Raw genomic sequence first — 57,671 nt, forward strand, 5'->3', positions numbered from 1 at the left:
GTCGAGCGGACCGACGTCAGCCATATCCGGCTGACGGTCCACCTGCTGACTGCATTGTTCATCCTGGCGGGCATCGTGTGGACCGCGCTCGACCTGATGGCGCTGCATCGCAACCGGCTGGCGGCCCCTGCCCGGCTGACACTGCTGGGCGCAGGCGCGGTGCTGACGCTGTTCGTCCAGCTGATGTTCGGCGCGCTGACCGCCGGGCTGGATGCGGGCTATGCCTTTTCCAGCTGGCCGCTGATGGGCGACGCGTGGTTCCCGGCAGGCACGCCGATGATGTCGCCCGCCATCGCCAATGTCTTCGACAATCCGGTGGTGGTGCAGTTCATCCATCGCTGGTTCGCCTTGGCGGCGGCGGGGATGCTCGTCTGGATGGCGGCGCGGGCGATCCGGGGCGGCGCATTGCGGGCTGGCTGGCTGGTCATCGTGCTGGTCGCGGTCCAGATCGGCCTGGGCATCGCCACGCTTTTGTCGGGTGTGCAGATCGATATCGCGGTCGCGCATCAGGCCAATGCCGCGCTCCTCCTAATCGCCGCGACCGCCGCCGCACACCGACTGGGACGCGCCGGCTAAAACCATAAGGTATTATAATACCCGTCAGCAAAGCCCCACTTTGCTTGACATTTCGGGGGTGCTCCAGCATTGGACCCTCGTTCGCGCCGTCCGGATTTACGGGCGGCGTGTTGCATTTCAAACCGAAAGGTCTCACGCCCATGAAGGCGCTCATGAAGACCACCAAGGCGGCCAAGCCGCACGAGGTGGAGAAGAAGTGGCATATCGTCGACGCCGATGGTCTGGTTGTCGGCCGTGCCGCCACCATCATCGCGAACATCCTGCGCGGCAAGCACAAGACGTCGTTCACCCCGCACGTCGATTGCGGTGACAATGTCATCGTCATCAACGCGGACAAGGTGCGCTTCACCGGCAACAAGCTGGGTCAGAAGGTGTACTACAAGCACACCGGTTATGCCGGTGGTATCAAGGGCATCACCGCCGCCAAGGTCCTGGAAGGCCGCTTCCCCGAGCGCGTCCTGGAAAAGGCCGTCGAGCGCATGATCCCGCGTGGCCCGCTGGGCCGTCAGCAGATGCGCAACCTGCGTATCTTCGCCGGCACCGAGCATCCGCACGCCGCTCAGAACCCCGAAGTCCTCGACATCGCGTCGATGAACCGCAAGAACAAGGTGGGCGCATAATGTCCGATAACCGCCAGTCGCTCGCCGATCTCGGCGCCACCCTGAACCAGCAGGCCGCTGCCGCTCCGGCGCAGACCGCCGCTGCCGGTGAAGCGCCCGCCGCTCCCGCCGAGCGCGTCAGCACCACCCCGCTGCGTCAGCAGGAACTGGACAAGTTCGGCCGCGCCTATGCGACCGGCCGTCGTAAGGACGCCGTCGCTCGCGTCTGGCTGAAGCCGGGTTCGGGCAAGATCACGATCAACGGTCGTGACCAGGAAGTGTATTTCGCACGTCCGACGCTGCGTCTCGTCATCAACCAGGTGTTCGGCATCACCGAGCGCGAAGGTCAGTATGACGTGATCTGCACCGTCAAGGGCGGCGGTCTGTCGGGCCAGGCCGGTGCGGTCAAGCACGGCATCAGCCAGGCGCTGACCAAGTTCGAGCCGGTTCTGCGCGCTCCGGTCAAGGCCGCTGGCTTCCTGACCCGCGACAGCCGTACCGTCGAGCGTAAGAAGTATGGCCGCGCCAAGGCGCGTCGCAGCTTCCAGTTCTCGAAGCGCTAATCGCGGGCATCCTCGGATTGCGCAAGCAATCCGAGGACTCGCTGCGAAGCACGAAGGAGCGGTCCGGCAACGGGCCGCTCTTTTCGTTTGGGGCATGCCACGCCCTACCACCGGATGAACGCACCCATGTCGAACCCCTTGTGGATTCCCGCCACCATCGCCGCCTCGGTCTTCCAGGTCGGGCGCAACGCCTTGCAGCGTGGGGTCATGTCGTCCTCCGGCCCGTGGGGCGCGACGCTGGTCCGGTTCCTGTTCGGCCTGCCCTTCTCGATCCTGTTCGTCACGGTCGGCCATTTCGTCATGCCGGGGGCCGATCTTCACTGGAGCGGCGCTTTCTGGTTGTCGGCCATCGTCGGCGCCACGTCGCAGGTCCTGGCGACCGCTGCCCTGCTCGACGCGATGCAGCGCTCGGGCTTCGCGGTCGGCACCGCGCTCCAGCAGAGTTCGCTGCCGCTGGCGGCCCTGCTTGGCCTGATCGTCTATCAGGACCGGATCAGCACCATCGCCTGGGTCGGTGTCGTCATCACGACCATCGGGCTGGTCGCCCTGTCCTGGCCGCCGCCCGAGCAGCGCCGGGCGTCACTGATCGGGGCGGCGATGGGACTGGCATCGGGTCTGTTCTTCGGCTTCTCGCTCAACGCCTTTCGCCATGCCGCGCTGGCGCTGGACCCCGCGCACCCGGTCTTTGCCGCGCTGGTCTGCGTCGCCGTCGTTCAGGCGATGCAGACCGTCGCGATGAGCCTGATCCTCGCTTGGCGCGATCCGGCGACCTTGGCCGAGGTGGCGCGACGCTGGCGGCCGTCGCTGGGCGCGGGGCTGTGCGGGGCCTGCGCCTCGGCGGGCTGGTTCGTGGCGCTCGCTTTGTCCCCCGCCGCGCCGGTCCGGGCGTTGGGCATCATCGAAGCGCCGATCGCCGCCATGGCCGGGCATCGCCTGTTTCGCGAGCGACTGGGCGCGCGGCAAATCCTGTCGGGTGTGGCGATCATCGGCGGCGTGCTGCTGACCACCTTGTTCTGACCGAGCCGCACCGGCTGGCATGAGTGTCACCCTGCATTCATGGTCCGGCCACATGCCTTGCTACACTCTACGACATCAGCGGGAGGACGGGCGATGCACGGAGTGATCGGAGCGGCACTGCTGGCCTTGGGCGTGACAAGCGGCGCCGCTGCATCCAAGCCAATACCGTCCGTCGATCTGTCCCAACCCTTCGGCCTGGCTCCCGGGTGGCAGTTGCAGGTGACACAAGGCGCGGATGTCGAGGACCCGCTGGGCGATCAGGTGCCGGGGCCGCTTCACCTGTGCCTTACCCGTGATGGGGGCAAGACCTGCCGCCCGGCACTCGACGACATGGTCGCGTCGGCTGGCGACAAGGGTATGTTTTTCCAGCCGCACTTCCTGCTGGCCACGCGGATCATCCATCCCCGCCCCGACCGCCCGCTCCTCTGGGTCGAGGCGGCGAGCATGTACGGCGTCAACGGCGATCAGCGTGTCGGTCGCGTCGTCCTGAGCTACGACCGGACCCGCGACGGCTTTGTTCGCGTCTTTCAACTGATGACCGGCCATAACAACAATCAGGAGGTCCGCTACATCGCCAAGGGCCCGTTGCAAGGCGCGATCGTGTCCGCCGAACCGACCGGGAACGCGCCCTTCGGCTTCTGGATGACCGTCTACCGCCTGGGGTCGGCGGGCCGCTATGCGCCGGTGCTGCGCTATCGCAGCGGCACGCGCTATGGCGACGGCAATTCGCTGGCGGTCATCGATTCCGAAATGCCCGAGATTCAGCGCCGTCTGAACCTGTGGCGGCCGGGCCAGCCGCTTCCCCTGCCCGATCGCGCCTGCGCCCGGCCGCATCTGGTCCGCCAGATATTGTGGTGCTGATCAGAGCCTGACGATATCCGTGGCGATCCGCTCGGCCTCTTCGGGATCGTGCGTCACCATCAGGATCGGGATGCCGGTCCGGTCGCGCACCGCGGCCAGCGCGTCGAGTATTTCCCCCCGCCGTGCCCGGTCGAGCGAGGACAAGGGCTCGTCCAGCAGCAACACGCGCGGATCGCTGAGCAAGGCCCGGCCGATGGCAACCCGCCTTGCCTCGCCGCCGGACAGGCTGCGCGGCCAGCGATCGAGCAGATGGCCGATTCCCAGCATCGCGATCACGCCGTCCCAGTCGCCCCCGCCCCGCGTCATGCCATAGCGCAGATTGGCCGCGACCCGTCGGTGCGGGAACAGGCGCGGTTCCTGAAAGACATAGCCGATACGGCGATGCTCGGGGCGGACGTTGATCCGTGTCGCGGTATCGAACAGGATTTCGCCCGCGACCCGCACATGGCCCGTGTCCGGCCGGACGAGCCCCGCGACCATTTGCAGGATGGTGGTCTTGCCGACTCCCGACGGCCCGAACAACACGGTCGCGCCCGGTCCGGTGGCGAAGCAGGCCGAAATTCGCACCTCGCCACGTCGCACCGTGACGTCGACATCAAAGGACATGCAACCCTCGCCCCATCCGCCGCGCCAGCCATTCGGAGGCGACCAGTGCGACCAGCGACAGCCCGACCGACACGCTGGCCAGCCGCCATACCATCTCTTCGCCGCCCGGCCGCTGAAGCGCGGAATAAATGGCGAGCGGCAGGGTCGCCGTCTCGCCGGGCACGTTGGAGACGAAGGTGATCGTCGCCCCGAACTCCCCGATCGAGCGCGCAAAGCCTAGCACCAGCCCCGCCAGGACACCGGGTGCACAGAGCGGCAGGGTGATGGTGGCGAAGACCCGTGCCCGCCCCGCCCCCAATGTCCGGGCGGCCTGCTCCAGCCGGGGGTCGACCGCCTCAATCGACAGGCGGATGGCGCGCACGACCAGCGGCAACGCCATGACCCCCGCCGCGATGGCCGCCCCCGTCCAGCGGAACAGCACGCTGACCCCGAACCACTCCGCCAGCCAGCGTCCGACCGGCCCCTCCGGTCCGAAGGCGAGCAGCAGCACCCAGCCGGTGACGACCGGCGGGACGACCAGAGGAAGGTGCACGATCCCGTCGAGCAGCACCCGCCCCGGAAACCGCCCCCGCGCCAAGGCCCAGGCCAGGACGAACGCGATCGGCAGCGTTACGAGCATCGCCGTGCCGCCGACCAGCAGCGACAGGCGAACGATCCCCCATTCCTCGGCCGACAGCATCAGGCAATCATCGCGCTTGGAAACCGAACCGGCGGAAGATCGCCTTGCCTTCGCCCGACAACAGGAAGCGGCGAAAGCCCTCGCCCTCCGGATTGGTCGAGGCTTTCAGCCGGGCCAGCGGATAGGTGATCGGCGGATGGCTCGCCACCGGGAACAGTCCGACGACATGGACACGCGGCGACGCCTTGGCATCGGTGGCATAGACGATGCCATAGGGGGCCGCTCCGCGCTCGACGAGGGCCAGCGCCGCGCGGACATTCTCGGCGCGCACGACATGGGGTGCGACCATCGTCCAGGCGCCGAGTTTCTCGAGCGCGGCCCTGCCATATTTGCCGGCGGGCACGCTGTCGGTATCCGCCATGGCGAGCGGCCCGGCGGAGAGCGTCTTACCCAGCGTGCGCGTGGTCACCTGTCCGCCTTTGCCGGTGGGGGCGATCACGACCAGGCGATTGCCCAGAAAGGCGCTGCGGGTCCGATCGGCGAGCAGGCCCTGCTTTTGCAGGACGTCCATCCATTCCTCATCGGCGGATGCGAACAGATCGGCCTTGCCGCCCGCCTGCACCTGCCGCGCGAGCGCCGAAGAGGCGGCAAAGGAGATGACAGGGCGCGGATGCCCCTTCTTCGCCCAGGCATCGGCCGCGGCGGTCATCGATTCCTGAAGGCTGGCGGCGGCCAGGACCAGCGGTGCTCGGTCCTGCGCGAGAACCGGTGCCGACACGCACAATGCGCCGATCAGCGCGGCTAGTCGCAATCCCATCATCGGCGTTCCCCTTTTCGCCTTGATGGCGTCAATGGGCTGTAACGCACAAGGAACGATTTTATTCCTTTGATCTTCCCCGGCACGGGGAGGTGGCAGCCCGAAGGGCTGACGGAGGGGGGCTTCCCGAAAGGACGTCCCTTGTGGCGAGCCCCCTCCACCATGCTTCGCATGGTCCCCCTCCCCTTGCAGGGGAGGAATGAAGGTTTACGCCTCGTCGCCCATGCGGAGCGCGGCGATGAAGGCTTCCTGCGGGATGCTGACCGAGCCATACTCGCGCATCTTCGCTTTGCCCTTTTTCTGCTTTTCCAGCAGTTTGCGCTTACGTGTTGCGTCACCGCCGTAACATTTCGCGGTCACGTCCTTGCGCATCGCGCTGATCGTCTCGCGCGCGATCACCTTGCCGCCGATCGCCGCTTGGATCGGGATCTTGAACAGGTGGCGCGGGATCAGTTCCTTCAGCCGCTCGCACATACCGCGCCCGCGCGTCTCGGCGGTGCCGCGATGGACGATCATCGACAGCGCGTCGACCGGCTCTTCATTGACCAGGATCGACATCTTCACGAGGTCGCCCTCGCGATAGCCGATCTGGTGATAGTCGAAGCTGGCATAGCCCTTGGACAGCGACTTCAGCCGGTCGTAAAAATCGAACACGACTTCGTTGAGCGGCAATTCATAGGTCGCCTGCGCCCTGCCGCCGACATAGGTCAGGTTCTTCTGAATACCGCGCCGGTCCTGGCACAGTTTGAGGATCGAGCCGAGATATTCGTCGGGAACGTAGATGGTCGCCTCGATCCACGGCTCGCTGATCGATGCGATCTTGTTGGGATCGGGCATGTCGGCCGGGTTGTGCAGGTCGATCTGGCCGCCGTCATGGCTCAGCTCGATCTGATAGACCACCGACGGCGCGGTGGTGATCAGGTCGAGGTCGTACTCGCGGGTCAGTCGCTCCTGGATGATCTCCAGATGCAGCAGGCCCAGGAAGCCGCAGCGGAAACCGAAGCCCAGCGCGGCCGAGGTTTCCATCTCGAAGCTGAACGAGGCGTCGTTCAGCCGCAGCTTGCTGATCGACTCGCGCAGCTTCTCGAAATCGTTGGCGTCGACCGGGAACAGGCCGCAGAACACGACCGGCTGGACTTCCTTGAAGCCTGGCAGCGCCTGTTCGGTCGGCTTCTTGGCGTCGGTCAGCGTGTCGCCGACGCGCGCCTGCGCCACGTCCTTGATCTGCGCGGTGATGAAGCCGATTTCGCCCACGCCCAGCTCGGTCAGCTGCTCGATCTTGGGCCGGAAACAGCCGACCCGGTCGATCAGATGGGTGGTGCCCGCCTGCATGAACTTGATCTGCTGCCCCTTTTTCAGGGTGCCTTCCATCACGCGAACCAGGATGACGACGCCGAGATAGGGGTCATACCAGCTGTCGACCAGCATCGCCTTCAGCGGCGCGGTCGCATCGCCCTTGGGCGCGGGGATATTCTTGACGATCGCTTCCAGGATGTCGCCGATGCCGATGCCCGACTTGGCGCTGGCGAGTACCGCACCCGAGGCGTCGATGCCGATCACGTCCTCGATCTCGGCGCGGACCTTTTCGGGTTCGGCGGCGGGAAGGTCGATCTTGTTGATCACGGGCACGATCTCATGGTCATGCTCGATCGACTGGTAGACATTGGCCAGCGTCTGCGCCTCGACCCCCTGCGCGGCGTCGACGACGAGCAGCGCGCCTTCGCAGGCGGCGAGCGACCGGCTGACTTCATAGGCGAAGTCGACATGGCCCGGCGTGTCCATCAGGTTTAGCGTATAGGTCTCGCCATCCTGCGCCTTATACGCCAGGCGCACGGTCTGCGCCTTGATGGTGATGCCGCGTTCCTTCTCGATCTCCATATTATCGAGAACCTGCTCGCTCATCTCGCGGTCGGTCAGGCCGCCGGTGAACTGGATCAGGCGATCGGCCAGTGTCGACTTACCATGGTCGATATGCGCGATGATGGAGAAGTTGCGAATCTTGTCGAGCGGCGTGGTCATAATCCCGCAGCGCCTAGCCTGTCCTGCGCCAGAGTGCTAGACGCCTGCCGCAGGATGCACGGTCGGGGGGCTGCAATCCCTGGGATCGTGCGCGTTGTTGGGGAGCATAGCGTGATCAAATCGTCCGTCGCCACCGTTATCGCCAGCCTGGGCCTTATCGCCGCCGGCCCGCTCAGTGCACAAAAGCTGGCCAAGCCGACCAGTGGACAGCGTCTTCAGGAGGCCACGGCCAATGACGTGCCGCATTGCACGCGCAAACTGGGCACGCTTTCCATCGTCGACGGCGACACGTCCAGCGTGACGGGCGCCTGGAACCTCGCACCTCCGTCCAAGCTGCTCAAGGTTTTGGTCCAGCGTTCGGGCTGCTTCAATCTGGTCGACCGCGGCGCGGGCCTGAACGCAGCGGAGCGCGAACGCGCGCTGGGCGGCAATCTGGGGCTGCAACGCGGGTCGAATGTCGGCCAGGGACAAGTGAAGGCGGCGGACTATGTGCTGGTCGCCGAGGTCCAGGGCGCCAATTCGGACGCCAGCGGCGGTGGAGCGGTGGCGGGGATCGGCGGCCTGCTCGGCGGGCGCGTCGGCGGTCTGCTCGGCGGCATCAAGTCCAAGAAGATGGAGGCCAACACCGTCCTCTCGCTCACCAACGTCCGCACGACCGAGACGATCGCGACCGAGGAAGGCTATGCCGCCAAGAACAACCTGGCGCTGGGCGGCGGCGGCTTCTTCGCGGTCGCAGGGGCCGTGGGCGGTGGTTATGACAATACCGATATCGGTCGCATCGTGACCTTGTCGTTCATCCAGGCCTATTCCAAGCTGGTCAGCGGCCTGGGCCTGCTGACGCCCGGTGCGGCCGGAACGGCGGAAGCGGCCCCCGCCAAGACGTTCACCGCTCAGGCCGATATCGCCCTGCGCAGCAGCGCATCCGCGGCGGGCAAGGTCATCCGCACCATTCCCGCCGGATCGACCGTCTATCCGACGGGCACCAAGAACGGCCTGTGGTGGGAAGTCGCCGACGAGAACGACAATGTCGGCTGGGTGCTGAATACCAAGCTGGCACCGAGCGGCCTTTCGCCGGACCGCCCCTCTCTGCACTATACGCATTGATTCCATGATCCGGGCGGTGGGCCCTCCCGAACGGGATCGTCCACCGCCTCAGTCCCTGCCGATCCGCACGTCGCGATAGCGCGGATTGAGCAGGTGGAAGACGAGAAGCGCAACCAGATACGCCGCGCCACAGGCGATAAAGAAGGGCTGGTAGCTCCCCACCCGGTCGAGCAAAGCGCCCAGCGCCTTGGACGCGATGAAGCCGCCCACCGCACCCGAGAAGCCGCCCAGCCCGATCAGCGTACCCTGGGCATAACGCGGAAACTGGTCGCCCGGCAGCGCGAAGAGATTGGTCGAAAAGCCCTGATGCGCGGCACAGGCCAGGCCGATCATCGCCACCGCGATCCAGATGCTGCTCGCTTGCACTGCAAACATCACCGGCAGCGCGAACAGCGCACAGACGAACATCGCCCGCTTGCGCGCACGCCCGGTTTCGACGCCGTGCTTGAGCAGTCGCGAGCTGTACCAGCCGCCGACGATCGCCCCGACATCGGCCATGATGTAAATGGCAACCAGTGGCGGGCCGAAACTCTTCAGGTCATAGCCATAGCGACTGTGAAAAAAGTCGGGCAGCCAGAACAGGAAGGTCCACCACACCGGATCGATCAGGAACCGCCCGGTCATATAGGACCAAGCCTCGCGGTGACGCATCACCGTCAGGAAACCGGCGCGGCCCGCCGTCTCCACGGGTTCCGCCTCGATCCAGGCGCGTTCCTCGGGCGTGATACGCGGATGGGCGTGCGGCGGGTGATAAAGCCGCCACCAGGCGGTCAGCCAGACGAGGTTGAACAACCCGGTAATAATGAACGCCCAGCGCCAGTCGAGCACCAAGTCGGCGATCAGGAAGCCGATGAGCAGCGGCGTGACGACCGCGCCGACATTGGCCCCGGCATTGAAGATGCCGATCGCCAGCGCGCGTTCCTTCTTGGGAAACCATTGCGACGCGGCGGCCAGTGCGGAGGGAAAGGTCCCCGCCTCACCAAAGGCCAGCGGAATGCGGGCCAGCGCGAAGCCGGTGGTCGACGTCACCAGCGTCTGCGCGAAATGCCCGACCGTCCACGCCCCCATCGCCAGCAGATAGCCCGCGCGCGGCCCGATCCGGTCGATCAGCCAGCCAAAGAGCAGGAAACCCAGGCCGTAGGCGACCTGGAAATACCCGGTGATGTCGCCGTAACCGCTATTGGTCCAGCCATAGAGCGCCGACAGCTGGGGCTTCAACACGCCCAGCACCAGCCGGTCGATATAACTCAGGACGACGGCGGCAAAGAGCAGACCGCAAATGACCCAGCGCACCCGGCCACGCGGCGGCGGGACGGCCTGGGCGGCGGTGTCGGGCGCGGTGGCGGCGGCCTGGGTCAGGTCGCTCATCTCACCAGCTCCACAGCGTGCCGTCCTCCAGCCGGTTCACGGGCAGATAGGCGCGCTTATAGGGATGGGTCGCGGCCCGTTCCTCGTCCAGTTCGACACCTAGGCCGGGCGCGTCGCCGGGGTGCATCATGCCGTCCTCGAAGCGGTAATGATGGGGGAAAACCGCGTCGGTCTCCTCGGTGTGCGGCATATGCTCCTGGATGCCGAAATTCGGCACCGACAGGCCGAAATGCAGCGCCGCCGCCATGGTGACGGGCGACAGGTCGGTCGCGCCGTGACAGCCGGTGCGCACCTGATACAGGTCCGCCAGCCCCGCAATCCGGCGCAGATGGGTGATGCCACCCGCATGGACGACGGTCGCGCGGATATAGTCGATCAGCTGGTTCTCGATCAGGTGCTTGGTGTCCCAGATCGAGTTGAACACCTCGCCCACCGCCAGCGGCGTCGTCGTATGCTCGCGGATCAGGCGGAAGGCGTCCTGGTTTTCCGCCGGGGTCGCATCCTCGATCCAGAAGGGGCGATAGGGCTCCAGATCCTTACCGAGCCGCGCCGCCTCGATCGGGGTCAGGCGGTGGTGCACGTCATGGAGCAGATGCACGTCCCAGCCCAACGCCTCGCGTGCCGCCGCGAACAGCTCCGGCACGACGCGCAGATACTTCTCGGTCGACCAGACGCTTTCGCTGGGCAGGTCGGCATCGGCGGGTTCGTAACGCTGCCCCGCCTTGGCAACGCCATAGGTGGAGGCAAGGCCCGGCACGCCGCATTGCAGGCGGATCGCACGATAGCCTTCGTCGCGGTGGGCGATGGCCGTGGCGATCGTATCTTCGATCGTCGTGCCGTTGGCGTGGCAATAGACCAGACATGCCTCACGCGAGGCCCCGCCGAGCAGTTGGTAGACCGGCAGCCCGGCGATCTTGCCCTTGATATCCCATAGCGCCATGTCGACCGCCGCGATCGCGGTCATCGTCACCGGCCCGCGGCGCCAATAGGCGCCCTTGTACAGGAACTGCCAGATATCCTCGATCCGGTGCGCGTCGCGGCCGATCAGGCAGGGAATGACATGATCCTGCAGATAGCTCGCCACCGCCAGTTCACGGCCGTTGAGCGTCGCGTCGCCCAGACCGGTGGTGCCATCATCGCATTTGATCTTCAGCGTGACGAAATTGCGCCCCGGCGACGTGACGATCAGGCGGGCGGCAACGATCTTGGGCATGGGCGTGTCCTTCAGGCGGCGGCGGGCATGACGGCGGACAGGGCGCGGGGTCCGATGCGGCGCGAGTAGTGCGGCCTGTGGGTCATGACGGCCCCTCCTGTCAGGCAGCCGTTTCAACCCGACTTGCCAATTGGTCTGATAGCGGTAACGTGAGGCCCAAGCACCGGCTTGTCAATCGGCGGTGCAACAGGAGAGAATGGCATGACCAGGTTCCGCACGCTGATCGGAGCGCTGTCTGTCTCATTGGTCATAGCAGTGAGCCCGGCAGCAGCCGAGGACGGCTATGCCCTGTGGTTGAGGGCGCAGGGACCGGCAATCACCCAGGCGACCGTGACGCGGCTGGGCGACTCGGCGACATTGAACCTGGCCGAGGCCGAACTGCGCCGCGCGGTGCCGGGCGGTACGCTGCCGATCCTGCTGACGACCGCCGCCGCCCCTGCCCTGCGCCCGCTGAAGCTGCCGTTCGAGGGGTTGGGCGATGAGGGCTATCTGGTCCGCAACGCGACGCTCAACGGTCAGCGCATGATATTGGTGGCGGGCAATAGCGATCGGGGCGCGCTCTACGGGGCCTTCGCGCTGATCCGTCACCTCGCCACGGGCGGCAAGGACGATGCGTTGAACCTGCGATCCGCGCCCAAGGTGAAGCTGCGTGTCCTGAACCACTGGGACAATCTCGATGGTTCGATCGAGCGCGGCTATGCGGGCCAGTCGCTCTGGGACTGGTGGACGCTCCCCGACTTCAAGGACCCGCGCTACACCGATTATGCCCGTGCCAATGCCTCGATCGGGATCAACGGCACCGTCCTCAACAACGTCAATGCCAAGGCCGACAGCCTGACCGCGCCCTATATCGCCAAGGCGGCGGCGCTGGCGGACGTCTTCCGGCCGTGGGGCATCAAGGTCTATCTCTCGGTCAAATTCTCCGCCCCGATCGAGCTGGGCGGCCTGAAGACCGCCGACCCGCGCGATCCGGCGGTGGCGGCATGGTGGAAAGCCAAGGCGGACGAAATCTATCGCAGCATCCCCAATTTCGGCGGCTTCCTGGTCAAGGCGAACAGCGAGGGACAGCCGGGCCCGCGCGACTATGGTGCCAGCCATGCCGACGGCGCGAACATGCTCGCCGCCGCAGTAAAGCCCCATGGCGGCATCGTGATGTGGCGCGCCTTCGTATATGCCGAAACCGACCCTGAGGACCGCGCCAAACAGGCCTATACCGAGTTCAAGCCGCTCGACGGCCAGTTCGCCGACAATGTGCTGGTGCAGGTGAAAAACGGCGCGATCGACTTCCAGCCGCGCGAGCCGTTCCATCCGCTCTTCGGTGCCATGCCGCGCACGCCGTTGATGATCGAGTTCCAGATTACCAAGGAATATCTGGGCTTTGCGACCCATCTCGCCTATCTGGGCCCGCTCTTTGCCGAGACGCTGGACGCGAAGACCGGGTGGAAGCCGGGCGAAACCGTCGCCGATGTGGTGGATGGCACGGCCGAACACCATGCGCTCACTGGCATGGCGGGCGTCGCCAATATCGGGCGCGACCGCGACTGGAGCGGATCGACCTTCAACCAGGCCAACTGGTACGCCTTCGGCCGCCTGGCCTGGGACCCCGATCTGTCGGCGCAGAGCATCGCGCGTGACTGGACCGAGCAGACGTTCGGCACCGACCGCCAGGTCGTCGATACCGTCACCGCGATGATGATGGGCTCGCGCGAGGCGGTGGTGGACTACACGGGCGCGCTGGGCCTGGCGCACCTGATGGCGACGGGCCATCATTATGGGCCCGGGCCCTGGGTGTCGGAGCTGGCGCGGCCGGAATGGAACCCGGTCTATTATCACCGCGCGGATGCGAAGGGCATCGGCTTCGACCGGACGGCGACGGGCAGCGACGCGGTCGGCCAATATGCCGGTCCGGTCGCCAAGGCCTTTGCCAAGCCGGGAACGACGCCCGAGTCGATGCTGCTCTGGTTCCACCATCTGCCCTGGGACTATCGCATGAAGGACGGCCGCACCCTGTGGGAGGATCTGGTCGCTCATTATGATCGCGGGGTCGCCTATGTCGCCGGAATGCAGCGGCAATGGGATGGCTTGCGGGACAAGATCGACGCGGAACGCTGGCAGAAGACGGCCACCTATCTCGCCATTCAGGAGCGCGAGGCGCGCTGGTGGCGCGATGCCAGCCTGGCCTATTGGATGTCGGTCAACCACCGCCCCCTGCCCGATGGCGTGCGACCGCCGGAGCATGATCTCGCCTGGTACAAGGCCCGGCAATTTCCCTTCGCGCCGGGGCAGGCCCATTGATCGCCCTGCCCCAGGCCTGAACTGGCGATAGCGTTCAAGAACGCTGCCTGCCCCCTGCGTCACCACGCGATGGGATGCGCGAAGCAACCGTCTTTGGTCGGGCCAACGCCAATACGACCCCGCACCCGGAATATTCGTATAAAATACCGTTGGATCAGTGAATTATGACGGAATTTTGGACGCCGGTACGCCATACCAGCATGAATAACGGTTCATCGGTTCCGGCCTGACCAGTTTGTATTTGACTCACTAACCAATAAGCGTATCGATAGCGCTATCAAAGATAACCGCAGAAGACGGTTGGGAGGGGAAGCAGAATGGTTTCCACGATAGCTTGGCCGGACCTGTCCGGTGTCCAGTGTCCCATGATCCGGGTGCTCCGCACACACCGGCATGGCAGACCGTGCGTGGTCGTGTGTCGGCCCGAAATCCCCGCCTGACCCCATAATCAAACGAATTTCCCGCATGTCGCAACGAACGACAGCGGACCCATGGAGAGGATCTGAGATGAAGTCCGTGCCCCCAATCCGCCTGCGCCGTATCGCCCTGCTCTGCGCGACAGCGGTCGGCGCGATGAGCGCCTCCACCGCCATGGCGCAAGCGGTCGCCCCACCGCAGGAACAGGCGCCCGCGGATGGCCAGGACAATGGCCCCGCTGCCCAGCCCGCACCCCAGATCGACAGCCAGGGCACGTCGAGCGCGGATATCGTCGTCACCGGCTATCGCTCGAGCCTGGCCAAGTCGACCAACGCCAAGCGCGCGTCGACCGGCTTCACCGACTCGATCTTCGCCGAGGACATCGGCAAGTTTCCCGACACCAATATCGCGGAATCCTTCAACCGCATTCCGGGCGTCACCATCACCCGCGACGTCACCGGCGAAGGCACCAACGTCGCCATTCGCGGCTTGGGCTCGAACTTCACCAACGTCACGCTGAACGGCGCGCCGATCGCGGTTGCTTCGTCAGGCGCCACCGACGCGCAAGGGACCGACCGCTCAGTCGACCTCAGCTTCTTTCCGACCGACCTCTTCACCAAGCTGACCGTCAACAAGAGCTATACCGCCGACCTGCTGGAAGGCGGTGCGGCGGGCAATATCGACCTGCGCTCGGCCCGTCCGTTCGACCGCAGCGGGCCGTTCCTGGCCTATAACGTCCAGGGCACCAAGCAGACGCCTGAGGACCGGATCGGCGCGCGCGGATCGCTGATCGGCAGCTGGCGCAACGACACCTTCGGTATCCTCGCCGGTGTCTCGGCGCAGCGCATCTTCACCGATACGCGCGGGTTCGAGACGATCGGCTACACCAACCCCGCGCTGACCGCCGCGCAGTGCGGCGCGAACAACGTCTGCAACAGCATCGGCGGCGGCAACTGGACCATCCCCTCGACCGTGCCGACCGGCGCGGGCGCGGGCCTGGTTCCGGGCACCACGATCGACAGCGCGTTCCTGCTCGCCAACAATCCCGGCGCGACCATCCAGCAGATTGACAACGGCCTACTCCCGCGCCTGGGCCGCCAAGCCAGCATTCGCGGGCCGCGCGACCGCATCAACGCGATCGTCAGCGCCGAATATCGCCCGACCGACACGCTGCATTTCTATGTCGACGGCCTCTACGGCTTCAAGAAGAACGAGTTGATCCGCGAGGACATGGCCTGGATCGTCCGCAACGGCGCGATCATCCCGACCAACCTGACCTTCGACAAGTCCGATTGCAGCGCGGGCTGCACCGTGACCGGCGGCACCTTCGCCAATGTCCAGTTCTTCGACGAATTCCGCCCCTATACCGAGACGACGCACCTCTGGAGCGTCAATCCGGGCGGTGAGTGGGAGATCAACGATAAGCTGAAGCTGAACTTCCAGGGCAATTACGCGCGCTCGACCTTCCACCGTGAAAGCCCGACCGTCGGCATGACCACGCCGCTGGGCGTCGGCAACACCGTGACCTATTCCAACACGGGCGGCATCCCGACGATCACCAGCGCGCTGGACCTGAACGATCCGAAGAATTTCGGCTGGTATGCGGGCAGCCGCGTGAACCTGCAGGACGAACGCCGCCTCAACATTAACAAGGGGCTGCGCGGCGACCTGACCTGGGGCGATACCGCGCTCAACCTGAAGGTCGGCGGCGCCTATGACGATACGTCGCGTCAGATCCGAGGCTTCGACAACAGCCAATATTGGCAGAACGCGGTCTGCGGCAACAATCCCAACGTTTCGGTCCCCTCGCCCAACTCGCAGCCGCCCTGTGCCGGGCTGAACGCGCCGGGTGCCGCACCGGCGGGCTATCCGACCTATCCGGGTTACGGCACCGGCTTCACCTCCGGGCTGAGCGGCCCGGTCAGCTATGGCGGCTCGCTGGTGCCCAACAGCGCCGCGCCCAGCTATCTGATGCCAGGCCCGGCGGGTTTCGTGACGGTGAACTGGCCTGCCTTCCAGAAGGCGACCAACTATCAATTCTATCACGACAATGCGCCCGAGAATGGCGGCGCGAACACTGGCGCGAGCGCGGGCTTCATCCGCGAGGTCGTGAAATCGGCCTTCGCGACCGTCAACGGATCGCAGGAACTGGGCGGCAACACGCTGCGCTTCAATGTCGGCCTGCGCTACGTCAACACGATCCAGACGATTTCGGGCCGCGTCTCGCTGCCCGATCCGCGCAACACGACGGCCAGCGGCGGGACCCTGCCGGACGGCAGCCGCTATCCCAGCCTGATCAACATCGCGACCACGCGCAACGTCTATTCGGAATGGCTGCCCGCCGCGACCTTCGCCTATGACATCGGCGAACATGCGGTGGTGCGTGTCGCGGGTTCGCGGACCATGACCCGGCCCGATCCGTCGGCGCAGCTGCCGGGCATCAACTTCGGCGCGCCCTCGGCCGACCAGGCCTCGATCGGCAATCCGGCGCTGGCGCCTTACCTGTCGACCAATCTCGACCTGGGCTTTGAATATTACACCGGCCGCGAGGGCGTGGTGAGCTTCAACGCGTTCCGCAAGTCGATAGAGGGCTTCACCACCACCGCGATCAGCACGGTGCCCTTCTCCAATCTGGCGCAATATGGCATCACCTATGACACGCTGAACCCGACGCAGCAGATCGCGATCAACGCGCGCGGCGGACCCAGCCAGGCGCAGGTGCAGGTCACCTCGCAGGTCAACGTGCCCAACAAGCTGACCATCAACGGCCTGGAATTCCAGTGGGTGCAGCCGCTCGACTTCCTGACCCGTCCACTCGGCATCACCGGCTTCGGCTTCAATGCCAATGCCACCATCGTCGATCAGACCAGCAACGGTCCGGCCGTGGCGTTCGGCGTCGCGCCCTTCACCTACAACATCACCGCCTATTACGAAAAGAATGGCGTGATGCTGCGTCTGGCCACGACTTCGCGCCAGGGTTCGCAGAACAGCGGCGCGGCGCAGAACGGCATTCCGGCCGCCGCCCTGTTCGGCACCGACTATACCACCTACGACTTCTCGTCGGCGTTCGACCTCGACAAGATTTTCGGGATGAAGGGCGCGCCGCAGCTGACCATCAACGTCGCCAACCTGACCAACGCGACGCTGCGGTCCTACTTCCAGTTCGAGAACGCGACCTTCACCCAGTACAAGCCGGGCCGCCAGTTCCTGATCGGTCTGCGCGGGACCTTCTAAGCCTCTTTTCTCTTCCCTCCCCCCTACGGGCTCCGACGCACAGTCGGGGCCCATTTTTTTATCGCGGGGTGACATTCCAGGTCTCGCCGCCGATCAGCCGTCGCTCTTGTCTCGACATCGCCCGCCGCCCCGACGAAACCGGTCGCACCCGCCAGCGGCAAATAACGCCAATGATAAAGAAATGTTATATTGTCTCTGCTTCGGGGTTATAGCAGCGGCATTTGCGCATCTTCTTCATGGTGGACATCGATCTTGCATCACGCCGAATTTCCCGTTTCCCGATCCCTCGTCCGGGCCATCATCGTGTTGACGGCTGTGATGGCACCCCCGGCCCTTGCCGCCGACGTCGCGCCGCGCTCTCTCGCCAGCGAAATCCTTCCCCCTGCCATGCCGTGGAAGGGGGCAAGCGAGCGGCTGATCGTCGCGGCGAGCGATCCCTGGATCACGCCGGCAGAGGCAGCAGGTTTTCGCACGACGCCCAACTATGCCGAGGTCCGCGCCTGGCTGGAGCGCCTTGCCGCCGCCTCGCCGCTCATCACCGTGAAGAGCTTCGGCCGCACGACCGAAGGGCGCGAGATGATCTATGTCCGCGCTAGCAAGGGGGGCGCGACCAAACCCGTCGTACTGATCCAGGGCGGCATCCATTCGGGCGAGATCGACGGTAAGGATGCCGGGCTGATGCTGCTGCGTGACATCGCGCTGCGCGGCAAGGACAATTTGCTCGACAAGGTCGATCTGGTCTTCGTGCCGGTCTACAATATCGACGGCCACGAACAGCGTAGCGCCTATAATTATCTGCATATCCGTGGCCCGGCCGAAAAGGGCCGCGACGCGAACGCCCGCGATATCGACCTCAACCGCGACTATGCCAAGCTCGATGCGCCGGAATCGCGGGCGATGATCGGGCTGATCCGGTCGCTTGACCCGATCCTCTATGTCGACTGCCATGTCAGCGAAGGCTTCGACATGCAGTATGACGTGACCTTCACCTATGCCGGTTGGGGCAAGTACGCCCGGCATCGTGCGACCGCCGGTTGGCTGGAAAGCCGCTTCGGCCCGGCGGTGTCACAGGCGCTGACCAAGGCCGGGCATGTCCCGACCATCTATCCCAGCCCGATCGACACGCGCCAGCCGGACAAAGGCATCCGCTACAGCCCGGAAGGACCGCGCTACTCGACCGGTTATGGCGATTTCATCGGGATGCCGACCGTGCTGGTCGAGAACCATATGCTGAAGCCTTATCGGCGGCGCGTGCTCGGCACCTATGTCCTGATGGAGGCGGCGCTGACGATCGCGGGCACCGACGCCGCCCGCATCGCCGCCGCCAAGGCCGAGGATCGCGCCAGCCGTCCGGCCGAACTGCTGACCCGCTGGAAGCCCGCGCCCACGCCCATCGGCTGGATCGAAGACTTCAAGGGAGTGGCGTTCGACACCTATATGTCGCCAGCCTCGGGTCGTCGGGAACAGCGCTGGCTGGCCAAGCCGATCACCTTCCGCATGCCGATCATCGGCCAAATCCCGACCGAGACGGTTCGCCTGCCCAAGGCGTGGTGGGTCCCGCGCGAACAGACCGAAGTCATCGAGCGGCTGCGTCTGCACGGCATTGCGTTCGAGACGATCGCCGCCCCCAAAACGCTGACCGTCGATCAGGTCCGGTTGATCGATCCTAAGGTGACGCAGCCCAAGGAGGGCCGCTATCCGATCAGCGCAGGCTTCGCGCATGACCGCGCTGAGCAGGTGATGCCGGTCGGCAGCGTGCGCGTGCCCGCCGATCAGCCGCTAGGGCTGCTGGCCGCAGCGCTGCTCGAGCCGGAAAGCCAGGACTCTTTCCTGGCCTGGGGCTTCTTCCCCGAGATGCTTGCCCCCGTCCCCGATACGGATGCCTTCGTCATTGCCAAGCTGGGGGAATATGTGCTGGCGACCCAGCCTGAGGTAAAGGTCGCGTTCGAGGCGAAACTGCATGACGATCCCGCCTTCGCGGCCGATCCCGACGCACGGCTCACCTGGCTCTACGCGCAAGCCGGACCGGGACATCCCTTTGTGCTCCATTATCCGATCACACGGGAAGTGGACTGACACACAGCCTCCGGCGCGCCCGCCAAAGCGTGGCGCGCCAAGGCGGGCGTGGCTGGAAGGCTGCGCGTAGACGACATGGCCACATGGCATGCCAGTCGAGGGGCGGGCCGTCGGCCGATGCCGAGCAGATCAGGGCTAAAGGGGGGAAGCCCGGCCAAGCTCATCGGACTGACACCGGAATGGGCCAATGACCCATGGCGGTCCTGGACCTCCTTTCGGAGGTGTTTGCGACGGCATGAAAATGGTCGGGGAGAGAGGATTCGAACCTCCGGCCCCTGCCTCCCGAAGGCAGTGCTCTACCAGGCTGAGCTACTCCCCGACTAGGAGTATGGATCGTTTTCTAAGGCCGTTCGGGAAGGCCGATCCATGCTGGAGGCGCGCCAATAGCCAGCGGTTCAGAAGCGTGCAAGCGGTTTTTTAACTGTCGCCAAAATTATTACAGAGCGCGCCCCGTCCGCCCGGCGAGATCGACGACATATTGCCAGGCCACCCGGCCCGATCGGCTGCCCCGCCGTGTGGCCCAATTGACCGCTTCGTCCCCATCGAACGGCAGGTCGTAGCGATCGGCATAGCCGCGCACGATCGCCAGATAACCATCCTGGTCCAGCGTGTGGAACCCCAGGCTCAGCCCGAAGCGGTCCGCCAGCGCCAGCTGGTCGTCGACCACGTCGCGCGGGTTGATGGCGCTATCCTGCTCGCTCAGGTCGCGGGGCAGAAGATGACGGCGATTGGCGGTGACGAGGAGCCGGACATGCGCGGGCCGCGCCTCTGCTCCGCCGTCGAGCAGCGACCGCAGCTTGCGCGCCTCGCCCGCCCCCTCGAACCCTAGGTCGTCGATGAACACCGCAAAGGCGCGGTCGACGGGTTCCAGCATCGCGAAGAGATCGGGCAGACTATCGAGGCTGTCGACCGAGACCAGCGCCAGGCGACCGGGCCGCTCGGCCTGCACGGCGGCAACGCCCGCCTTGACCAGCGCCGACTTGCCCGTACCCCGCGCGCCCCAGAGCAGCACGTCCTGCGCCGCGTGACCATCGGCCAGCCGGACCAGATTGGTCAGCAACGCCTCCCGCTGCCGCTCCAGCCCCTGGAGCAGCGTCAGGGGGACGGGCGCGAAGCTGCGCGCCGCGTGCAGCGCTCCGCCCCGCCACAGATAGGCCGGATGCGCCAGCGGATCGGCCGAGGGCAATGGCGGCGGCGCGATCCGCTCCAAGGCGGCGGCGATACGTTCGAGCAGCGGTGTGGCGAGATCGGTCATGATGCCGCTGGTAGGGCACGCTTATGACCCTGCCAAGCGAGCAGCGATCAGAGCCGGGCGCGGTGGGCGAGGATCACTGGGTCGCCCGGGGCAAGTGCCAGCGCCTTGTCGAACAGCTGCCGCGCGCCGTCTTCATCTCCAGCCGCCGCGAGCGCCAAGCCATAGGCGTCCGCCACGCCCGCATTCATCGGTGCCAGCCGATACGCCGCCGCGCCGTAGCGCCGCGCCACCACGCCATCGCCCGACTGGGCATAGGCGACCGCCAGGTGCTGAAGCAGCGCCACGTCGCGCAGGCCGATCTGCGTGCGAAGCCCCTCCAGCGTCTCGATCGCCTCGTCCCAGCGCCCGGCCACCATCTGCCACTGCGCCAGCAGGCGGCGGGCCGCCACGCTCTGCGGATTCTGCGACAGATACAGGCCCAGGCTGACAGCGGCATCCTGCGACCGTCCGGTCCGCTGATAGGCGTCGATCAGGCGCAGCATCGTGGGCTCGTCGAAGGTCAGATCGGCGGCACGGGCATAGGGGCCGACCGCCTCGGCCATGCGCCCGGCGGTGGCGAGCGTATCGCCATAGGCCGTCTGTGCCGCCGGAGCACCGGGGCTAGCCCGGACCAGCGCCAGCGCCTTATGGATCGCGCCCGCCCGATCGCCGCGACTGGCGAGCCCACGGATCAGGCCCAGCGCATAGGTCGGGTCGGTCGGCGCGTTTCCGGCCGCGATGGCAAGCTCGGCCGCGGGGCGGTCCGCCAGGAAGATCGCAGCATCGCCCCGCCGCCCGTGCGCCGCCCGGTCGAGCAGCGCGGCGTATCGGTCGGGCATGGCCAGAGCCGCCAAACGCAGGGCATAGCCATCGGCATCCGCCCGCGACAGGATCGGACGCAGCGTCGCCAGCGCGGCGGGACGGTCCCCCGCCGCAATCTGCGCCGCCGCCAGCAACTCGCGGGCGGCAACGTTCATCGGCTGCATCGTTACCAGCCGGGTCCAGACCCGCACCGCGTGCTGCGGCCGTCCCTGCGCATAAGCGAGCGCACCGTCGAGCAATGCGACCGAAGGCCGTGCCCGCAACGCCCCGCCGGTCAACTCCAGGGCCTGCTGCGCCAGCGCGAAGCGCCCTGCCCGCGCCGCGATCACCGCTTGCAGGTATAATGCCTCCGGACTGCCCGGCTCGGACACGAGCGCGGTCCGCGTCGTCGCCAGAGCATCCGTCGCACGCCCCAGATCGCCGAGCGTAGCGGCATATTGGATCAGCGCTGGATGGTCATAGGGATCGCGCTTCAACGCTGCCTGAAACCAGGGCAGTCCCGCTGCCAGGCCGTAGCGGGCACGCACCACCTCTCCCTGCAGGGTCAGCGCATCGGGATCGGCCGGCGCGAGTGCCGCCGCCCGGGCCGCTGCGTGAGAGGCACCGTCCATGTCCCCTGCCCCGAACCGGCTGCGACCCAGCTCGGTCCAGCTGCGGGCGTCGTCGGGGTAACGGGCGACCAGTTGTTCGAGGGTCCGGCGCAAGGCTGCTCCGCCGCCGCCCTGCGCCGCCTTTAGTCGGGCCGCCGCACGGATCATCGCGGCATCGCGCTCGGCGGGCATTCGGTCGACCGCGTCCTGCGCCCCCGCGAGATTGCCGAGCAGCAGCCGGGCCTCCACCCGCTCCGCCAGTGTCGCCGCCAGCGGAACACCATCAGCCAGCGCCCGATCGAGCGCCGCCTCTGCCGCGACGCCCTGGCGCAGCAACAGGCTGGTGCGGGCCAGCATCATCTGCGCCGCCGCCGAACGCGGCGCGGCGGTCGCCGCCTGTCGCGCTTGGTCATGCGCGGCGTGGTAGTTCCCCGCCTCCAGCGCGGTCGTCGCGCGGCGCAGCGCGAGCGCCGGATCGACCGGCGCCTTTTGGCCGTGCAAAAGGGCCAGCAGCCCGGCCACGGCCAGACCGATCGCCAGCAGCACCGCGATGATCCTGATCCGCCGCCGGATCGACCGCCGCCGCCAGATACGCCGTTTGCGCCGCATCATCGGATAAGGATGCGACTTGCGCCGATCCCGCCCCTGATAGGACGAAGCCTTCTCCGACACCTCCGCCATCGTCACCGCGCGCCCGATGGCCACAGGATGACACGCAGCGTCTGCAACAGGATCAGGGCGTCCAGAAAGGGCGAATAGTTCTTGGCGTAATAGAGGTCATATTCCAGCTTCTCCCGCGCATCGTCGATCGACGCGCCATAGGGATAGTTAAGCTGGGCCCAGCCGGTGATGCCGGGTTTGACCATATGCCGCTCGGCATAAAAGGGAATTTGCCGTTCGAGCTGCTCGACAAATTGCGGCCGCTCGGGGCGCGGCCCGACAAAGCTCATCTCCCCCGCCAGGACCGACCAGATTTGCGGAAGTTCGTCGATGCGGACCTTGCGGATGAAGCGGCCGATGCGGGTGATGCGGGGATCGTCCTTTTCCGCCCAGACCGCCTGGCCTGCCACCTCGGCGTCCTGGCGCATCGACCGCAGTTTCAATATCTCGAACGGCTCGTTGAACAGGCCGACGCGGCGTTGCCGGTAGAAGGCGGGACCGCGCGATTCCAGCCGGATCGCGATCGCGGTCAACAGAATGATCGGAAGCGCGACGACCAGCAGGATCACGCTGACCGCGACGTCGAAGGCACGCTTGTACATGGCCGACCACATTCGCCCCGAAGAAAAACCCTCGGAAAAGATCAGCCAGCTATGGCTGACAGAGGCGAGATCGATACGTCCCGTCTCCCGCTCCAGAAAGCTCGATAGCTCGGACACTTGCACGCCGGTCGTGCGAACCCGCAACAGGTCCTGATAAGGCAAGGCGTTACGGCGTTCCTGGATGGCCAGCACGACCTCGCTGGCTTCGCGGTCAATCACAAAGCCGCGCAGGCTGGCGATGTCGGCGCGCTGGACCGCCTCCGGCACGGCCGTCTCGTCGGCATTCATCGCGATCGCGCCAGCGACCAGGAAGTTGGAGCCGGGCCGCGATGCCAGCTTGACGATCTGCGCCGCCCGCTCGCCCGCCCCCATCAGGATGACCCGCCGCTTGAATCGGTCGCCACCCAGCAACCCGCCCAGCAACCCTCGCACCACGACCAGCAGCACGACCGCCAGGATCATCGAGAAAAACAGGCTCGACCGCCAGTAGGACAGGTTCGGCAGGAAAAAGTAGATGAGCGACAGGAAGATGACGCCAAGCGAGATCGCCACCATCAACCGCGCCGCCGCGAAGCGCAGTGACAGGAACGAAGCCGCCGAATAGGCGCCGACCGCCAGCAACGCGATCTGAAGCGGGATGGCGAAGCTCAGCACCTGGGGCAGTCGTTCCAGGAACGTTCCCGCCGGAAAGCCGATCTGCCGGGCCCGCAATAGCCAGCCCAGCTCCGCCGCCAGCATCAGAAGCAGGAAATCGACCAGCCCGAGCAACAACGCCGCATGGGGGACATAATGTTTGAACAGGCGGATCATCTACTCAACGCATAACCCCCAAACGGCCTTCGCCACGACCTTTTCCGTAATCCCTCCTAATTTTTGCAAACAATGACAAACGAAGCGTGAAGAAATTCGTTTTTGCGCGTTATAGGCACCGCGCCAGCTGGGTCGGACCGGCATGGTGCGGGATAACGAAGGGGCATTCATGCATAATCAAATCGTGCCAGTCATCCTGTCCGGTGGCTCCGGCACGCGTCTCTGGCCGATGTCGAAGCCGGAGATGCCGAAGCAGTTGTTGGCGCTCACCGCCGATGAGACCATGTTGCAGCTGACGGCGCAGCGGACCAATTCCAACGATTTCGCCGCCCCGATCGTGGTGGCCGGACAGCGCCATGCCGATCTGGTCGAGGATCAGTTGGTCGATGCGGGTACGCCGCCCCAGGCCCTGATCCTGGAGCCGGTGGCGCGCAACACCGCTCCCGCCATCGCGCTCGCCGCGCTGGTCGCCAAGCCGGAGGACGTGCTGCTGGTCATGCCGTCCGACCATGTGATCGCCGATCTCGACGCGTTTCACGCCGCCATTCGCGCCGCGCTGCCGATGGTGTCACAGGGCTGGCTCGCGACCTTCGGCATTGCGCCCGACAAGCCCGAAACGGGCTATGGCTGGATTCAGGTCGGTCGTGAGATCGCATCGGGTGTCCATCAGGTCGCCCGCTTCGTCGAAAAGCCCCGGCTTGAGCGCGCAGAGGCCATGCTGGCGCGGGGTGACTATGCATGGAACGGCGGCATATTTCTGTTCCGCGCCGACCGCTATCTGGAAGAGCTGGGCCAGCATGCGCCGGAGATGCTGGTCGCCGCCGAAAAGGCGGTGCGCGCCGCCAAGCATGACGGCAAGCGTATCCTGCCGGACGAAACCGAATTCTCCGCCTGCCCCTCCGATTCGATCGACTATGCGGTGATGGAGCGCGCCGACCGCGTGGCGGTGGTGCCGGTCGCCATGGGTTGGAACGATGTCGGCAGCTGGGACGCGCTGCACGCGATCAGCGATCTCGATGGTCTGGGCAATGCCCATCGCGGCGAAGTGCTGGCGATCGATACCAAGAACTGCCTGATTCGCACCGACCGGGTGCGCATCGCGGCCGTCGATGTCGAAGACCTGATCGTGGTGGCGAGCGGCGACGATATCCTGATTCTGCCGCGCGGCCGGAGCCAGGACGTGAAGAAGCTGATCGAGGCGATGAAGCGTCAATGAGCCGATAATGCCGGACCGCGTCCGTCGTGGTCCGGCTACCCGGCGGCGCGATCCGCCGCGTCGAGCACCTCCGCCATCGTCGTGGCGGTCACGCCGTGCCGGGCCAGCCGATCGAACACGCGGTCCCACCAACGGTCGAACATCTCGCGATCGCGCGCGGTGCGCACATAGGGCGTATGTCCTGGCTCCAGCGTCGGCGAGTGGAAGGAAAAGGTCAGCAGGCGAACGCCGTCCGCCACCGCCCGGTCGATCCCGGCCAACGCATCGCCGATACCTACGCCCTCGGGCGTCAGCGGAATGCGGTTGAGCAAGCCCAATCGCGCCATCGCACCACGCCCATGCGGCCAGCGCCCGGCCTTGGGATAGAAGCTCTCACCCCGTCCTCGAAGGAGACCGGCATAGACACTGGTCAGCGGCAGTTCGATCATGCCGTCGCGACGAAAGCCATGCGAGTCGATCCCGCTGAAATCCATGCCGCCGGTATCACCATAGTCGTGGAGCGCCCGCATCGAACTGTCGAGCCGATATCCCCGCTCGGCGAGCAGTGCAAGCGATGAGGGACCAAGCCCGTAACGCCCCGAGCGGAAGATGCGCGGCCTCGTTCCAAAGGACGTAGCGATGGCCTCGGTCAGCGTATCGAGCTTGGCGGCTTCCAAGGCCAAAGGCAGATTGCCCGCATGGCTGGTAAAGGGATCGACGACCTCGTGATGCGGTGGCGTGACCCAAGCATGAAGCTGTGCACCGATTTCCGAGCGCCCGTCCGCGACGCATTCCGCCAGGATCGCCACCGAGGCGGGATCGACCGCCACCGGATAATCGACCATGCAATTCAGGCCGACCCCGGCCGCCGCGAACCGGCGATGGGCCGGAGCGAAGGCCCGCATCGCGCTGGTCGAACGGTGCCGCCGGTCGAGCGGTGCCGACCAGTCGAACTCCTCCTCGACATCCACGAACACCAGAAAGTGAGGGCCGAAGTCGTCCGGCCATGCGATCCGCTCGGCCGGAGTGGTGGCGTCGGGACGCCATGGGCGGACCGGCTTCAGCACGTTCAGCCGGACGAGGCCCGCCCTGCCCGCCGATCATCGCCCAGGGGCAGTGCCAGCACGACCCGGTGCAGGCCGATGCTCAGCCCGCCGCCCATTTCGGCGCCTAGCTTGTCGATCAGTCGCAGCGAGAAGCCGGTGCCGAGCAACGGTGCACCTTCGCGTTGTTCCTCGTCCCCCGCCTCGCTGAGCAGCGCCGCCTCGGTTTCGACCGTCAGGGCGAGCGGACGGTCGACCCGCAGCGCGGCCATGCCCTGATCCTCCGCCAGGCTGGCGGACAGGCGCTCACCGACGACGCAGTTCGATAGCAGGACCGAAAAGAGCCGGGTCAGCAACCGTTCGGCCGCCCGGTCGTCGGCCAGGGCGGCGATCGGGGTCGCGGGCGGATCGAAGCGGATCTCCGCCCGGCGCAATTCGGCCAGCGGCGCGAGTTCGGCCAGCACCCGCTGGATCAGGGGCGCCAGCGGAACGATGCTCGGCCGCAGCTCCAGCACATGGCCCTCAATCCGGGCGGCGGTATCCAGATCCTCGACCGAAGCGAGCAGATCCGCCGCCATCGACCGGATGGCGCTGGCGCGGTCGCGATAGACCGGTGCCACGGGGCCCAGCAGCTCGCTTTCGATCAGCTCGGCAAAACCCGCCACGGCATTGGCGGGGGTGCGAAGTTCATGGACCAGCTGGCGCAGCGAGTCAGACGGCGAGGTGTCGCCCACCGTCGCTTCGGTCACATTCGCCATTTCGTCCCGGCGCGGCCGCCGACCGCTGCCGCGATAACCCATATACTGGCCCGACACGGGATCGAACCAGGGCATGGCCGATACCCGCCACGATCCTGCCGCTGCCGAGGCTCCACCAATCTCCAGCCGCGCGTCGCGGAAGGGCGAGCGGCGACGAAAGGCGCCCATCGCCACGCCGTCGAACTGCGCGAGCCCCTGCATCGCGGTCTCCGCAATGCTGACGCCGACCAGCGGTCCGCGCGTCACGCCGTCGACGCCCAGGATCATCCCGGCCGGATCGGTGTCGAAATCGAAATGCGCAGGGCCTGCATCACTTTGCGTTGCCCCGGTCACTTCCTCGCGCCGCTGGTTGAAGGCATCGATCCGCGCGACCAGATCGGCGATCTCGTAACGCGGCGGCGCGGTGGGCGCGGGGGCGTGGCGCAGCGCCTCGGCCATGAACGGCAAGCCCCGCGCCACCTGGCTCAACGCAACGAAAGGTGTCGCAGCCTGCATCGGGAGCGGATCGAGCAGAATGGAGAGCGGTGGCGGTTCGGCCTCCGGGCTTTCCGCCGACGCGATCTCTACGGGCGCAGGCCTGGCTTCGGCGACGGGCTCCGGGGCAACGGGTTCGACCTGCTCCATGGAGGCTTCCGGCTCCGGGTCATGCGACAGCACGAAATCGACCCGGCCAAAACTGTCCAGCCCGCGTACGACCGCATCCGACAGGTCGCGCCGATGACGCAGGACCGACCGCGTGCGCGGACTCAACCGAGGCAGCAGGGCCAGCCATTCGGCATCGCTCAGCCGCGCCATCCGCAACAGGGATGCTGCGACCTCATGCTCATCCTCGGTAAAGAACGAGACCAGTTCGACCGGCGGATGCGCCATCGCGAGCATACGGGCGCTGGCCGCGCGAACCTCGACGGGTACGGAGGCGCGCAGCGTGTCCAAGCGGGCCAGCATCGGTGCGTCGGCGGGGACGCGGCCACGGCTCATCAGGTCGACAAGCTGCCGCCAGGCAGTCTGCGCGCCGAATGGCGTCGCAGTGTCGGCCGATAAAATCGTCGCCAGACTGTCGTCGAACCGCACGGAGCTCCCTTCATCCTTGGCCTTTCGGCCGCCAGCATCCTTGTTTAGCGTCCTTATCCTTCCAACTGGTAACCTGCAAATATCCTTCTGCGCGCCTTTGCATTGTCGGAGAATTGCGATAGTGCGTAATTTTCTTATAGCTGGCCGTCATAGGGCTTAGGGATTCGACAGTTTATGTGGAGTATTGTGTAATGGCGCTCGATCGCATCGATCGGCAGATCCTGGCGCTGTTGCAGGCCGATGGCCGAATGACCAATGTTGAGCTGGCCGAGCGGGTCGGCCTGACCGCGCCGCCTTGCCTGCGCCGGGTTCGCGCGCTGGAGGAAGCGGGCGCGATCCGGGGCTATCACGCCGATCTGGATGCCGCGCGCCTGGGCTTTCCGATCACCGTCTTTGCGATGGTGTCGCTGCGCAGCCAGGCCGAGCATGACCTCGCCGCGTTCGAGGCGCATGTCGCAGGGATTCCCGAAGTCCGCGAATGCCATATGCTCAATGGCGAGATCGACTTCATCCTGAAGATCGTCGCCTCGGATCTGAAGAGCTTCCAGGAAATCCTGACCGGACATCTGACCCCCGCGCCCAACGTCGCCAGCGTCAAGACGTCGTTGACGATTCGGACCGCCAAGCAAGTGTCGGGGATACCGATCGAAGCGGACTGATCGGGTTTACCGCCGACAAGAAAGGGCCGGTTCTCCATAGGGGAGGACCGGCCCTTTTTTTGTGTGCGATTGCCCCGGCTGTCGCCGTCGCTCGGGCCAAACCCCACTCACGAAGAGAAGCCCCCGCGCCCTGGGGCGCAGGGGCCTTTCGCATTACGCCTGGGTGCTGAGCCAGGTCTTCCAGAACGCGGCGAGATCGGCGCGCGGGGTGCCCTTCACGGCGTCGAAGGCGGCGGTCGCGCCCGCCTTGTCGCCCTGCGCGGCCAGCGCGATACCCAGGCGGGTGTTCACCTCATTGGCGTCGACACCACCCTTTTGCAGCGCGGCGCGGTAGAGCTCGACCGCCTTGGCATAATTGCCCTGGCCATAATAGGCCTCGGCGGTCAACGCGGCGAGCTTGCCGTCACCCGCCGACTTCGCGCGCGCCTCGGTCGGGGCCAGTGAGCCTTCCTGCTTGCTCTTGGCGTCCGCTGCGGTCAGCATCGCCTTGGCGGTGGCATTGCCCGTCGGGATCTTGCCGGTCGCCATGCCTTCCTTCAGCACGGCTGCGGCTTCGGCGGGCAGGCCCTTGTCGGTCGCGTACTGGGCATATTCCATATAGTCGTTCTGGTCGGCCAGCGACTTGGAAGCGCGCATCAGGCGGAACAGGTCAAGCTTCTGGTTCTTGTCCAGCGTCGCCAGCGAACCCGGCTGCAGGCCATAGATCACCAGCGTGTTGCGCCAGTTCTGCGCGGTCGGATAGGCGGCGACCCACTTACGCAGCCAGCCGAGCGTCTCCGGCACCATCTTCGCCTTGTTGGCGCGACCGATGGCGTACTTGTAATAATCCTCCGGCGCCTTCTGGCCCGAAGCGTTCATCTGGTCGATGACCGATGCCAGTTCGGCATTGCCGCCTGCGACATCGCCCGATTCGAACTTGGCCTTGACCATCAGCATCGGCAGGTTCGGGTCGTTATAGCCGAGCTGCTTGGCCTGCTGGAAATATTGCAGGGCGATCGGATACTGCTTGCCGTTATAGGCCAGCGCGCCGCGACGATAGACGTAGCGCGGCTTGTCCGCCGCCGGGGTCGAGGGGCTGGCGATCAGCGCGTCGAGCGGCTTGGCGAGCACGGCCTCGTCGATCGGGGCGTTCGGATTGGCCTGCTGGGCCGCATACAGCTTGCCGGACTCCAGCTCATAACGCAGCGCGGCCGCGATATATTTGTCGTCCTCGGTCTTGGCGGCCGCTTCGACCGCAGCGACCAGCGGCTCAGCGGCGGCATAGTTCTTCTGCTGCATCACCGGCTGCGCGGCCTGGGCGGCCTTCAGCGCCTCGGGGCTCAGCTTCAGGCCACCGGCTTCCTCGCCCTTCTTCTTCTGCGCCACGGCCGGAACGGTCAGGACGACCCCACTCACACTCGTCGCCAGCACGGCCGCAAGCGCGAGCTTCGGAATGATCTTCATGCGAAATTTCTCCAAGAATAGAGCCTGTCGGGTCCACAACCGTCGATGGCGGGGCTTGTAGGGACAGCGGACGCCCCGTTCAAGCAATGCGATGATGCGTCGCCACCTATCCACCCACCGCTGAACGCGGATTGAACGCGAACGCTCCGGGCGCTAGCGGGCGCGGTCATGATTGCCGTCATTTCCCCCGCCAAGACGCTCGATTACCAGAGCCCCCTGCCCGCCCTCGCGCCGACCGCGCCGCATTTCGCCCGGGAAGCCGATGAACTGGCCCAGGCCGCCTCCGGGCTGGGCGAGGAGAAGCTGGGCTCGCTGATGCGCATTTCGCCGGCGCTCGCAAAATTGAATGCCGAGCGGTTTCGCGACTTCGCCGATGCGCCCGAGCGGCCCGCCCTGTTCGCCTTTGCGGGCGACGTCTATACCGGGCTGGAGGCCAAGACGCTGGACGAGCCCGCCATATTGTTCGCGCAGGACCATCTGCGGATGCTGTCGGGGCTGTACGGCCTGCTCCGTCCGCTGGACGCGATGCGCCCCTACCGGCTGGAGATGGGCACGCGCTGGGCGCCACATAAAGGCGGATCGGGCGGTGGCAAGTTGACCGACTGGTGGGGCGACCGTATCGCCAAGCGGCTCGCCCAGGAGGTCGAGGCTGAGGGGTCGGGCACCATCCTGAACCTTGCCAGCCAGGAATATTGGCATGCGGTCGACGGGCAATTGCCTGCCTCGATCCGCATCATCGCCGTCGACTTCCGCGAGGGCGACCGCTTTGTCAGCTTCCATGCCAAGAAAGCACGCGGCGCGATGGCGCGCTGGATGGTCGAGCACCGGGTCACCGAGACGGACGCGATGCGCGGTTTCGATAGCGACGGTTATGCGTTCGACGCCGAGGCAAGCACGCCGGACATATGGAGATTCGTGCGATGAGCGAGTGGAAACAGGCCGTCGTCATCGGCGCGTCGGGCGGGATCGGCGGGGCCATCGCCGATGCGCTGGAGGACGAGGGCGTGGCGGTCACCCGTTTCGCCCGCTCCATGACCGGCGACGCACATCTCGACCTGGAGAATGAGGCAAGCATCGTCGCCGCCGCTGCCCGGATCGCCAAAGGCCCCGCCCCCGATCTGGTGATCGTCGCGACCGGACTGCTCCATGACGGGGAGCGCGGCCCGGAAAAGGCGATCGACCAGCTCGATCCCGCTTGGCTGGCGCGCAATTTCGCGGTGAACGCGATCGGCCCGGCGCTGGTCGCCAAGCATCTGCTCCCGATCATGCCGCGTACCGGCAAGACGCTGTTTGCCGCGCTGTCGGCGCGGGTCGGTTCGATCTCGGACAACCGGATGGGCGGCTGGTACGGCTATCGCGCGTCCAAGGCGGCGCTGAACCAGTTCATCCGCACGCTGGCGGTCGAGCATAAGCGGCGCAACGATCGGTCGATCATCGTCGCCCTGCATCCCGGCACGGTCGACACCGCGCTCTCCAAGCCGTTTCAAGGCAATGTCCGCCCCGGCGGCCTGTTCGCGCCCGACCGCGCCGCGGTACAGCTGCTGGACGTCATCGACGGGCTGAAGGCGCCTGACAGCGGCAAGCTGTTCGACTGGGAGGGCAAGGAAGTCCAACCTTGACGCAGCCTGCGCTTTCTCCCCCTGCGGGGGGAGAAACAGGATACAAGCTCGGCCAATGAGCAGAGCCGGGCTTATCGATCCAAGGATGTAGGAAAATGGCGCGCCCGGAACGATTCGAACGTCCGACCCTCAGATTCGTAGTCTGATGCTCTATCCAGCTGAGCTACGGGCGCGCTGTGGAGGTGGGCTCTTAGAAGCGCTTCGAAAGCGTGGCAAGCCCTTTGCTGGGGTTATCCACATTTTTTCTGGCGACGGTGCGAATGGCGCGTCGCGGCATTTTGACCGGCAACGTTCCGTGTCTAGGATGACCGCGATGACCCAATTCTCCCCTGCCCCGCTCCGCTCCGCCCCGCTGCTCGTCATGGCGGGCCTGCTCGCCGCCCTGCCGCTGGGCGGATGCGCGCGCGATCGCGACACGACACCCTATCCCTCGCTAGCGGTCCGGCCAGTCGAGAAACAGGGCTTTGCCGAGCCTGCCGCCAAGCCGGTGGTTCTCCGCCCCGATCCCGCGCTCGATACGCAGATCACGCAACTGGGCGGACGACTGGATGAAGCCGGTGCGGCCTTTGCCACGGCCTATGACCGTGCCCGCGACAATGTAGCCAAGGCCAAGGGTCAGGCCGTCGGCAGCGACGCGTGGCTGGCCGCGCAGACCGAACTCGCCACGCTCGACGAAATCCGCTCGCGCAGTTCGGCAATTCTGACCGAGATCGACGACCTGGCGATCAAGCGCGCCGCCGCGCTGGAGCCCGACTATCCCGCACTCGTCGCGCTGCGCGAGCGGGCCACGGCGCAGACCACGAAGCAAGGCGACCAGATCAAGGCGCTGACCGCGCAACTGCCCAGCGGCTGACCCGCTCAGAATTGGCGGATGAAGGGCAGGATGCTGGAATAATCGTCCGTCCAGGCCGCCAGCCCCGGCGGCGCGACCGCCGGGGTCCAGTCGCCGCCCTGCTTCTCCAGCGTCTTCAGCGCCGCCGGATCGCGCGACAGCGCCAGCCAAACCGATGGGGTGGCCTCGTCCCGCCGGTCCAGTTCGGTCGGGACGTAATGAAGCTTGGCCGCCACCCAGCCGCCATCCCGCGCGGCGGCGGCAACCAGCGGCTCCAGATCGACGAAGCGATTGGAGATGTGGACAAGCATCAACCCACGCCGCGACAGCACCCGGGCATAGGTCGCAAAGGCCTCCCGCGTCAGCAGATGCGCCGGAACCGCATCGGAGGAAAAGGCATCCAGCGCCAGCAGGTCCAAACTGGCCGACGCCTCTGCCGACAGCCGCAACCGGGCATCGCCGACCCGGATGACCGGATGGGGCTGACACAGCCGCAAATAGCTGAACTGGCCGGTGTCGCGCGCGATGCGCACGATGACGGGATCGATCTCATAGAAGCGCCAGCTTTGCCCGGGCTGCGCGTAGCACGCGAGCGTGCCGGTCCCCAGCCCGACGACGCCGATGCGCGCGGCCGGGCCATAGAGCATCGGCGCGGCGCGCATCGCCCGCCCGACACCGGAATAGGGGGCATAATAGGTGGTCGGCGTCCGCTCGCGCGCGATCGACCCGCGAAGCTGGATGCCATGGACGGTCGATCCATGGTCCAGCTCGCGATAACCCGGCCCGTCGCGCACCGTATAGACGCCGAAATAGCTGCGCATCCGCGCGTCGCGCTCGATCGATAAAGACAGCGCGCGATAGCCGCCAAACAGGACCAGCGCTCCGGCCAGCAGCAGCACGAACCCCGCCCGCGCGCCGATCGCCAGGAAGCCGAGCGCGGCGATGATCAGGAAGATCGGTCCTTGCCGCTCTTCGCCGAACCAGTCGGCAGGCCCCACCAAGCGCAGGTCAAGCAGCAATCCGACCGCCACCGCCAATGCGATCAGCATCGCGCGCGAATGCCGCCACCACAAATCACGGATCGTCGGCAGCAGATATTGCTGTGGGATCAGCGCTCCGGCCGCCAGGATCAACAGCGGATATTCATAGGTCCAGTCGAACAGCACGGGCGCGAGGATGCCCGCAAATACGCCACCCAGCGCACCACCGACCGCCATCCACAGATAGAAACCGGTCAGCCGATCGACTGCAGGCCGCGCCCGGTACAGGGCGGTATGCAGCGCCACCGAGACCATTAAGAGGAGCAGCAGCGCAACGACGACATTGGCATAGGCGCGCTCGGGATAGCTGCCCATGATCACGCCGCCGAAGAGAAGCAGCGTGATCGGCGCGATCCGGGTCAGCGTATCCGCCATGCCCCGCCGCGTCGCAAAGGCGATGATGAAGCTCGCCAGATACAGGCCCAGCGGCAATACCCAGAGCAACGGCATCGCGATGATGTCGGTCGTGATATAGGTCGATGTCGCGGTCACCAGCCCCGACGGCACCGCCGCCAGCGCCACCCATAGCGCGATCCGGCGCCATCCCGGTGGCGGCGAGGTCGCCACCACCGCCTCACCCTTGGCCGCGTTCGGCAGCCGCGTGGCACAGGCCAGCACCAGCAGCGCCAGGACACCATAGCCCGCGCTCCACAACAGGCTCTGCCCATGCAGCGTCATCGCGGGCTCGACCAGCAACGGATAGGCGATCAGCCCGGCAAAGCTGCCCAGGTTCGACGCGGCATAGAGCGCATAGGGATTGCGCCCCGCCTGCGCGAGCGCGAACCAGCGCTGGATCAGCGGCGCCTGCGCCGACACGGCGAAGAACAGCGGCCCGATCGACAGGCCGAGCAGCCAGGGCACCCAGAGCGTCGGCTCGGCATCGGCGGGTAGGTCGACCGCCATCAGCCCGATCGGCAGCCACAGCGCCGCCACGCCCAGCACAGCGAGATGCACCCCGGCCTGCACCCTGGGACGGAAGCGCCCCAGCGCATGGGCATAGGCATAGCCGCCCAGCAGCAAGGCCTGATAGACCACCATCGCCGAGCTCCACACGGCGGGCGCACCGCCCAGCCGGGGCAGCGCCATGCGCGCGACCAGCGGCTGGACCAGGAACAGCAGGAACGATCCGGTCAGGATCGTCGCCACGAACAGCGCGCGCGCCGCCAGGCTGGAGGATCGGCTCGTCCGTGACAAACGGTTCAGGCGTTCAGCAGGCGCGCGGCATGGGCGGCATGATAGGTCAGCACGCCTGCGCATCCGGCGCGCTTGAACGCCATCAACGTCTCCAGCACCATGGCGTCCCGGTCCGCCGCGCCCGCCGCCACCGCCGTCTCGATCATCGCGTATTCGCCCGACACCTGATAGGCGAAGGTCGGCACGCGGAACTCCTCCTTCACCCGGCGGATGATGTCGAGATAGGGCAGGCCCGGCTTCACCATTACGCTGTCCGCCCCCTCGGCCAGGTCTAGCGCGACCTCGCGCAACGCCTCCTCAGCATTGGCATGGTCCATCTGATAGGTGCGCTTGTCGCCCTTCAGCAGCCCGCGTGTATTCACCGCGTCACGGAACGGGCCGTAAAAGGCGCTCGCATATTTGGCGGCATAGGCCATGATCTGGACGTTGTGGAAACCCTCCGCCTCCAGCGCCGCGCGGATCATGCCCACCCGGCCGTCCATCATGTCGGACGGCGCGATGACATCCGATCCGGCGCGCGCCTGGGTTAGCGCCTGCTGGACCAAGGCGTCCGCCGTGCGGTCGTTCACGACATAACCGGCAGCATCGACCAGTCCGTCATGGCCGTGCGTCGTATAGGGATCGAGCGCGACATCGGTCAGCACGCCGATATCCGGCACCGCCTCCTTGATCGCCGCAATGGCGCGGCACATCAGATTATCGGGGTTCAGCGCCTCGCGCCCGTCATCGGTGCGCAGTTGCGACGGCGTATTGGGGAACAGCGCCAGGCAGGGAATGCCCAGCTCGGCGGCTTCCCGCGCCCGCGCCACGATGCCGTCCAGCGACCAGCGCGAGACGCCGGGCAGGCTGGCGATCGGCTCCTCCACCCCCTGCCCCTCGGTGACGAACAGCGGCCAGATCAGATCGGCCGGGGTCAGCACCGTTTCGGCATGAAGCCGACGGCTCCATTGCGAAGCGCGGGTACGGCGAAGGCGAAGCGCGGGGTAGGAAGCGGTCATCGAAAATGCTTTTGCGGGATCGGACCCCGCTTGCCAAGCGTTGCATGGCAAGCGTTTCGGGGGCGGAAGGAATTTGCGCGTGAAAGAGATACGATCGGCCGCGATGGTGGTGAATGCCAAGTCGCGGCGTGGCCAGGCTCTGTTCCAGCAGGCGTGCAAGGCGATGTCCGGCCTGCCCTACAAGGTCGATGCCCGCGCGGTGGAGGACCCCAAGGACCTGGAGCCCAGGGTGCGCGAGTTGCTGGCGGCCAAGCCAGACCTGCTGATCCTGGGCGGCGGCGACGGCACGATCAGCGGACTGGTCGACCTGATGGTGGGACATGACGTAGTGTTGGGCGTGCTGCCGCTCGGCACTGCGAACAGCTTTGCCCGCTCGCTCGGCATCCCGCTCGACATCGAGGGCGCGGTCGAGGTGATCCGTACCGGCCGCCCGCGGCGGATCGACCTGGGCATGATCGACAAGGACTATTACGCCAATTGCGCCGCCATGGGCATCAGCCCCAAGATCGCCGAGACGGTGCCCCACGGCCTGAAGCGCGTTGCCGGGCGGCTGGGTTATCTCGGCTGGGCGGCGTATCAGTTCCTGCGCTTCCGCCCCTTCACTTTGATCGTCGAGCAGAATGGCGAGCGCGAGCGCCTGCGCGTCGTCGAGGTCCGTATCTCCAACGGCCCCTATCATGGCGGCACCGAACTGGTGGAATCGGCCGCCGTCGATTCCGGCGAGATCGTGGTGCAGGCAGTCTGCGGCCATGTGAAGCGCCGCCTGGTGATCAACTGGGCCGCCAGCATTCTGCGTAGCGACTATCGCAAGGAAAAGGTGCGCGAGTTTCGAGGCCGCGAGATCAAGCTCAACACCATTCCCCCGCTGCCCATCTCGATCGATGGCGAGGTGCTGGCCCACACCCCCGTCACCGCCCGCATCGCGGCCGGGATCATCGAGGTGATGGCGCCTGTCTGACGCGCCCGAGAGGGATCAGCCGACCGGCATCGCCTTGTTGGTCGGCTGCCCCTCGGCCAGGGCCTGCTCCTCGCACTCTTCCTTACCAGCCGGGACGGTCATCCGCCCCTTCCGCCAATTGCCATAGCGGTAATAGGCGATGGTCATCACCATCGATGCCAGCGAGCCCGCCGGAAAGCTCCACCAGATCGCGTCCGATCCCAGCATCGGCTCGAACAGATTGGCCAGGCCAAAACGGACCGGAAACATCGCGATCGCCAGGATGACGAGCGGCCCGACCACCGCGCCATTGGCCCGCACCGTCGCCGCCAGCACCATCGACACGCCAAAGAGCATGAAGCTCCATCCGGCGATCAGGTTGATCCGCGCGGCGATATCGATCGCGCCCTGCTCATTACCCAGAAACAGCCACAGCACATGCCGGTCGAGCAGCGTCACCACCAGCACGAGCACGCCCGTCAGCAACAGGTTCATGCGCAGCCCCGCGCGGGTGATCCGGTCGACCCGGTCCCATTGGCCTGCACCGATATTCTGCGCCGCCATCGCGCTGACCGCCGCGCCCACCGCCATGGCGGGCATCTGGATATAGGTCCACAGCTGGTTCGCCGCGCCATAGGCGGCGGTGGTCGAGGTGCCATGCCGGTTGACCAGCCCCATCATCGCCAGCGCCGAGGTGGAGACGACCAGCATCTGGAGCCCCATCGGAAACCCCTTGACCACGATCGTCTTCAGCAGCGTCGGGGTCGGGATCAGATAGCGCCACTCAGCCCCGCGCAGCCGCACGACCAGATCCTTGGCATAAAGATAGGTGACGAGCGCCAGCAGCGATCCGCTATTGGCGATCAGCGTGGCGATCGCCGACCCCTCGATCCCCAGCGCAGGCGCGGGCCCCAGCCCCAGGATAAAGACGGGGTTCAGCACGACGTCCAGCACCGAACCCAGCGCCATGAACTTGAGCGGTGTGATCGAATCGCCCACCCCGCGCAGCGCCATGGTCAACAGCACGCTGATGAACCCCGGCGGCATCGCGACGAAGATGACCCGCAGATAGGCGAGCGCCAGCGGATAGACCTCCGCCGGGGTGGCCAGCGCGCGCAGAATGGCGGGGGCGGCCAGCCAGCCGAGCACGACGGTCAGCGTCGAGATGACCGCGAACAGCCCCAGTGCCGATCCCAGCACCCGTCGTACCGCATCGACATCCCGCCGCCCCATATTCTGGCCGATCAGGATGGTCGCCGCCATGCCGAAGCCAAAGGTCGCCGCGACCAGCAGAAACATGATGATGTTGGCATTGGTCGTCGCCGCAAGCGCCCGCTCACCCAGAAACTGGCCGATCCAGATGGCGTTGATCGACCCGTTGAGCGATTGCAGCACGCTCGACCCCAGGGTGGGCAGCGCGAACAGAAGCAGGGTCTTGCCGATCGGCCCGGCGGTCAGGTCGCGACGTCCGTCCTGAGATTTCACGGTGTCTTGTCTCCGGCGGCCAGTTCGCTCTCGATCGAACGCGCCATATCGGCATATTGTGCCGATGTTCGCCGGGTAGCCCGGCCTGTATACAGTCCCCGCAAATATCCCCAATCGAACGCCGTCAGTTGCATGGGCGCGTCGGTCTTTCCAAAGAGCGACAGGATCGTGCCATACCGATCGCCTTCCACCCGGTTCAGCTGCGGGTTAACGACGGCCAGGGTTCGCATCGTCGCATAATCCGCAATTTGATTGACGGACTTGCCGACCACGGCCGAGCGATCGATCAGGACGACCGCAGCCACGATCAGCGACTGGATCGGTGCCTCGATGCGACTTGCCGAGGGTATATGTAAAGTCGGATAACCGTCAGGTCCCATCATCAGCTGATCGCCGTCACGGCTGGCTATGGCGGTAATGTGCCAGGCGTGGACGGGGCCACGGTCGTGGCGCAGCTGGCGGATCGTGGCATAGGGCAGATCACCGAAAATGCCCGGCCGGTGATTGAGCAGCCAATCGACCTGCTCCGCGCCATGATCCACGAACAGGATCAAGACATTGGGACGACACTTGTCGCCGCCCAGACGGATGTTCAATCGTTCGGCATTGGCCAGCACGCGGTCCGCCAATAGCCTGCCGAAATCCGGCGCAAGCCCCGCCGTGGCGACGCACAGCTCTGCACTCACGCGCGCCAGCGGTTCGTCGGACCCGCGCCGCACCGAAAGGTCGCGCACCCATCGATCGACGATGGCCCGTTTCGGCACCGGCCGGCCCGTCACCGTGACCGAGCCGCCCGCCACCTGTCCTTCGGCAGGATGGGCCGTCAGCGACAGCGAAAGGAGGGGCACCAGTGTGAAAGCCGCTTTCCAAACCTGGCCCATTCTGGTGCCCTCCCCTTCTTCTTGATTGGAACTATTCCGCCAGAGCGTCCCGGACCGCCTGCAACGCTTCGGCGCCCTTGGTACCGTCAGGACCGCCGCCCTGGGCCATGTCGGGACGGCCACCGCCGCCCTGCCCGCCCAAGGCCGCTACCGCCTTGCGCAGCAGCTCGACCGCATTGTGCTTACCCGTCAGATCGTCGGTCACGCCGACCGCGACCGAGGCGCGGCCGTCATTCACCGCGACCATCACCGCGACACCGGAACCGCCCAGACGCTGCTTGGCATCGTCCACCGCACCACGCAGCCCCTTGGCCTCGAAGCCGTCGAGCACCTGGCCGATAAACGCCACGTCGCCGATCTGCTCCGGCCCGGCGGCCGCACCACCGGCACCGCCGCCCATGGCGAGCGCCTTCTTTGCCTCGGCCAGTTCGCGCTCCAGACGGCGACGATCCTCGACCAGCGCGGCGATGCGCGCGGGCACCTCGTCGGGCGTAGTCTTCAGCGTCGCAGCGGCGGCCTTCAGCATGTCGTCGCGGTGCGAAAGGTACGCTCGCGCGCCCTCACCGGTCAGCGCCTCGACACGGCGCACGCCGCTCGACACCGCGCCTTCCGACACGATCTTGAACACGCCGATCTCGCCCAGGGCGTTCACATGGGTGCCCCCGCAGAGTTCGAGGGAGTAGGTGCCGTCGGCATCCTCACCCATCGACACGACGCGAACCTCGTCGCCGTACTTCTCACCGAACAGCGCCATCGCGCCCATTTCGATCGCTTCGTCGGGCGTCATCAGGCGGGTGACGACCGGGCCGTTGCCGCGCACCTGCTCGTTCACCTTAGTCTCGACCTCGGCGATGTCGTCGGCGGTCATGCCGACCGGCTGCGAGAAGTCGAAGCGCAGACGCTCCGGCGCGACCAGCGACCCCTTCTGCGCGACATGGGTGCCCAGCCGCTGACGCAGCGCCTCGTGCAGAAGATGCGTCGCCGAATGGTTGGCGCGGATCGCGGCGCGGCGGGTAGTGTCGATGGCCAGCTTCACGCTGTCGCCGACCTTGATGCCGCCTTCCTGGATCTCTGCATTGTGCACGAATACGCGGCCGAGCTGCTTGGAGGTGTCGGTAACGATCGCCTTCAGCCCGGTGTCGTTCGAGATGGTGCCGCTGTCGCCGACCTGACCGCCGCTTTCGCCATAGAAAGGCGTCTGGTTGACGATGATCGACACCGTATCGCCAGCGGCAGCGCTATCGACACGTGCACCGTCCTTGACCAGTGCCAGCACTTCGCCCTCGCCCGTGTCGGAGGCATAGCCCAGGAATTCGGTCGAGCCCGTCTCTTCGGCGATGTCGAACCACACATCGTCCGACGCCTTCGCGCCCGAACCCTTCCAGGCGGCGCGCGCGGCGCGCTTCTGCTCGGCCATGGCGGCATCGAAGCCCGCACGGTCGACCGACAGGTTCTGCGCGCGCAGCGCGTCCTCGGTCAGGTCATAAGGGAAGCCATACGTGTCATAGAGCTTGAACGCCGTCTCGCCCGCCAGCGTCGCGCCGGGCGCCATGCCCACCGTCGCTTCGTCGAGCAACTTCAGCCCCTTGTCGAGCGTCTGGCGGAAGCGGGTTTCTTCCTGCTTCAACGTCGCCTCGATCAGTGGCTGCGCGCGGACCAGTTCGGGATAGGCCGCGCCCATCTCGGCGACCAGCGCCGGGACCAGCCGGTGCATCAACGGCTCCTTGGCGCCCAGCAGATGCGCGTGACGCATCGCGCGGCGCATGATCCGGCGCAGAACATAGCCACGCCCTTCATTGGCGGGCAGCACACCGTCCGCCACCAGGAAACCGGCCGAGCGCAGATGATCGGCGATCACGCGGTGCGACGCCTTCTGGCCGTCTTCGGCCTTGGTGTGGGTCAGCTCGCACGAGGCGGCGATCAGCGCCTTGAAGGTGTCGGTGTCGTAATTGTCGTGCACGCCCTGCAGGACGGCGGCGATCCGCTCCAGCCCCATGCCGGTGTCGATAGACTTCTTGGGAAGCTCGCCGACGATCTCGTTGGCCTCCTGCTCGAACTGCATGAAGACCAGGTTCCAGATCTCGACGAATCGGTCGCCATCCTCCTCGGGGCTGCCGGGAGGGCCGCCATAGATATGATCGCCGTGGTCGTAGAAGATTTCAGAGCACGGACCGCACGGACCGTTCTCGCCCATCGCCCAGAAATTGTCCTTGGTCGGGATGCGAATGATCTTGTGATCGGGCAGTCCGGCAATCTTTTTCCACAGGTCGAACGCCTCGTCATCGGTGTGATAGACGGTGGCGGTCAGCTTCTCGGCGGGAATGCCCCAGACCTTGGTCAGCAGGGTCCAGGCATGGGTGATCGCCTGTTCCTTGAAATAGTCGCCGAACGAAAAATTGCCGAGCATTTCAAAGAAGGTATGATGCCGCGCCGTATAGCCAACATTATCGAGATCGTTATGCTTGCCGCCCGCGCGCACGCACTTCTGCGAGCTGGTCGCCGTCGAATAGGGGCGCGATTCCAGGCCGGTGAACACGTTCTTGAACGGCACCATACCCGCATTCACGAACATCAGCGTCGGGTCGTTCTGCGGCACGAGCGGCGCGGAGGGCACGATCTGGTGCCCCTCCGAACCGAAATAGTCGAGAAAGCCGCGGCGGATGTCGTTGGTCGAGGTCATGAACGCGACTTAGGCGAGGAATTGTTCCTGCTCAAGCGCCCGCAAGCGGGAGGCCGTTCGTCGCATCTCGCCCCCGTGCTTCAACCGTCGACGGCCCAAGACAATCCGCCGGGCAAATCGTCCGCCGACAGGTCGATCTGCAGCACACGTCGATGTCGCCCCGGGCTGGATCGGGCAGAGCCATGAAGGATAAGCGTGCGATAGAGCCAGACCGAACCCGCCTCCGCCAGACACATCGCCTGACCATGCCGGGCCACCACGTCCTCGATTGCGTCTTCGGGTATCAGGCCCAGTCGATGCGATCCCGGCACGACCAGCAGAGGCGCATTATCGGTATCGACCGGATCGAGATGGAAGCGCACCGTCATCATACGCTCCAACAGCGCGACGGGCGGCGCGACATGCACCCGCCCCTGCTTGACGGTCCATGGCCCGAAGCCCTCGGCATCGCGCCGTTCAGCCACCTCGATGGCGCGGTCCTGATGCCAGGCCAACGCCCAGTTCGCGTCGTCGCTCTTGTCGAACAGCACCGCCCGAACCGGTCGCATCGCCGGAGCCTGATCCGCCATCAGCCGCCGAACCCCGGTCAACTGCATCACCCGCCCGGCATCGATCCGCTGCCCGGGCCGCCCGACCGGCCAATCGCCGAACAGCGCGGCCAGCGCGATGAGCTCGCCATCGTCCAACCGCGACGACCAAAGGGCATAGCCCTGTTCTTCCAGCGTCACGCTCAACCGAGCGGGGCTTCGATCGCCTTGGGCGGTGTGGAGAACCACACCGGCCCGGCCTCGGTCATGTGGAAGCAATCCTCCAACCGGATGCCGAACTTACCCGGCAGATACAGCCCCGGCTCGTTGGAGAAACACATGCCGGGCGCCAGCGGCGTCGCCTCGCCGCGTACCAGATTGACCGGCTCGTGCCCGTCCATGCCGATGCCATGCCCGGTCCGGTGCGACAGGCCCGGCAGGCGATAATCGGGGCCGAACCCCTGGGCGGTGTAAAAGCGCCGCACCGCATCATCGATACTGCCCGCCGGAGCGCCCAGCTTCGCAGCCGCCAAAGCCACCTGCTGTCCCTTCGCCACCATATCCCAGACCTTGCGCTGCTCCGCGCTGGGCTTGCCGTGAACCCAGCTGCGCGAGACGTCGGACTGATAACCCTGCACCGTGCAGCCGCAGTCCATCAGGACCACCTGCCCGTCCGCGACGCGGTGCACCAGCTTGCTGCCATGCGGATAGGCCGATGCCTCGCCGACCAGCGCCATGCTGAACTCCGGGCTGCCACCCAGCTTGCGGGTCGCCGCGCTCATCAGCGCGCCGATTTCCGCGCCGGTCATGCCTGCCTCGACGCGGGGGTACAGCCAGCGATAGGCAGCCATGGTCACGTCGGTCGCCAGCTGCATCAAGGCGATCTCGGCCGGCGTCTTGATCATCCGGCATCCGCGCACGACCGGGTTGGCCGACACCAGCCGGACGCCGGGCAACGCCTTTTGCAGCCCGTCAAAGGCGAAGAAGCGCGCCGTCTCCTCGATCCCGATCGGTCGCCCGCTCAGCTTGCGGTCACGCAGGAAGCCCGCGACCATAGCGAGCGGGTTCTGATCCTCCTGCCACACCCGCACCTCGGCGGGCACGGACAGCGTCTCGCGGACCGACGGCTCCTCGAAGAAGGGCGTGACGATACACGGCTGCCCCTCGACCGGCAGGATCGCCGCGGTCAGCCGCTCGCTCCGGCCCCAGCGCACGCCGGTAAAATAGACCATGGTCGATCCCGGCTCGATCAGGATCGCACCGATTCCGTTCGCCTTCATCAGAGCTTGCGCCCGCGCCAGACGCCGGGCGCGCTCCTCCGGGCCGATCGGCACCGCCCCGCCGGTGATGTCGGACAGCGCCGACAGGTCCGGCTCGGCGGCGCGCAGCAGGCCCGGCCGGACGAGGAGCGGCAGGACGGCGGCGGCGATCAGCGTGCGGCGGGACAACAGGGTCTGCATGACGGGCACGATAGAATTCTTGACCTGAGCGCCGCAATGCCCTTGGCTCGCGCGCGGAACTTATATTGGGGTAGGCATGGCCAAGCGGCTGACCTTGTACATCTTCATCGGCCTGGTTTTGGGGCTGATCGTCGGGCTTTCGATCAACCTGTCGCTGAACGACGGCAGCGCGGCGGCGACCGCGCAACTGAAGTCGATCGCGGGCTATTTCGCGATCGTCACCGGGCTGTTCCTGCGCCTGATCAAGATGATCATCGCGCCTCTGGTCTTCGCGACGTTGGTGTCGGGCATCGCGCAAATGGGCGATACCAAGGCGCTGGGGCGGATCGGCGTGCGCTCGCTCGCCTGGTTCATCTCGGCCAGCCTCCTCTCGCTCAGCCTGGGCATGCTGCTGGTCAACCTGCTCCATCCCGGGGTCGGCCTGAACCTGCCGCTGCCCGCCGTCACCGCCGATAGCGGCGTGGTGAAGGCCGGGTTCGACCTGCAGAAATTCGTCACCCACCTGGTCCCCGCGTCTCTGATCGAGGCGATGGCGACCAACGAGGTGCTGCAGATCGTCATCGGCTCGCTGTTCCTGGGCGTTGCCATCACGGCGGTTGGCGAGCGGGCCGCGCCGCTCGTCCGCGCGGTCGATGCGCTGGTCGCGGTGATGTTGCAGGTCACGGATTACGTCATGCGGGTCGCCCCGATCGCGGTGTTCGCCGCCGTCGCGGGCACGCTGACCGAGCAGGGGCCGTCGGTGATCGGCAAGCTCGCCATCTTCATGGGCAGCTTCTACCTGGGCCTCATCCTGCTGTGGTGCGTGCTGCTCGGCATCGCGGCGCTGTTCATCGGCCCGCGTGTGCGCGACCTGATCGCGCACATCCGCGCACCGCTGATCCTGGCCTTCTCGACCGCGTCGTCGGAGGCCGCCTACCCCCGCATCCTGGAGGGGCTGGACCGGTTCGGCGTCCCCCCGCGCATCGCCAGCTTCGTCCTGCCACTGGGTTACTCGTTCAACCTCGACGGCTCGATGATGTACATGACCTTCGCGTCGCTGTTCATCGCGCAAGCATACGGCATCGACCTGTCGATCGGGCAGCAGATCACGATGCTGCTCGTGCTGATGGTGACGTCGAAGGGGATTGCGGGCGTGCCGCGCGCCTCGCTGGTGGTAATCGCGGCCACCATGCCGATGTTCAACATCCCCGAGGCGGGCTTGCTGCTGATCCTGGCGGTCGACCATTTCCTCGATATGGGGCGCTCGGCGACCAATGTGATCGGCAACGCCGTCGCGAGCGCGGTCATCGCCAAGTGGGAAGGCCCGCTCGACCCGCCCGAGCCGGTCGACGTTCCATCGCTCCACGCGCCCTCCGGTACGCCGACCGAGCCCGCCCCCGACAGTTTCCGCCAGATCGGCGGGCACTGATCGCGGGCGGCGCGTCAGCGTTCGCCCTCAGGCATAGGCATAAGGCCCGCCCTTGGCGAGTGCGACCTGATAGGCGGGGCGGGCGTGGATGCGCTCCAGCCAGGCGATGGTCGCGGGGCGGCGCTCATCCAACCCCGCCCGCGACCGCGCCGCTTCGAGCGGGAAGCTCATCATGATGTCCGCAGCCGTCATCTGGTCGCCCGCGAACCAGGGAAACTGGGTCAGTTCACTCTCGACGTAATCGAGATGGCGGTCGACCATCGGCTGGAAGCGCTTCATCGCCACCTTGCCCATGACGGGAATGCGGCTGAGCACCAGCAGCACGAACAGCGGCGGCATCAACGACCCTTCCGCGTAATGCAGCCAGAAACGCCAGCGCTGCATGGCCTCGCGATGCGCGGGCGGGCCCAGCCGGCCGTCACCCTTGCCCACCAGATACTCAACGATCGCGCCCGTCTCGGCGATGACCAGGCCATCATCTTCGATCACCGGCGACTTGCCGAGCGGGTGCACCGCCCGCAGCTCGCGAGGCGCGAGCATCGTCTTAGGATCACGCTCATAGCGTTTCACCTCATAGGGCAGGTCCAGTTCCTCCAGCATCCACAGGATGCGCTGCGACCGACTGTTTTCCAGATGATGGACGATGATCGTCATGCCAATTCCCCATGATGCGGGCGCGATAACGCGTCAGATCACCAAGCGGGCGCAAAGGCTGGTCGAAGGGCGGCCATTCGCTCCTCACGCCCAAGGCGGCACGAATAGGAGAGACGCGCGAACGGGAGGCACCGAGCCATAAAAATGGTCGTGCGACACCGGATCGCTATTCCAACGCCCCCCGTAAGGACGCGCGATAGGCAGTGGGTGGGAATGGGTCCGCCACGACTTCCAGAAAAGCAATCCGTCTACCAGCGGCGCGGGACCTCAGACCCGCTCTGCGGCCCCACCACCTCTCCAATGGCTTCCTATCAAGCGTCATTGGAGGAAAGGGCGGATGATCCTCAAAGTCTCCCTCGGGCAGTAAAAGAGCCCAAAATCGGGCTTGGGGCAGACGAGGACATCAAGGACTCCGACGCGCTCCTTTTCAAGCCCCGGCGCGCAAATGCCAGATCCATGCCGATCCGGGCAGCGTAACCTGGTCTCCCACGCGATAACGAGACAGTGCCGCCCGCAGCCGGTCCTCGATGCGCGCCCGTTCATCCGCACCCGCCTCGGCCAAGCCCCGCGCGGCGGGACCGATCCGCGACAGGAAGGACAGCGCATCCTCCACCGGATCGTCGCCCTCGCCGGTCACATAATCGAAAGACACCTGCGTCGCGCTCTCGGTGTGCCAGCCCGACCGCGTGAGAAAGTCCTCCACTTCATCCCTGTCGGCAAACGCGAAGGGCCCCGGCTGGTATCCCATGACAGGCGTCGGAGGTGTTCCCAGCGCTTCGTCCGCCACAGTCGCGAAAGCGTTTCGCGCGCGGTCGTCGAAACAGGAAAAGACCATGACCGCACCGTCGTGCGCGGTGGATCTCAACCGGGTGAAGGCCGCGACGGGATCGGGAAAGAACATCACGCCGTGGCGCGAGACGAACAGGTCGAAGGGCCCCTCGCGCTCCGCCACCACCAGCGCGTCGTCGCAGATAAAATGGGGGGCATCGCCTCCCCCGTCGACCGCGCGGGTCCGGGCGCGCTCCACCAGGCCGGGAGACAGATCGGCACCGGTCACCCGCAGTCCCGGACGCGCGGCCCGGAGCGCCAGGCTGGTCGCCCCCGCCCCACTGCCGATGTCGAGCGCATGACCCTGTTCGGGGGCCACCGTGGCGATGGCCGCATCCAGATGGCGCGACAGGTCCGCCAGACTGCGATCGGTACGACGCCATTCCGCCGCCCAGACATCGCCGACCCGGCCCTGCCAATCCATCATGCCGGTCATGCCGCGACCCCGCCCTCGCTCTTGTTCACGTCGAAAACAAAACGGCCCGCCGTCTCCGGCGGGCCGCAATAGCCTTAGATGTCGTCCTCGGCATCCGGGCCGGTCATCATCTCCTCGGCAACCTTCTCGGTCCGCTGGCGGATCGCCCGCTCCAGCCGGTCGGCCATGTCGGGATTGTCGCGCAGGTAATTCTTGGCGTTCTCACGCCCCTGCCCGATCCGCACCGAGTCGTAGGAGAACCAGCTGCCCGACTTCTCGACAAGCCCGGCCTTGACGCCTAGGTCGAGGATCTCGCCAATCTTCGAGATGCCCTCGCCATACATGATGTCGAATTCGACCTGCTTGAACGGCGGCGCGACCTTGTTCTTCACCACCTTCACCCGCGTGGTGTTGCCGGTGATGTCCTCGCGATCCTTGATCTGGCCGGTACGACGGATGTCGAGCCGGACCGAGGCATAGAATTTCAGCGCATTGCCGCCCGTCGTCGTCTCCGGGTTACCGTACATCACACCGATCTTCATGCGCAGCTGGTTGATGAAGATCACCATGCAGCGCGAACGGCTGATGGAACCGGTCAGCTTGCGGAGCGACTGCGACATCAGGCGGGCCTGGAGGCCGACATGGCTGTCGCCCATCTCGCCCTCGATTTCCGCGCGCGGCACGAGCGCAGCGACCGAGTCGACCACCAACACGTCGATCGCGTTCGAGCGAACCAGCGTGTCGGTGATTTCCAGCGCCTGCTCGCCGGTATCCGGCTGCGACACGATCAGTTCGTCGATATTGACGCCCAGCTTCTTGGCATAGACGGGGTCGAGCGCGTGTTCGGCGTCGACGAAGGCAGCGGTGCCGCCCATCTTCTGCGCCTCGGCGATGACGTGCAGCGCCAGCGTCGTCTTGCCCGACGATTCGGGGCCGTACACCTCGATCACCCGGCCACGCGGCAGGCCGCCGACGCCGAGTGCGATGTCGAGGCCCAGCGAGCCGGTCGAGATCGCCTCGACCTGCATTGTTTCCTTTTGCCCCAGCTTCATCGCGGAGCCCTTGCCGAATGCCCGGTCGATCTGAGCGAGCGCGGCGTCGAGCGCCTTTTGCCGGTCTGCGTTTGCGGTTGCCATGCCTGTTTCGATCACTTTCAGATTGGCGGCCATCAGATGCTTCCCTCGCTAGACCAACATGGTGGTCCATTCAACGCATCTGCAATGTATGTGCTTTGTTCCATGAGAACAAGATGCGAACAAAGCCTATCGCAAAAAAGTCGCCAGCGCCCACCAATCGCGCGTTCGCGCCGCGTCCGCGGCCGCATCCCGCGCCGCTGCATCCTGGAATATGGCAAAGCAGGTCGCGCCCGAGCCCGACATGCGGCTGAACACAACGCCGGGCGACGCCTCCAGCAGTGCCAGCACCGCGTCGATCTCCGGCGCGATGGCGCGGGCGGGCGGTTCCAGATCGTTACGCCCCGCTGTCGCAGCCGCCATCACCTCGCCCTGTCCCAGCGGCCCGCGATCGTCGCCGTCCCAGCGCCCGAAGACCGCCGCCGTCGACACGCCGACGCCAGGATTGACCAGCAGTACGGGCCGCTCGCCCAGCGGCTCCAGCGGCTGCAGCGCATCCCCCTTGCTCTCGCCGCGCGCGGTCCGGCCCAGCAGGCAGGCGGGTACGTCCGCGCCCAGTTCTCCGGCAATCCCAAAGAGATCGACATGATCAGGCACGATGCCATGAAGCCGTGCCAGCGCCCGCAGCGTGGCCGCCGCATCGGCCGAGCCGCCGCCGATCCCCGATGCGACCGGCAAATGCTTGTCGAGCGTGATGGCATAATGATCCGCCACCGCGAACCGCGCCTGGAACGCCCGCACCGCCCGCATGACGAGATTATCGTCCTGCGACTCACCCGCCAGCACCCCGGCGAACGGCCCGGTCAGGGTCAGCGTAGTCGCCGCCGCCCGCTCCACCGTCACCACATCACCGTCGCGGCAAAAGGCGAATAACGTCTCCAGCTCGTGATAGCCATCGGCGCGCCGACGGCGGACATGGAGCGCCAGGTTGATCTTGGCAGGGGCGGTCTCGACGATAGCAGTCATACGCCGCCCCATGCGGTGCACGGGACGGCGCGGCAAGAGCGATCAGCCTGCCAGCTTCGCCGCGATTTTGGCCTGCGCATCCGCCTCCGCGGTCAGCGCCGCCGCACGCCAGGCGTAACGCGCCTCGTAATGCCGTCCCAGCGCCCAGTAGATGTCGCCGAGATGGTCGTTGATCTCGCTATTGGCGGGCTCGGCCATGGCGGCGCGCTCGACCAGCGGGAGCGCCCGCTTGGTCTGCCCCGCCCGAAAATAGCCCCAGCCGAGCGAATCGGTGATCGAGGCATTGTCGGGGTCCAGCTTGCTCGCCTTTTCGAGCAGCGCCAGCGAGGCGGGCACGTCCTTGCCCCGCTCGATCCGGGCATAACCCAGATAGTTGAGTGCCAACGGCTCGTCGGGGCCCAGCTGCACCGCCTTGGCGAGCGCGGCATCCGCTTCGTCGACGCGACCCGCCTGATCCAGCGCACCGCCATATTGCAGCCATGCCGCCCAGGGGATGGGCGGATCGGCGCGGGTGACACGCTCATACCAGATGGCGGCCTCTGCCGGCTGCTTGGCGGCGATCAGCTGGTCGCCATAAACCTGCCAATCGTCGACCATGGCCTGTTTGGCCGTAGCCAGCCCCCTGGCGAGCATCAGCGCCTCGCCATCCCGGCCCGCCGCGCCCAGCAGGCCGATGCGCACGATAGCGGCCCGGTGCGCGAAGGCGCCGCGCGGGGCAACGCCCTCGAGGGCAGAGATCGCGGCATCCCAGGCTTCATCCTTCGACAGCGCCTCAGCCATCAACAGCCGGGCACGGTCATTCTCGGGATCGGCGATCAGCGCGGTGCGCGCGAGCGCGATGACCAGCGGGCGTGGCCCTTCCCCCACCAGTTCGGCCGCGACACGGGCGAGCAGCCGCGAGACCCCGAAACCGAGATCAGGCTTCGCGCCGAGCGCGCGACGATCGGCCGAGACCAGCGGGTCGCTCAGCAACCCCTTCGCATTCGCTTCATCCCCACGCCCCGCCATCACCTGCGCAGCGGCGATGCGCGTATCGGCAGACGCCTCCATCGTCTCCAGCAGGACGCGTGCGCTTTGGTCGTCCATGCGCTTGGCGGCGAGCGCCAGCAGGATGCGGTGCTCGTCGGCCAGTCGCCGCGCGACCGGCTCCTTGCCCGCGCTGTCGAGCGCCGGTTCGACCGGCTGCTTGCGATCCCACGCCGCCCAGGCGCGAAGCACGGGGGCGACGATGCGCAACGCCCCCGTATCGATCCGGGCAAGCGCGGCATCATAGCTCGCCCGGTCCCCCTTGCGCGCGGCGATGGCCAGGTCGAGCAGCGCGACATCGATGGGGGCGACCTTCTCCGCCTCCATCACCCTCGCCGCCCGTAACGCCAGCGCCTGGTCGCCGCTGATCATCGCCTCGCGGTAAGCCCGCACGGCCACCGCCGGATCGTCGGGCCAGCCGCTCAGCGCGATCGCATAATCCCCGCTCGCTTCGGCCGACCGCCCCTCCGACGCCGCGACCCGCGCGGCGAGATAGGAGGACAAGGGCGAACGGCCGGGACCGACCGCTGCCCAGGATGCGGTGGGCCAGCACGCCGCGACCAGCACGGTGCCGGTCAGCAGGCGAAAAAACGAACGCTTACATATTGGGATAATTGGGTCCTCCGCCGCCTTCCGGCACGACCCAGTTGATGTTCTGGGTCGGGTCCTTGATGTCGCACGTCTTGCAGTGGACGCAGTTCTGGGCGTTGATCACGAACTTCGGATCGCCCACTTCCACACCCACCACTTCATAAACACCGGCGGGACAGTAGCGTTGCGCAGGCTCGTCGAACAAGGGCAGGTTGTGCGCGATCGGCACCGACGCGTCCTTCAGCGTCAGGTGGACCGGCTGGTCCTCCTCGTGATTGGTGTTCGACAGGAACACCGAGGACAGGCGATCGAAGGTCAGCACGCCGTCTGGCTTCGGGTAATCCGGCTTCTTCACCTGATCCTTGCGCCACAGGCTTTCGTGATCGGGCTTGTGCTTCATGGTGAAGGGCATCTTCAGCCCGAAATGCTCGGCCCACATGGTCGCGCCCGCCAAGCCGGAGCCCAGCGTGTCGCCATATTTCTTGACCAGCGGCACGACGTTGCGGACGGTCGACAGCTCCTTGTAGAGCCAGGACGCGCGGAACGCTTCCGGATAATCGGTCAGTTCATCGCCCTCGCGACCCGCCTGTACGGCGGCGAACGCCGCCTCGGCCGCCAGCATCGCCGACTTCATCGCGCCGTGCGTGCCCTTGATGCGCGGCACGTTCAGGAAACCCGCCGAACAGCCAACCAGCACGCCGCCGGGGAAGGTCAGCTTCGGGATCGCCTGGAGCCCGCCGTCATTGATCGCGCGTGCGCCGTAGGAGACGCGCTTGCCACCCTTCAGCAGCTCGGCGATGACGGGATGCGTCTTCCACTTCTGCATCTCCTGAAACGGGGAGATGTAAGGGTTGGTGTAGTTCAGCCAGGTCACGAAACCGAGCGCGACTTGCCCCCCAGCCTGGTGATAGATAAAGCCGCCGCCATTGGCGTCATGGCCCAGTGGCCAGCCCTGAGTATGGATCACCCGGCCCGGCACATGCTTGGCGGGATCGATGTCCCACAACTCCTTGATGCCGAGGCCATAGACCTGCGGCTGGCTGTCGCGTGCGAGGTCGAACTGGCGGATGATCTCCTTCGACAAATGACCGCGCACCCCCTCGGCGAAGAAGGTGTATTTGGCGTGCAGCTCCAGGCCCGGCTGGTAGTCGGGCTTGTGCGTACCGTCCCGCGCCACGCCCATGTCGCCGGTCGCGACACCCTTTACCCGGCCATCCTCGTGGAACAGGATTTCGGCGGCGGCGAAACCGGGAAATATCTCGACGCCCAGCTCCTCGGCCTTGCCCGCCAGCCAGCGGCACAGATTGCCGAGACTTCCGGTATAGGTGCCCTTGTTGTGCATGAACGGCGGGGTCAGCGCGTGCGGCAGGTTACGCTGCTTGGTGGCGCTCAAGATCCAGTGGAGGTTCTCCGTCACCGGCACCTCGGCCAGCGGACAGCCATCCTCGCGCCAGTCGGGCAGCAGTTCGTCGAGCGCGATCGGGTCGATCACCGCGCCCGACAGGATATGTGCGCCGACCTCCGATCCCTTTTCGAGAACGCAGACGGCCAGCTCGCTGCCCTGTTCGGCGGCCAACTGCTTCAACCGGATCGCCGCCGACAGGCCCGCCGGACCTGCGCCGACGATCACCACGTCATAGGGCATCGATTCGCGTTCGCTCATGGCATCCTCGCATTTGACCGCGCCGCTGTCGCACGCCCCCTTGAAGCGGGTTCGTCCGGGCGCGGACGGAAAACATCTTGTCCCGACTGTCGATCCGACAGATTGACGCGAACGTCAACCTTGCAGCATGGACCGATGCCATATGGGGGCTATTCCGACGTTCGATACCGCGCCGCTGGACGGTGCACTGGCCGCCAGCATACTCGACTGGTGGCATGATGCGGGCGTCGACCTGCTGGTCGAGGACGAAGCGCGCGACTGGGCCGCCGCCGAACCGGCCCGTGTCGCCGTTTTCGCGCCCGCCGCCAGCCCCGCGCCCGCTGTACCGGCGGTCGCCTTGGCATCCGTCGCGCAATTGCCCGACACGCTGGAGGCGTTCCTGACGTGGCGCCTGTCCGACGCCGCGCCGGAAGCGAATTGGGACGGCATTTCGCTGACCGCGACAGGCCCGGCCGATGCGGCGCTGATGGTGCTGGTCGATTGCCCCGACCGCGACGATGGCGATGCAGGGCACATCCTGTCGGGCGCGCCGGGTCGGTTGTTCGACCGGATGCTCGCTGCGATCGGGCAGTCGCGCGAGACGGTGCACATCGCCTCGGTCTGTACCCGCCGGCCGTTGGCGGGACGCACGCCCGCCGATCTGGAGACCCGGCTGGCGGAGATCACGCGGCATCATGTCGGGCTGGTCGCCCCGCGCGCGCTGCTGTTGCTCGGCAATGCGGCGAGCCGTGCCGTGCTCGGGACCGAACTCACCAGTGCGCGCGGACATTCACACGCTGTTGACCATAAAAGCGGCATGTCTCGTGCTGTCGCCAGTTTCCATCCGCGCTTTCTGATCGAAAAGCCGATGGCGAAGGCGGAAAGCTGGAAAGATTTGCAAAGGGTCATGGGGGAATTGAACGCATGAAGCTGAGCCGGGCGATCGCGCGAGGAGCGACCATCGGGGCTTTGCTGGCCGGGGCAAGCGCCGCCATCGCCGCCGAACCCGCCGCCACCACCGACGCCCGCAGCCCCGCCGCGATCAAGGCCCCGCCCAGCATCCCCGCCCTGCTCGATGCCGACCAGAAGGCCGGTTACGCCCGTGTCTTCGCTGCGATCCGCGACAGCCGCTGGACCGACGCGCAGCTGCAGCTCGACGCGCTGAAGCCCGGCCCCCTCCACGCCATCGCCCGCGCCGAACTCTACACCGCCAAGGGCTCGCCCAAGGTCGATGTCGAGCGGCTGGTCGCGCTCCTCAACGAAGCCCCCGAACTGCCCCAGGCCGAGCAGCTGGCCCGCCTCGCCCGCTCGCGCGGGGCGCGCGACCTGCCTCCGCTCCCGGAAGCGCATACCCTGATCTGGCAGGACGGCGCGCCCCGCCGCATTCGCGCCAAGAGCGTTCGCAGCGACCAGATCGCCGCCGAACTCGCCGCCCGGATGCAGCCCTTCGTCAAGGCGGATGACGGCCCATCGGCCCAGGCGCTGCTCGAATCGACGCAGGGCCTGTCGCCCGAGGCCCTGACCGAGTGGCAGCAAAAGGTCGCCTGGATCTATTTCCTGATGGGCGACGACGCCCATGCCCGCACGCTCGCCGCCCAGGCGGCGGAGGGCTCGGGCGACTGGGCGGTGCAGGGTCGCTGGACCGTCGCGCTGTCCGCCTGGCGTCAGAATGACTGTCAGGCCGCCGAAACCGCTTTCGAGGGCACGGCCGCCCGCGCGACCGATGTCGATCTGCGCGCCGCCGCGCTCTACTGGGCCGCGCGCGCCGACATGGTGTGCGGCCGTCCCGACAAGATCGAGGGCCGCCTGCGCTCCGCCTCGCAATTCCGTGAGAGCTTTTACGGCCAGCTCGCCCGCCAGGCGCTGGGGATGCGCGGTGATCGCGAGCCCAAGGGGCAGCTCGTTGCCACCGATTGGGCCGCACTGGATCGTCGTCCCAACATCCTGGTCGCCGCCGCGCTGGTCGAGATCGGTGAGACCGACTTGGCCGATCAGGTGATCCGCCAGCAGGCGCGGATCGGCCAGCCGACCGAATTCCGCAGCCTGGTGCGCCTCGCCGAATCGCTCGACCTGCCCGCTACAACCGTCTGGCTCGCCCATAATTGCCCGGCGGGCGTCACCGCCACCGCCGAGGCGCGCTATCCGACGCCCAACTGGGCCCCCGACAGCGGCTGGCGCGTCGACAAGGCGCTGGTCTATGCCCATACGCTCCAGGAAAGCGGCTTTCGCAACAAGGTGGTCAGCCCGGCGGGTGCCTATGGCCTGATGCAGATCATGCCCGCCGCCGCGACCGACTTCGCACGCGAACGCGGTGTGTCGATCGACCGCAGCGCGCTGACCAAGCCGTCGACGAACATGGATATCGGCCAGCGCCATCTGGAGCGGCTGCGCGACATGACCGGCATCACCGGCGGCCTGCTGCCCAAGGTGATCGCGGCCTATAATGCGGGGCCCAAGCCGGTGGGCGAGTGGAACAGCCTGGTCCGCGACGGCGGCGACCCGCTCCTCTATATCGAGAGCATTCCTTATTGGGAGACGCGGGGATACGTCACCATGGTCCTGCGCAACTACTGGATGTACGAAAGCCAGACGGGCAAGACCAAGTCGCCGAGCCGCGCCGCGCTGGCGCAAGGCATGTGGCCGCGCTTCCCCGGCCTGCCGGGCGCCACCGCCATCCGCCTGCAACGCCCGAACGTCGCACAGGCCAGCGTAGCCCCGCGCACGACCATCGCGCTGAACGCGACCGTCAGCCCGCAGTCGAATACCACGGTGCCGCAGGCGAACTGACGGAGATTGCGGGGTTGAAGGACGCTTGGAGCGCCGGGCGGCTTTCGGGCGGAATGATCGCGACCCGATGGTCCTCCGGCCTTGGACCGCGCCCGATCTGACTTGGGGACTTGATCGACGCCTCGTCCCAGCGCACCCAAAATGGTTTCGAGACGTTCCGACCCCATGCCCATCGACACGACCCGCACCTTCTTCCCGGTCCGCATCGCAGTGCTGACCGTATCTGACACCCGCTCGCTGGCGGAGGATCGCTCGGGCGATACGCTGGTCACGTTGCTGACCGAGGCCGGGCACGAGCTTGCCGAGCGCACCATCCTGCGTGACGACGCCGATCATATCGTGGCGCAACTGCATCGCTGGATCGATGACGCCAGCATAGACTGTATCCTGACGACCGGCGGCACCGGCGTGACGGGGCGCGACGTCACCCCCGAAGCGGTCGAGCGGGTCGCGACCAAGATGATCCCCGGCTTCGGCGAGCTGTTCCGCTGGCTGAGCTTCCAGACGATCGGCACCTCGACCATCCAGTCGCGCGCCTGCGCCTGCGTCGCGCGCGGCACCTATATCTTCGCGCTTCCCGGCTCGACCGGCGCGGTCAAGGACGCGTGGAACGGCATTTTGCGCGACCAGCTCGACAGCCGTCACCGCCCCTGCAACTTCGTCGAGCTGATGCCGCGCCTGCTGGAACGCTGATCAGTCGGGCTGCATCGCCGCGATCTCATGCCCGTCGACATCGCGAAAATGAAAGCGCCGCCCGCCGGGAAAGGCGAAGATCGGCACCGCGATCGTCCCGCCCGCCGCTTCGACCGCCGCCAGTGTGGCCTCCAGATCGGCGACCCGGATTGCCGGTAGCGGCGCCTTGACCTTATCCGGCGCGGCGTCGAGGCCCAGATCGGTATCCCCGCTCATCGTAGCGGCATAATCGGGCCCGAAGTCGGTGAAGGTCCAACCGAACGCCGCCGCATAAAAACGCTTGGCCTCCGCCCGATCAGCAACCGGCAATTCCAGATAGTCGAAGCGCGCCATATCCACCTTCCGTTCTTGATATGTTCGCTACGCTCCCATATTATCGACCCATGGGCAAGACGCTTCGATCATGGTGAAGCCCGCAGGACGCGGCGCAACCGGGAACGCAACCAGCAAACGCTTCGCGCTGCCGGACCGCGAGGCGGACGGCGACTGGCTCGACACGCAGGGGCTGGTCGACGGCGCACCGCCGCCGCTCCGCACCAGCGTGACCATGCTCAAGCCCCGCACGATCCTGACCCGCAACAGCTCACCCGATGTGCCATTCAGCCAGTCGATCAACGCCTATGCGGGCTGCGAGCATGGCTGCATCTACTGTTTCGCGCGGCCGACCCATGCCTATCATGATCTGTCGCCAGGGCTGGATTTCGAGAGCCGCTTATTCGCCAAGCCCGACGCCGCCCAACTGCTGCGTGCGGAACTGAGCAAGCCAAGTTACCGGGTCGCGCCGATCGCGCTGGGGACCAACACCGATCCCTATCAGCCGATCGAGGGAGAGTGGCGGATCACGCGGGCGATCCTGGACGTGTTGGCCGAGACGAACCATCCGGTCGCGATCACCACCAAGTCGCACCGAGTGGTGCGCGATATCGATATTCTCGCGCCGATGGCCGCCAAGGGTCTCGCCATGGTCTGCGTTTCAGTGACCTCGCTCGACGCGAAGGTCGCCCGCACGGTCGAGCCGCGCGCGCCGACGCCGGAGCGGCGGCTGGCGGCGGTGACGAAACTGGCCGAGGCGGGCATCCCCACCTATGTCTCGATCGCGCCCGTCATTCCGGCGATCACGGACCATGAGATCGAGCATCTGGTCGAGCGGGCCGCACGGGCTGGGGCCCGTCATGCCTTTTTCATCCCCGTTCGCCTGCCGCATGAGGTCGCGCCGCTGTTCCGCGCGTGGCTGTCGGAGCATTTTCCCGATCGGGCGGGCAAGGTGATGGCGGTCATCCAGTCCTTGCGCGGCGGGCGAGACAATGATCCCGATTTCTTCACCCGGATGAAGGGGCAAGGGCCTTGGGCCGAGTTGCTCCGTGTCCGCTTTCACCGGGCGTGTCGACTGCACGGCCTCAACCGCGACCGGCCGCTGCTCGACACCAGCCAGTTCCGTCCGCCCAGCGGCGCGCAGGGTGAGTTGTTCTGAGGATCGCGAGCCAGTGTCGATGCGTTGGGCCGGGGAAGGAGAGACGCGATGATCCAAGATCCCGAACAGACCACGCCCCAGCCGACACAGAATGAGGACGACGCCGATCATTCGGGCGGCGGCTATGGCAATC

47 protein-coding genes and 2 tRNA genes (2 of these 49 only partly in view) are annotated in these 57,671 nt (G+C 66.4%); 21 read left to right on the forward strand and 28 right to left on the reverse strand.

The genetic code is table 11. From position 1 onward, the window contains the following. The 5 genes from SSA01S_RS02060 to SSA01S_RS02080 all read left to right on the forward strand — a co-directional run. On the forward strand, positions 1–576 hold the 3' portion of the coding sequence (locus SSA01S_RS02060) for a COX15/CtaA family protein (protein WP_240954796.1). The gene continues 462 nt to the left of window position 1, outside the view; the window shows 576 of its 1,038 coding nt (coding positions 463–1,038); the start codon falls outside the window, past its left edge; the stop codon is at positions 574–576. A gap of 140 nt (positions 577–716) precedes the next feature. Continuing rightward, positions 717–1,196 (forward strand): 50S ribosomal protein L13, encoded by a 480-nt coding sequence (rplM, locus tag SSA01S_RS02065; protein ID WP_042488064.1) that lies wholly within the window; start codon positions 717–719, stop codon positions 1,194–1,196. After that, entirely contained in the window at positions 1,196–1,738 is a 543-nt protein-coding gene (gene rpsI, locus SSA01S_RS02070) for a 30S ribosomal protein S9 (RefSeq protein WP_061778995.1), read from the forward strand. The genes rplM and rpsI overlap by 1 nt, the downstream gene beginning before the upstream one ends. A gap of 114 nt (positions 1,739–1,852) precedes the next feature. After that, positions 1,853–2,755 (forward strand): DMT family transporter, encoded by a 903-nt coding sequence (locus SSA01S_RS02075; protein ID WP_240954945.1) that lies wholly within the window; start codon positions 1,853–1,855, stop codon positions 2,753–2,755. 93 nt (positions 2,756–2,848) lie between these two features. Beyond that, positions 2,849–3,616: a hypothetical protein gene (locus SSA01S_RS02080; protein WP_174521618.1), complete on the forward strand. Its 768-nt coding sequence runs from the start codon at positions 2,849–2,851 to the stop codon at positions 3,614–3,616. Here SSA01S_RS02080 and SSA01S_RS02085 read toward each other — a convergent pair whose 3' ends face one another. The 4 genes from SSA01S_RS02085 to lepA form a co-directional block, all read right to left on the reverse strand. Continuing rightward, the gene (locus SSA01S_RS02085) at positions 3,617–4,222 is read right to left on the reverse strand and encodes an ATP-binding cassette domain-containing protein (protein ID WP_061778997.1); all 606 of its coding nucleotides are present in this window, start codon (positions 4,220–4,222) and stop codon (positions 3,617–3,619) included. Further along, positions 4,212–4,901 (reverse strand): molybdate ABC transporter permease subunit, encoded by a 690-nt coding sequence (gene modB / locus SSA01S_RS02090; RefSeq protein WP_061778998.1) that lies wholly within the window; start codon positions 4,899–4,901, stop codon positions 4,212–4,214. Before modB ends, SSA01S_RS02085 begins: the two co-directional genes overlap by 11 nt. A gap of 7 nt (positions 4,902–4,908) precedes the next feature. After that, positions 4,909–5,661 (reverse strand): molybdate ABC transporter substrate-binding protein, encoded by a 753-nt coding sequence (gene modA / locus SSA01S_RS02095; RefSeq protein WP_061778999.1) that lies wholly within the window; start codon positions 5,659–5,661, stop codon positions 4,909–4,911. A 204-nt stretch (positions 5,662–5,865) separates the two neighbouring features. Next, complete coding sequence (gene lepA / locus SSA01S_RS02100) at positions 5,866–7,677, reverse strand: translation elongation factor 4 (RefSeq protein WP_061779000.1); 1,812 nt, start codon at positions 7,675–7,677, stop codon at positions 5,866–5,868. A gap of 111 nt (positions 7,678–7,788) precedes the next feature. Here lepA and SSA01S_RS02105 point away from each other — a divergent pair, with 111 nt between their 5' ends. Further along, the gene (locus SSA01S_RS02105; RefSeq protein WP_334316348.1) at positions 7,789–8,781 is read left to right on the forward strand and encodes an SH3 domain-containing protein; all 993 of its coding nucleotides are present in this window, start codon (positions 7,789–7,791) and stop codon (positions 8,779–8,781) included. Positions 8,782–8,829: 48 nt separating this feature from the next. Here the strand turns inward: SSA01S_RS02105 and SSA01S_RS02110 are convergent, their stop codons facing one another. Both SSA01S_RS02110 and manD read right to left on the reverse strand, forming a co-directional pair. Beyond that, complete coding sequence (locus SSA01S_RS02110) at positions 8,830–10,149, reverse strand: MFS transporter (protein WP_061779001.1); 1,320 nt, start codon at positions 10,147–10,149, stop codon at positions 8,830–8,832. A gap of 1 nt (position 10,150) precedes the next feature. After that, on the reverse strand, positions 10,151–11,362 hold the full coding sequence (manD, locus tag SSA01S_RS02115) for a D-mannonate dehydratase ManD (RefSeq protein ID WP_061779002.1): 1,212 nt from the start codon (positions 11,360–11,362) through the stop codon (positions 10,151–10,153). Positions 11,363–11,563: 201 nt separating this feature from the next. Here manD and SSA01S_RS02120 point away from each other — a divergent pair, with 201 nt between their 5' ends. From SSA01S_RS02120 to SSA01S_RS02130, 3 genes are all read left to right on the forward strand, one after another. Continuing rightward, complete coding sequence (locus SSA01S_RS02120) at positions 11,564–13,657, forward strand: alpha-glucuronidase family glycosyl hydrolase (protein WP_061779003.1); 2,094 nt, start codon at positions 11,564–11,566, stop codon at positions 13,655–13,657. Positions 13,658–14,164: 507 nt separating this feature from the next. Continuing rightward, positions 14,165–17,308, forward strand: coding sequence for a TonB-dependent receptor (locus tag SSA01S_RS02125; protein ID WP_061779004.1), 3,144 nt, complete (start codon positions 14,165–14,167; stop codon positions 17,306–17,308). 318 nt (positions 17,309–17,626) lie between these two features. After that, the gene (locus tag SSA01S_RS02130) at positions 17,627–19,384 is read left to right on the forward strand and encodes a M14 family metallopeptidase (RefSeq protein ID WP_061779005.1); all 1,758 of its coding nucleotides are present in this window, start codon (positions 17,627–17,629) and stop codon (positions 19,382–19,384) included. Positions 19,385–19,626: 242 nt separating this feature from the next. Here SSA01S_RS02130 and SSA01S_RS02135 read toward each other — a convergent pair. From SSA01S_RS02135 to SSA01S_RS02150, 4 genes are all read right to left on the reverse strand, one after another. Further along, a tRNA-Pro gene (locus SSA01S_RS02135) sits at positions 19,627–19,703 on the reverse strand. Between the two features lie 117 nt (positions 19,704–19,820). Continuing rightward, entirely contained in the window at positions 19,821–20,639 is an 819-nt protein-coding gene (locus SSA01S_RS02140) for an ATP-binding protein (RefSeq protein ID WP_061779006.1), read from the reverse strand. 47 nt (positions 20,640–20,686) lie between these two features. Continuing rightward, positions 20,687–22,711 carry a tetratricopeptide repeat protein gene (locus tag SSA01S_RS02145; protein ID WP_061779098.1) on the reverse strand — a complete coding sequence of 675 codons (2,025 nt, stop codon included), beginning with the start codon at positions 22,709–22,711 and terminating at the stop codon, positions 20,687–20,689. Positions 22,712–22,713: 2 nt separating this feature from the next. After that, entirely contained in the window at positions 22,714–24,102 is a 1,389-nt protein-coding gene (locus SSA01S_RS02150) for a TIGR03013 family XrtA/PEP-CTERM system glycosyltransferase (RefSeq protein WP_061779007.1), read from the reverse strand. Positions 24,103–24,271: 169 nt separating this feature from the next. Between SSA01S_RS02150 and SSA01S_RS02155 the strand changes: the two genes are divergently transcribed. After that, on the forward strand, positions 24,272–25,318 hold the full coding sequence (locus tag SSA01S_RS02155) for a mannose-1-phosphate guanylyltransferase/mannose-6-phosphate isomerase (protein ID WP_082794882.1): 1,047 nt from the start codon (positions 24,272–24,274) through the stop codon (positions 25,316–25,318). A 35-nt stretch (positions 25,319–25,353) separates the two neighbouring features. Here the strand turns inward: SSA01S_RS02155 and SSA01S_RS02160 are convergent, their stop codons facing one another. Together SSA01S_RS02160 and SSA01S_RS02165 are read right to left on the reverse strand one after the other, a co-directional pair. Beyond that, complete coding sequence (locus SSA01S_RS02160) at positions 25,354–26,364, reverse strand: polysaccharide deacetylase family protein (protein WP_156477629.1); 1,011 nt, start codon at positions 26,362–26,364, stop codon at positions 25,354–25,356. Positions 26,365–26,366: 2 nt separating this feature from the next. Next, on the reverse strand, positions 26,367–28,169 hold the full coding sequence (locus SSA01S_RS02165) for a sensor histidine kinase (protein WP_244885516.1): 1,803 nt from the start codon (positions 28,167–28,169) through the stop codon (positions 26,367–26,369). Between the two features lie 191 nt (positions 28,170–28,360). Between SSA01S_RS02165 and SSA01S_RS02170 the strand changes: the two genes are divergently transcribed. Then, positions 28,361–28,828, forward strand: a complete 468-nt coding sequence (locus SSA01S_RS02170; protein WP_042487895.1) for an Lrp/AsnC family transcriptional regulator — start codon at positions 28,361–28,363, stop codon at positions 28,826–28,828. Between the two features lie 153 nt (positions 28,829–28,981). On the opposite strand, the gene SSA01S_RS02175 is transcribed toward SSA01S_RS02170, so the two are convergent. Further along, positions 28,982–30,271 (reverse strand): hypothetical protein, encoded by a 1,290-nt coding sequence (locus SSA01S_RS02175; RefSeq protein WP_058716096.1) that lies wholly within the window; start codon positions 30,269–30,271, stop codon positions 28,982–28,984. A gap of 168 nt (positions 30,272–30,439) precedes the next feature. On the opposite strand from SSA01S_RS02175, the gene SSA01S_RS02180 reads away from it, so the two are divergent. Together SSA01S_RS02180 and SSA01S_RS02185 are read left to right on the forward strand one after the other, a co-directional pair. Continuing rightward, positions 30,440–31,195 carry a YaaA family protein gene (locus tag SSA01S_RS02180; protein WP_061779009.1) on the forward strand — a complete coding sequence of 252 codons (756 nt, stop codon included), beginning with the start codon at positions 30,440–30,442 and terminating at the stop codon, positions 31,193–31,195. After that, on the forward strand, positions 31,192–31,890 hold the full coding sequence (locus SSA01S_RS02185) for an SDR family NAD(P)-dependent oxidoreductase (RefSeq protein WP_061779101.1): 699 nt from the start codon (positions 31,192–31,194) through the stop codon (positions 31,888–31,890). Before SSA01S_RS02180 ends, SSA01S_RS02185 begins: the two co-directional genes overlap by 4 nt. A gap of 96 nt (positions 31,891–31,986) precedes the next feature. On the opposite strand, the gene SSA01S_RS02190 is transcribed toward SSA01S_RS02185, so the two are convergent. Continuing rightward, positions 31,987–32,063 (reverse strand) — tRNA-Arg (locus tag SSA01S_RS02190). 140 nt (positions 32,064–32,203) lie between these two features. Here SSA01S_RS02190 and SSA01S_RS02195 point away from each other — a divergent pair. Next, the gene (locus SSA01S_RS02195; RefSeq protein ID WP_156477630.1) at positions 32,204–32,743 is read left to right on the forward strand and encodes a hypothetical protein; all 540 of its coding nucleotides are present in this window, start codon (positions 32,204–32,206) and stop codon (positions 32,741–32,743) included. Positions 32,744–32,748: 5 nt separating this feature from the next. On the opposite strand, the gene SSA01S_RS02200 is transcribed toward SSA01S_RS02195, so the two are convergent. Both SSA01S_RS02200 and hemB read right to left on the reverse strand, forming a co-directional pair. Further along, positions 32,749–34,956, reverse strand: coding sequence for a fused MFS/spermidine synthase (locus SSA01S_RS02200; RefSeq protein ID WP_082794884.1), 2,208 nt, complete (start codon positions 34,954–34,956; stop codon positions 32,749–32,751). A gap of 5 nt (positions 34,957–34,961) precedes the next feature. Continuing rightward, a complete protein-coding gene (gene hemB, locus SSA01S_RS02205; protein ID WP_061779010.1) occupies positions 34,962–35,954 on the reverse strand; it encodes a porphobilinogen synthase in 993 nt (330 codons plus the stop codon). Between the two features lie 103 nt (positions 35,955–36,057). Between hemB and SSA01S_RS02210 the strand changes: the two genes are divergently transcribed. Continuing rightward, on the forward strand, positions 36,058–36,912 hold the full coding sequence (locus tag SSA01S_RS02210; protein ID WP_061779011.1) for a diacylglycerol/lipid kinase family protein: 855 nt from the start codon (positions 36,058–36,060) through the stop codon (positions 36,910–36,912). A 15-nt stretch (positions 36,913–36,927) separates the two neighbouring features. Here SSA01S_RS02210 and SSA01S_RS02215 read toward each other — a convergent pair whose 3' ends face one another. The 5 genes from SSA01S_RS02215 to SSA01S_RS02235 all read right to left on the reverse strand — a co-directional run bounded on the left by SSA01S_RS02215 (position 36,928) and on the right by SSA01S_RS02235 (position 43,924). After that, positions 36,928–38,376, reverse strand: coding sequence for an MATE family efflux transporter (locus tag SSA01S_RS02215; protein WP_061779012.1), 1,449 nt, complete (start codon positions 38,374–38,376; stop codon positions 36,928–36,930). Further along, positions 38,373–39,224: a hypothetical protein gene (locus SSA01S_RS02220; protein ID WP_156477631.1), complete on the reverse strand. Its 852-nt coding sequence runs from the start codon at positions 39,222–39,224 to the stop codon at positions 38,373–38,375. Before SSA01S_RS02220 ends, SSA01S_RS02215 begins: the two co-directional genes overlap by 4 nt. A gap of 64 nt (positions 39,225–39,288) precedes the next feature. Further along, positions 39,289–41,937: an alanine--tRNA ligase gene (gene alaS / locus SSA01S_RS02225; protein WP_061779014.1), complete on the reverse strand. Its 2,649-nt coding sequence runs from the start codon at positions 41,935–41,937 to the stop codon at positions 39,289–39,291. 80 nt (positions 41,938–42,017) lie between these two features. Beyond that, a complete protein-coding gene (locus SSA01S_RS02230) occupies positions 42,018–42,665 on the reverse strand; it encodes a phytanoyl-CoA dioxygenase family protein (RefSeq protein WP_061779015.1) in 648 nt (215 codons plus the stop codon). Between the two features lie 2 nt (positions 42,666–42,667). Continuing rightward, the gene (locus SSA01S_RS02235; protein ID WP_061779016.1) at positions 42,668–43,924 is read right to left on the reverse strand and encodes a M24 family metallopeptidase; all 1,257 of its coding nucleotides are present in this window, start codon (positions 43,922–43,924) and stop codon (positions 42,668–42,670) included. 76 nt (positions 43,925–44,000) lie between these two features. On the opposite strand from SSA01S_RS02235, the gene SSA01S_RS02240 reads away from it, so the two are divergent. Beyond that, positions 44,001–45,332, forward strand: a complete 1,332-nt coding sequence (locus SSA01S_RS02240) for a dicarboxylate/amino acid:cation symporter (RefSeq protein WP_061779017.1) — start codon at positions 44,001–44,003, stop codon at positions 45,330–45,332. Positions 45,333–45,359: 27 nt separating this feature from the next. On the opposite strand, the gene SSA01S_RS02245 is transcribed toward SSA01S_RS02240, so the two are convergent. The 6 genes from SSA01S_RS02245 to SSA01S_RS02270 form a co-directional block, all read right to left on the reverse strand. After that, positions 45,360–45,986 carry a glutathione S-transferase family protein gene (locus SSA01S_RS02245; protein WP_061779018.1) on the reverse strand — a complete coding sequence of 209 codons (627 nt, stop codon included), beginning with the start codon at positions 45,984–45,986 and terminating at the stop codon, positions 45,360–45,362. Between the two features lie 427 nt (positions 45,987–46,413). Further along, the gene (locus SSA01S_RS02250) at positions 46,414–47,250 is read right to left on the reverse strand and encodes a class I SAM-dependent methyltransferase (protein WP_061779019.1); all 837 of its coding nucleotides are present in this window, start codon (positions 47,248–47,250) and stop codon (positions 46,414–46,416) included. Between the two features lie 74 nt (positions 47,251–47,324). Further along, positions 47,325–48,398, reverse strand: a complete 1,074-nt coding sequence (gene recA / locus SSA01S_RS02255; protein WP_058716777.1) for a recombinase RecA — start codon at positions 48,396–48,398, stop codon at positions 47,325–47,327. Positions 48,399–48,491: 93 nt separating this feature from the next. Next, entirely contained in the window at positions 48,492–49,328 is an 837-nt protein-coding gene (locus SSA01S_RS02260; protein WP_061779020.1) for a 4-(cytidine 5'-diphospho)-2-C-methyl-D-erythritol kinase, read from the reverse strand. A 42-nt stretch (positions 49,329–49,370) separates the two neighbouring features. After that, positions 49,371–50,921 carry a tetratricopeptide repeat protein gene (locus SSA01S_RS02265; RefSeq protein WP_244885517.1) on the reverse strand — a complete coding sequence of 517 codons (1,551 nt, stop codon included), beginning with the start codon at positions 50,919–50,921 and terminating at the stop codon, positions 49,371–49,373. A 31-nt stretch (positions 50,922–50,952) separates the two neighbouring features. Beyond that, positions 50,953–52,608, reverse strand: coding sequence for an electron transfer flavoprotein-ubiquinone oxidoreductase (locus SSA01S_RS02270; RefSeq protein WP_061779021.1), 1,656 nt, complete (start codon positions 52,606–52,608; stop codon positions 50,953–50,955). A gap of 127 nt (positions 52,609–52,735) precedes the next feature. On the opposite strand from SSA01S_RS02270, the gene SSA01S_RS02275 reads away from it, so the two are divergent. From SSA01S_RS02275 to moaB, 3 genes are all read left to right on the forward strand, one after another. Continuing rightward, on the forward strand, positions 52,736–53,515 hold the full coding sequence (locus tag SSA01S_RS02275; protein WP_369691209.1) for a uracil-DNA glycosylase: 780 nt from the start codon (positions 52,736–52,738) through the stop codon (positions 53,513–53,515). After that, positions 53,512–55,374, forward strand: coding sequence for a lytic transglycosylase domain-containing protein (locus SSA01S_RS02280; protein WP_170171837.1), 1,863 nt, complete (start codon positions 53,512–53,514; stop codon positions 55,372–55,374). The genes SSA01S_RS02275 and SSA01S_RS02280 overlap by 4 nt, the downstream gene beginning before the upstream one ends. A gap of 165 nt (positions 55,375–55,539) precedes the next feature. Further along, positions 55,540–56,067: a molybdenum cofactor biosynthesis protein B gene (gene moaB, locus SSA01S_RS02285; protein ID WP_061779023.1), complete on the forward strand. Its 528-nt coding sequence runs from the start codon at positions 55,540–55,542 to the stop codon at positions 56,065–56,067. On the opposite strand, the gene SSA01S_RS02290 is transcribed toward moaB, so the two are convergent. Then, on the reverse strand, positions 56,068–56,400 hold the full coding sequence (locus SSA01S_RS02290) for a VOC family protein (RefSeq protein WP_061779024.1): 333 nt from the start codon (positions 56,398–56,400) through the stop codon (positions 56,068–56,070). Positions 56,401–56,470: 70 nt separating this feature from the next. Between SSA01S_RS02290 and SSA01S_RS02295 the strand changes: the two genes are divergently transcribed. After that, positions 56,471–57,538 carry a PA0069 family radical SAM protein gene (locus SSA01S_RS02295; RefSeq protein ID WP_061779025.1) on the forward strand — a complete coding sequence of 356 codons (1,068 nt, stop codon included), beginning with the start codon at positions 56,471–56,473 and terminating at the stop codon, positions 57,536–57,538. Positions 57,539–57,586: 48 nt separating this feature from the next. Further along, on the forward strand, positions 57,587–57,671 hold the 5' portion of the coding sequence (locus SSA01S_RS20130) for a hypothetical protein (RefSeq protein ID WP_272867540.1). Its footprint extends 50 nt past the window's final position; only the first 85 of its 135 coding nucleotides appear in the window; the start codon lies at positions 57,587–57,589; its stop codon lies off the right edge, out of view.

The organism is Sphingomonas sanguinis NBRC 13937 (assembly GCF_001591005.1).
Taxonomy (GTDB): domain Bacteria; phylum Pseudomonadota; class Alphaproteobacteria; order Sphingomonadales; family Sphingomonadaceae; genus Sphingomonas; species Sphingomonas sanguinis.

Bases quoted from the DNA above. Each gene is read 5' to 3' on its own strand.
- rplM (WP_042488064.1), top strand. From the start codon at position 717: ATGAAGGCGCTCATGAAGACCACCAAGGCGGCCAAGCCGCACGAGGTG.
- rpsI (WP_061778995.1), top strand. From the start codon at position 1,196: ATGTCCGATAACCGCCAGTCGCTCGCCGATCTCGGCGCCACCCTGAAC.
- SSA01S_RS02075 (WP_240954945.1), top strand. From the start codon at position 1,853: ATGAACGCACCCATGTCGAACCCCTTGTGGATTCCCGCCACCATCGCC.
- SSA01S_RS02080 (WP_174521618.1), top strand. From the start codon at position 2,849: ATGCACGGAGTGATCGGAGCGGCACTGCTGGCCTTGGGCGTGACAAGC.
- SSA01S_RS02085 (WP_061778997.1), bottom strand. From the start codon at position 4,222: ATGTCCTTTGATGTCGACGTCACGGTGCGACGTGGCGAGGTGCGAATT.
- modB (WP_061778998.1), bottom strand. From the start codon at position 4,901: ATGCTGTCGGCCGAGGAATGGGGGATCGTTCGCCTGTCGCTGCTGGTC.
- modA (WP_061778999.1), bottom strand. From the start codon at position 5,661: ATGATGGGATTGCGACTAGCCGCGCTGATCGGCGCATTGTGCGTGTCG.
- lepA (WP_061779000.1), bottom strand. From the start codon at position 7,677: ATGACCACGCCGCTCGACAAGATTCGCAACTTCTCCATCATCGCGCAT.
- SSA01S_RS02110 (WP_061779001.1), bottom strand. From the start codon at position 10,149: ATGAGCGACCTGACCCAGGCCGCCGCCACCGCGCCCGACACCGCCGCC.
- manD (WP_061779002.1), bottom strand. From the start codon at position 11,362: ATGCCCAAGATCGTTGCCGCCCGCCTGATCGTCACGTCGCCGGGGCGC.
- SSA01S_RS02120 (WP_061779003.1), top strand. From the start codon at position 11,564: ATGACCAGGTTCCGCACGCTGATCGGAGCGCTGTCTGTCTCATTGGTC.
- SSA01S_RS02125 (WP_061779004.1), top strand. From the start codon at position 14,165: ATGAAGTCCGTGCCCCCAATCCGCCTGCGCCGTATCGCCCTGCTCTGC.
- SSA01S_RS02130 (WP_061779005.1), top strand. From the start codon at position 17,627: ATGGCACCCCCGGCCCTTGCCGCCGACGTCGCGCCGCGCTCTCTCGCC.
- SSA01S_RS02140 (WP_061779006.1), bottom strand. From the start codon at position 20,639: ATGACCGATCTCGCCACACCGCTGCTCGAACGTATCGCCGCCGCCTTG.
- SSA01S_RS02145 (WP_061779098.1), bottom strand. From the start codon at position 22,711: ATGGCGGAGGTGTCGGAGAAGGCTTCGTCCTATCAGGGGCGGGATCGG.
- SSA01S_RS02150 (WP_061779007.1), bottom strand. From the start codon at position 24,102: ATGATCCGCCTGTTCAAACATTATGTCCCCCATGCGGCGTTGTTGCTC.
- SSA01S_RS02155 (WP_082794882.1), top strand. From the start codon at position 24,272: ATGCATAATCAAATCGTGCCAGTCATCCTGTCCGGTGGCTCCGGCACG.
- SSA01S_RS02170 (WP_042487895.1), top strand. From the start codon at position 28,361: ATGGCGCTCGATCGCATCGATCGGCAGATCCTGGCGCTGTTGCAGGCC.
- SSA01S_RS02175 (WP_058716096.1), bottom strand. From the start codon at position 30,271: ATGAAGATCATTCCGAAGCTCGCGCTTGCGGCCGTGCTGGCGACGAGT.
- SSA01S_RS02180 (WP_061779009.1), top strand. From the start codon at position 30,440: ATGATTGCCGTCATTTCCCCCGCCAAGACGCTCGATTACCAGAGCCCC.
- SSA01S_RS02185 (WP_061779101.1), top strand. From the start codon at position 31,192: ATGAGCGAGTGGAAACAGGCCGTCGTCATCGGCGCGTCGGGCGGGATC.
- SSA01S_RS02195 (WP_156477630.1), top strand. From the start codon at position 32,204: ATGACCCAATTCTCCCCTGCCCCGCTCCGCTCCGCCCCGCTGCTCGTC.
- hemB (WP_061779010.1), bottom strand. From the start codon at position 35,954: ATGACCGCTTCCTACCCCGCGCTTCGCCTTCGCCGTACCCGCGCTTCG.
- SSA01S_RS02210 (WP_061779011.1), top strand. From the start codon at position 36,058: ATGGTGGTGAATGCCAAGTCGCGGCGTGGCCAGGCTCTGTTCCAGCAG.
- alaS (WP_061779014.1), bottom strand. From the start codon at position 41,937: ATGACCTCGACCAACGACATCCGCCGCGGCTTTCTCGACTATTTCGGT.
- SSA01S_RS02235 (WP_061779016.1), bottom strand. From the start codon at position 43,924: ATGCAGACCCTGTTGTCCCGCCGCACGCTGATCGCCGCCGCCGTCCTG.
- SSA01S_RS02240 (WP_061779017.1), top strand. From the start codon at position 44,001: ATGGCCAAGCGGCTGACCTTGTACATCTTCATCGGCCTGGTTTTGGGG.
- SSA01S_RS02245 (WP_061779018.1), bottom strand. From the start codon at position 45,986: ATGACGATCATCGTCCATCATCTGGAAAACAGTCGGTCGCAGCGCATC.
- SSA01S_RS02250 (WP_061779019.1), bottom strand. From the start codon at position 47,250: ATGACCGGCATGATGGATTGGCAGGGCCGGGTCGGCGATGTCTGGGCG.
- recA (WP_058716777.1), bottom strand. From the start codon at position 48,398: ATGGCCGCCAATCTGAAAGTGATCGAAACAGGCATGGCAACCGCAAAC.
- SSA01S_RS02260 (WP_061779020.1), bottom strand. From the start codon at position 49,328: ATGACTGCTATCGTCGAGACCGCCCCTGCCAAGATCAACCTGGCGCTC.
- SSA01S_RS02270 (WP_061779021.1), bottom strand. From the start codon at position 52,608: ATGAGCGAACGCGAATCGATGCCCTATGACGTGGTGATCGTCGGCGCA.
- SSA01S_RS02275 (WP_369691209.1), top strand. From the start codon at position 52,736: ATGGACCGATGCCATATGGGGGCTATTCCGACGTTCGATACCGCGCCG.
- SSA01S_RS02280 (WP_170171837.1), top strand. From the start codon at position 53,512: ATGAAGCTGAGCCGGGCGATCGCGCGAGGAGCGACCATCGGGGCTTTG.
- moaB (WP_061779023.1), top strand. From the start codon at position 55,540: ATGCCCATCGACACGACCCGCACCTTCTTCCCGGTCCGCATCGCAGTG.
- SSA01S_RS02290 (WP_061779024.1), bottom strand. From the start codon at position 56,400: ATGGCGCGCTTCGACTATCTGGAATTGCCGGTTGCTGATCGGGCGGAG.
- SSA01S_RS02295 (WP_061779025.1), top strand. From the start codon at position 56,471: ATGGTGAAGCCCGCAGGACGCGGCGCAACCGGGAACGCAACCAGCAAA.